Source organism: Streptomyces sp. NPDC050842 (assembly GCF_044456565.1).
In the GTDB taxonomy this organism is placed as follows: domain Bacteria; phylum Actinomycetota; class Actinomycetes; order Streptomycetales; family Streptomycetaceae; genus Streptomyces.
Genome location: NZ_JBITGA010000003.1, coordinates 1 through 57,671, shown reverse-complemented (window position 1 = coordinate 57,671; position 57,671 = coordinate 1). Strand labels below are relative to the sequence as shown.

41 protein-coding genes, 1 rRNA gene, 1 other RNA gene and 1 pseudogene (1 of these 44 running past the window's edge) are annotated in these 57,671 nt (G+C 72.3%); 18 read left to right on the top strand and 26 right to left on the bottom strand.

The genetic code is table 11. The features are described from left to right. From ACIBG6_RS09450 to ACIBG6_RS09430, 5 genes are all read right to left on the bottom strand, one after another. On the bottom strand, positions 1-2,160 hold the 5' portion of the coding sequence (locus ACIBG6_RS09450) for a HelD family protein (RefSeq protein WP_399222008.1). 189 nt of this gene lie to the left of the window's left edge; only the first 2,160 of its 2,349 coding nucleotides appear in the window; the start codon lies at positions 2,158-2,160; its stop codon lies off the left edge, out of view. A gap of 63 nt (positions 2,161-2,223) precedes the next feature. Continuing rightward, entirely contained in the window at positions 2,224-2,778 is a 555-nt protein-coding gene (locus ACIBG6_RS09445) for a GNAT family N-acetyltransferase (RefSeq protein WP_399222007.1), read from the bottom strand. Between the two features lie 33 nt (positions 2,779-2,811). Then, a complete protein-coding gene (locus ACIBG6_RS09440; RefSeq protein ID WP_399222006.1) occupies positions 2,812-3,951 on the bottom strand; it encodes a uroporphyrinogen-III synthase in 1,140 nt (379 codons plus the stop codon). Positions 3,952-4,035: 84 nt separating this feature from the next. Continuing rightward, positions 4,036-5,394: a nitrate/nitrite transporter gene (locus ACIBG6_RS09435; protein ID WP_399222005.1), complete on the bottom strand. Its 1,359-nt coding sequence runs from the start codon at positions 5,392-5,394 to the stop codon at positions 4,036-4,038. 152 nt (positions 5,395-5,546) lie between these two features. Then, a complete protein-coding gene (locus ACIBG6_RS09430; RefSeq protein ID WP_399222004.1) occupies positions 5,547-6,515 on the bottom strand; it encodes a LysR family transcriptional regulator in 969 nt (322 codons plus the stop codon). 83 nt (positions 6,516-6,598) lie between these two features. Here ACIBG6_RS09430 and ACIBG6_RS09425 point away from each other — a divergent pair, with 83 nt between their 5' ends. Further along, positions 6,599-7,984 carry an MFS transporter gene (locus ACIBG6_RS09425; RefSeq protein ID WP_399222003.1) on the top strand — a complete coding sequence of 462 codons (1,386 nt, stop codon included), beginning with the start codon at positions 6,599-6,601 and terminating at the stop codon, positions 7,982-7,984. Between the two features lie 50 nt (positions 7,985-8,034). Here the strand turns inward: ACIBG6_RS09425 and ssrA are convergent. The 5 genes from ssrA to ftsE all read right to left on the bottom strand — a co-directional run bounded on the left by ssrA (position 8,035) and on the right by ftsE (position 11,979). Beyond that, positions 8,035-8,427: a transfer-messenger RNA gene (gene ssrA, locus ACIBG6_RS09420) on the bottom strand. 109 nt (positions 8,428-8,536) lie between these two features. Continuing rightward, on the bottom strand, positions 8,537-9,079 hold the full coding sequence (gene smpB, locus ACIBG6_RS09415; protein ID WP_329623166.1) for an SsrA-binding protein SmpB: 543 nt from the start codon (positions 9,077-9,079) through the stop codon (positions 8,537-8,539). An 18-nt stretch (positions 9,080-9,097) separates the two neighbouring features. After that, positions 9,098-10,270 carry a S41 family peptidase gene (locus ACIBG6_RS09410; protein WP_399222002.1) on the bottom strand — a complete coding sequence of 391 codons (1,173 nt, stop codon included), beginning with the start codon at positions 10,268-10,270 and terminating at the stop codon, positions 9,098-9,100. A 78-nt stretch (positions 10,271-10,348) separates the two neighbouring features. Further along, the gene (gene ftsX / locus ACIBG6_RS09405) at positions 10,349-11,266 is read right to left on the bottom strand and encodes a permease-like cell division protein FtsX (RefSeq protein ID WP_399222001.1); all 918 of its coding nucleotides are present in this window, start codon (positions 11,264-11,266) and stop codon (positions 10,349-10,351) included. Between the two features lie 23 nt (positions 11,267-11,289). Then, complete coding sequence (ftsE, locus tag ACIBG6_RS09400) at positions 11,290-11,979, bottom strand: cell division ATP-binding protein FtsE (RefSeq protein WP_317595834.1); 690 nt, start codon at positions 11,977-11,979, stop codon at positions 11,290-11,292. A gap of 234 nt (positions 11,980-12,213) precedes the next feature. Here ftsE and ACIBG6_RS09395 point away from each other — a divergent pair, with 234 nt between their 5' ends. Further along, a complete protein-coding gene (locus tag ACIBG6_RS09395) occupies positions 12,214-12,396 on the top strand; it encodes a hypothetical protein (protein ID WP_399222000.1) in 183 nt (60 codons plus the stop codon). A 135-nt stretch (positions 12,397-12,531) separates the two neighbouring features. Here the strand turns inward: ACIBG6_RS09395 and ACIBG6_RS09390 are convergent, their stop codons facing one another. From ACIBG6_RS09390 to ACIBG6_RS09375, 4 genes are all read right to left on the bottom strand, one after another. Beyond that, positions 12,532-13,404 (bottom strand): LPXTG cell wall anchor domain-containing protein, encoded by an 873-nt coding sequence (locus ACIBG6_RS09390; protein ID WP_399221999.1) that lies wholly within the window; start codon positions 13,402-13,404, stop codon positions 12,532-12,534. A 397-nt stretch (positions 13,405-13,801) separates the two neighbouring features. Next, on the bottom strand, positions 13,802-14,905 hold the full coding sequence (gene prfB, locus ACIBG6_RS09385; RefSeq protein ID WP_399221998.1) for a peptide chain release factor 2: 1,104 nt from the start codon (positions 14,903-14,905) through the stop codon (positions 13,802-13,804). An 87-nt stretch (positions 14,906-14,992) separates the two neighbouring features. Continuing rightward, positions 14,993-16,243, bottom strand: a complete 1,251-nt coding sequence (locus tag ACIBG6_RS09380; protein ID WP_399221997.1) for a serine/threonine-protein kinase — start codon at positions 16,241-16,243, stop codon at positions 14,993-14,995. Between the two features lie 107 nt (positions 16,244-16,350). Further along, the gene (locus ACIBG6_RS09375; RefSeq protein ID WP_399221995.1) at positions 16,351-18,111 is read right to left on the bottom strand and encodes a serine/threonine-protein kinase; all 1,761 of its coding nucleotides are present in this window, start codon (positions 18,109-18,111) and stop codon (positions 16,351-16,353) included. A 447-nt stretch (positions 18,112-18,558) separates the two neighbouring features. On the opposite strand from ACIBG6_RS09375, the gene ACIBG6_RS09370 reads away from it, so the two are divergent. The 4 genes from ACIBG6_RS09370 (at position 18,559) to ACIBG6_RS09355 (ending at position 26,331) form a co-directional block, all read left to right on the top strand. Continuing rightward, complete coding sequence (locus ACIBG6_RS09370; protein ID WP_399221994.1) at positions 18,559-22,551, top strand: FHA domain-containing protein; 3,993 nt, start codon at positions 18,559-18,561, stop codon at positions 22,549-22,551. A 124-nt stretch (positions 22,552-22,675) separates the two neighbouring features. Next, the gene (locus tag ACIBG6_RS09365; protein ID WP_399221993.1) at positions 22,676-24,040 is read left to right on the top strand and encodes an ABC transporter substrate-binding protein; all 1,365 of its coding nucleotides are present in this window, start codon (positions 22,676-22,678) and stop codon (positions 24,038-24,040) included. 9 nt (positions 24,041-24,049) lie between these two features. Then, positions 24,050-25,393: a carbohydrate ABC transporter permease gene (locus tag ACIBG6_RS09360; RefSeq protein WP_399221992.1), complete on the top strand. Its 1,344-nt coding sequence runs from the start codon at positions 24,050-24,052 to the stop codon at positions 25,391-25,393. After that, positions 25,390-26,331: a carbohydrate ABC transporter permease gene (locus ACIBG6_RS09355; RefSeq protein WP_399221990.1), complete on the top strand. Its 942-nt coding sequence runs from the start codon at positions 25,390-25,392 to the stop codon at positions 26,329-26,331. The genes ACIBG6_RS09360 and ACIBG6_RS09355 overlap by 4 nt, the downstream gene beginning before the upstream one ends. 73 nt (positions 26,332-26,404) lie before the next feature. On the opposite strand, the gene ACIBG6_RS09350 is transcribed toward ACIBG6_RS09355, so the two are convergent. After that, positions 26,405-27,004, bottom strand: a complete 600-nt coding sequence (locus ACIBG6_RS09350; protein ID WP_399221989.1) for a TetR/AcrR family transcriptional regulator — start codon at positions 27,002-27,004, stop codon at positions 26,405-26,407. Positions 27,005-27,143: 139 nt separating this feature from the next. Here ACIBG6_RS09350 and ACIBG6_RS09345 point away from each other — a divergent pair, with 139 nt between their 5' ends. Genes ACIBG6_RS09345 through ACIBG6_RS09335 form a run of 3 tightly spaced genes read left to right on the top strand, consistent with a single transcriptional unit; the run spans position 27,144 to position 30,368 of the window. Then, on the top strand, positions 27,144-28,064 hold the full coding sequence (locus ACIBG6_RS09345; RefSeq protein ID WP_399221988.1) for an ABC transporter permease: 921 nt from the start codon (positions 27,144-27,146) through the stop codon (positions 28,062-28,064). After that, positions 28,057-28,899 carry an ABC transporter ATP-binding protein gene (locus ACIBG6_RS09340; RefSeq protein WP_399221987.1) on the top strand — a complete coding sequence of 281 codons (843 nt, stop codon included), beginning with the start codon at positions 28,057-28,059 and terminating at the stop codon, positions 28,897-28,899. Before ACIBG6_RS09345 ends, ACIBG6_RS09340 begins: the two co-directional genes overlap by 8 nt. A gap of 26 nt (positions 28,900-28,925) precedes the next feature. Beyond that, entirely contained in the window at positions 28,926-30,368 is a 1,443-nt protein-coding gene (locus ACIBG6_RS09335) for a glycosyltransferase 87 family protein (protein ID WP_399221986.1), read from the top strand. A 48-nt stretch (positions 30,369-30,416) separates the two neighbouring features. Here the strand turns inward: ACIBG6_RS09335 and ACIBG6_RS09330 are convergent, their stop codons facing one another. After that, positions 30,417-35,417 carry an NAD-glutamate dehydrogenase gene (locus ACIBG6_RS09330; protein ID WP_399221985.1) on the bottom strand — a complete coding sequence of 1,667 codons (5,001 nt, stop codon included), beginning with the start codon at positions 35,415-35,417 and terminating at the stop codon, positions 30,417-30,419. A 430-nt stretch (positions 35,418-35,847) separates the two neighbouring features. On the opposite strand from ACIBG6_RS09330, the gene ACIBG6_RS09325 reads away from it, so the two are divergent. Further along, the gene (locus ACIBG6_RS09325) at positions 35,848-36,402 is read left to right on the top strand and encodes a DJ-1/PfpI family protein (protein WP_329623152.1); all 555 of its coding nucleotides are present in this window, start codon (positions 35,848-35,850) and stop codon (positions 36,400-36,402) included. Between the two features lie 620 nt (positions 36,403-37,022). Here the strand turns inward: ACIBG6_RS09325 and ACIBG6_RS09320 are convergent. Both ACIBG6_RS09320 and ACIBG6_RS09315 read right to left on the bottom strand, forming a co-directional pair. Next, positions 37,023-37,679 (bottom strand): HAD family hydrolase, encoded by a 657-nt coding sequence (locus tag ACIBG6_RS09320; RefSeq protein WP_399221984.1) that lies wholly within the window; start codon positions 37,677-37,679, stop codon positions 37,023-37,025. A gap of 76 nt (positions 37,680-37,755) precedes the next feature. After that, positions 37,756-38,262, bottom strand: a complete 507-nt coding sequence (locus tag ACIBG6_RS09315; RefSeq protein WP_399221983.1) for a DUF6912 family protein — start codon at positions 38,260-38,262, stop codon at positions 37,756-37,758. A gap of 274 nt (positions 38,263-38,536) precedes the next feature. Here ACIBG6_RS09315 and ACIBG6_RS09310 point away from each other — a divergent pair, with 274 nt between their 5' ends. Beyond that, the gene (locus ACIBG6_RS09310; RefSeq protein ID WP_399221982.1) at positions 38,537-39,013 is read left to right on the top strand and encodes an Rv3235 family protein; all 477 of its coding nucleotides are present in this window, start codon (positions 38,537-38,539) and stop codon (positions 39,011-39,013) included. Between the two features lie 115 nt (positions 39,014-39,128). Here the strand turns inward: ACIBG6_RS09310 and secA are convergent, their stop codons facing one another. Further along, entirely contained in the window at positions 39,129-41,936 is a 2,808-nt protein-coding gene (gene secA / locus ACIBG6_RS09305; protein ID WP_399221981.1) for a preprotein translocase subunit SecA, read from the bottom strand. A 239-nt stretch (positions 41,937-42,175) separates the two neighbouring features. Here secA and ACIBG6_RS09300 point away from each other — a divergent pair, with 239 nt between their 5' ends. Together ACIBG6_RS09300 and ACIBG6_RS09295 are read left to right on the top strand one after the other, a co-directional pair. Further along, positions 42,176-42,763 (top strand): GNAT family N-acetyltransferase, encoded by a 588-nt coding sequence (locus ACIBG6_RS09300; RefSeq protein WP_399221980.1) that lies wholly within the window; start codon positions 42,176-42,178, stop codon positions 42,761-42,763. 44 nt (positions 42,764-42,807) lie between these two features. Then, a complete protein-coding gene (locus ACIBG6_RS09295; protein WP_399221979.1) occupies positions 42,808-44,004 on the top strand; it encodes a winged helix-turn-helix domain-containing protein in 1,197 nt (398 codons plus the stop codon). Positions 44,005-44,122: 118 nt separating this feature from the next. On the opposite strand, the pseudogene ACIBG6_RS09290 reads toward ACIBG6_RS09295, so the two are convergent. The 6 genes and pseudogenes from ACIBG6_RS09290 to mtrA all read right to left on the bottom strand — a co-directional run. Beyond that, positions 44,123-44,791: pseudogene (locus ACIBG6_RS09290) on the bottom strand (response regulator); the annotation flags it as partial. 314 nt (positions 44,792-45,105) lie between these two features. Next, positions 45,106-45,786: a ribosome hibernation-promoting factor, HPF/YfiA family gene (gene hpf / locus ACIBG6_RS09285; RefSeq protein WP_317595863.1), complete on the bottom strand. Its 681-nt coding sequence runs from the start codon at positions 45,784-45,786 to the stop codon at positions 45,106-45,108. A gap of 294 nt (positions 45,787-46,080) precedes the next feature. Then, positions 46,081-46,896, bottom strand: coding sequence for a ComF family protein (locus ACIBG6_RS09280; protein WP_399221978.1), 816 nt, complete (start codon positions 46,894-46,896; stop codon positions 46,081-46,083). Between the two features lie 292 nt (positions 46,897-47,188). Next, a complete protein-coding gene (locus ACIBG6_RS09275) occupies positions 47,189-49,054 on the bottom strand; it encodes an LpqB family beta-propeller domain-containing protein (RefSeq protein WP_399221977.1) in 1,866 nt (621 codons plus the stop codon). Further along, positions 49,044-51,056, bottom strand: coding sequence for an MtrAB system histidine kinase MtrB (gene mtrB, locus ACIBG6_RS09270; RefSeq protein ID WP_399221976.1), 2,013 nt, complete (start codon positions 51,054-51,056; stop codon positions 49,044-49,046). The genes ACIBG6_RS09275 and mtrB overlap by 11 nt, the downstream gene beginning before the upstream one ends. A 1-nt stretch (position 51,057) precedes the next feature. Continuing rightward, on the bottom strand, positions 51,058-51,735 hold the full coding sequence (mtrA, locus tag ACIBG6_RS09265) for a two-component system response regulator MtrA (RefSeq protein ID WP_024758631.1): 678 nt from the start codon (positions 51,733-51,735) through the stop codon (positions 51,058-51,060). Between the two features lie 330 nt (positions 51,736-52,065). Here mtrA and ACIBG6_RS09260 point away from each other — a divergent pair, with 330 nt between their 5' ends. Genes ACIBG6_RS09260 through ACIBG6_RS09240 form a run of 5 tightly spaced genes read left to right on the top strand, consistent with a single transcriptional unit; the run spans position 52,066 to position 57,482 of the window. Beyond that, on the top strand, positions 52,066-53,280 hold the full coding sequence (locus ACIBG6_RS09260; protein WP_399221975.1) for a hypothetical protein: 1,215 nt from the start codon (positions 52,066-52,068) through the stop codon (positions 53,278-53,280). 4 nt (positions 53,281-53,284) lie between these two features. Further along, positions 53,285-53,977 (top strand): DUF4129 domain-containing protein, encoded by a 693-nt coding sequence (locus ACIBG6_RS09255; RefSeq protein ID WP_399221974.1) that lies wholly within the window; start codon positions 53,285-53,287, stop codon positions 53,975-53,977. After that, complete coding sequence (locus tag ACIBG6_RS09250) at positions 53,974-55,179, top strand: DUF4350 domain-containing protein (RefSeq protein ID WP_399221973.1); 1,206 nt, start codon at positions 53,974-53,976, stop codon at positions 55,177-55,179. Before ACIBG6_RS09255 ends, ACIBG6_RS09250 begins: the two co-directional genes overlap by 4 nt. Further along, positions 55,176-56,159: an AAA family ATPase gene (locus ACIBG6_RS09245; protein ID WP_399221972.1), complete on the top strand. Its 984-nt coding sequence runs from the start codon at positions 55,176-55,178 to the stop codon at positions 56,157-56,159. Before ACIBG6_RS09250 ends, ACIBG6_RS09245 begins: the two co-directional genes overlap by 4 nt. A 12-nt stretch (positions 56,160-56,171) precedes the next feature. After that, the gene (locus tag ACIBG6_RS09240; protein ID WP_399221971.1) at positions 56,172-57,482 is read left to right on the top strand and encodes a DUF58 domain-containing protein; all 1,311 of its coding nucleotides are present in this window, start codon (positions 56,172-56,174) and stop codon (positions 57,480-57,482) included. 97 nt (positions 57,483-57,579) lie between these two features. Here the strand turns inward: ACIBG6_RS09240 and rrf are convergent. Continuing rightward, positions 57,580-57,671, bottom strand: a 5S ribosomal RNA gene (rrf, locus tag ACIBG6_RS09235); the annotation flags it as partial.

The following is a 57,671-nucleotide window of genomic DNA, read 5'->3' as shown; positions in this document are numbered from 1 at the left end:
GGAGCCGAGCGCCACCACCCGGTCGCCCAGCTCGGCGAGCCAGCGGGCGGCCTCCGCGCGCCGGTTCATGGCGACGACGACGCCCACCGTGCCCTCGACCCGCTCCAGGAGCAGAGCGGCCTCGGACCGAACAGTTTCAGCCAAGTCGCCCTTCCCCGACGTCTCCCGAACCAGGACGAACCGGGGCTCGACGCCCGTCGAGCGGACCGCGCGCGGTGACTCCTTGCCCGGCATGGCGAGGGCGAGGACCTTGGCGGCGAGCTCGGCGATCTCCGCCGGGTTCCGGTAGTTCACGGTCAGCTCGAAGCGGCGCCGCGGCCGGCTGCCGAGGGCCTCGTCCCGCGCCTCGGCGGCCTCGTCCGGGTCCGACCAGGAGGACTGCGCCGGGTCGCCGACGACCGTCCACGTGGCGTGCCGGCCGCGCCGCCCGACCATCCGCCACTGCATGGGCGTGAGGTCCTGCGCCTCGTCGACGATGACGTGCGCGTACTCGGTGCGCTCGGCGGCGAGCCGCTCGGCCCGCTCGCGCTGCGTCTCCTCCCGTACGGGCATGAGCTCTTCCAGGCCCGAGAGCTGGTCCAGCGGGTCGTACTCCCGCTTCTTGCGGGGCCGGGCCGGCGCGCCGACCAGGGTGTTCAGCTCGTCGAGGAGCGCCACGTCGTGGACGGAGAGCTCCCGGCGGCGCAGCGAGCGGGCGAGCCGCCGCACCTCGCCCGGGTTGAGGATCCGGCGGGCCCAGCGGCCGAGCCGCCGCTCGTCGGCCATCGCGTCGAGCACCTTGCGCGGGGTGAGCTCGGGCCACCAGGCGTCGAGGAAGCCGAGGAAGGAGTCCTCGGTGGAGACGTCCTCGTCGAAGGAGGAGCGCAGCTCGGCCGCGAGCTCGGGGTCGCTGTGCCGGCCGACGGCGCCGGACTTGGAGTACAGCGCGTCGAGGAGCAGCCGGCGGGCGCGCGGGCGCAGCAGGTTGACGGGGGCGGTGCCGCCGAGGACGTTGTGGCGGATGCGCCGGAGCTCGTCGGCCTCCAGCTCGATCCGGCGGCCGAAGGCGACGACCCGGAGCCGGACGGGCGTCCCGGTGGGCTCGGCGGGCTCCTCGCCGAACTCCAGCTGGTCCCCGGCCGGCCGGCGGGGCGCCGGGGTCTCCAGGGCCCCCCTGGCCGCCTTCCGCAGGACGTGGAGCATGCGGGAGGAGCCCTTGATCCGGGCGACGGCCGGTTCGTCGTAGGCGGTGGCCTCGCAGCCGTCGACGAGGCTGCCGACGGCGCGGATCGCGACCTGGCCCTCCTCGCCGAGGGAGGGCAGGACGCCCTCGGTGTACGAGACGAGGAGCGGGGTCGGCGAGACGATGAGGATGCCGCCCGCGTACCGCCGCCGGTCCTGGTACAGCAGATAGGCCGCCCGGTGCAGGGCGACGGCGGTCTTGCCGGTGCCGGGGCCGCCCTCCACGTACGTGACGGAGGCGGCGGGCGCGCGGATGACGAGGTCCTGCTCCGCCTGGATGGAGGAGACGATGTCCCGCATGGTGTGGCTGCGGGCCTGGCCGAGGGCGGCCATCAGGGCGCCGTCGCCGATCACGGGCAGCTCGCGCCCGTCGAGGGTGGCCCGCAGCTCGGGGCGCATGAGGTCGTCCTCGACGCCGAGGACCCTGCGGCCCTTGGAGCGGATGACGCGGCGGCGCACGACCCGGCCGGGGTCGACCGGGGTCGACCGGTAGAAGGGCGCGGCGGCGGGCGCGCGCCAGTCGATCACCAAGGGGGCGTAGTCGGAGTCGAGGACGCCGATCCGCCCGATGTGGAGGGTCTCGCCGATGTCGGCGGTGTTGTCCGGGCGTACGGCGTCCTCGGCGGGCTCCACGGAGGTGTACGCGCCGTCGGGGCCCTTCTTGCCGTCCTTGCCGTACAGCAGGTCGATGCGCCCGAAGAGGAAGTCCTCGAACTCGTTGTTGAGCCTGTTGAGGTGGATGCCGGCGCGGAACACCTGGGCGTCGCGCTCGGCGAGGGCGCCGGGCGTGCCGACCTGGCCCCGCTGGGCGGCGTCGTTCATCAGGAACTCCGCTTCGTGGATCTTCTCCTCCAGCCGGCGGTAGACCTGATCCAGATGTTCCTGCTCGACACCGATCTCACGGTCTCTGACCGTGTCCACGGCTTCCTGCGCGGCCACCTAAGGCCCCCTTCTGACGTGCACTGGGCAGCCGTCGAGCGTACGCCACCGGAAGGCACCGTGTCAGGCGCGATCACCGTTCACGGGGAGGGATCCCGGAAAGCCGGGCGGCGGGTCGTCGTGCAGGAGTCGCTGGAAGAGGTGGTGGTCGCGCCACTCCCCGGCGATGTGGAGGTAGCGGGGCGCGGTGCCGATCTGCGCGAACCCGCCCTTTGCCAGGACCCGTTGGGAGACGTGGTGGTCGAGGACGGTGCACGCCTCGATCCGGTGGAGGCCGAGCTCCTCGCGGGCGGCGCGGCAGGCTTCCTCGAGAAGTGAGGTGGCCACGCCCCGCCCGGTGTACTCGTGATCGACCCAGTAGCCGAGCGAGCCACTGCGGAAGGGCCCGAGGACGATCCCGGAGAGGGTCGCGGAGCCGATCACCCGGTCCCCGTCGACCGCGAACCACCGCACCCCGCCGTCCGCGAGCCGCTCGGCCTGCCCCTCGGCGGTGTAGTAGCGCTCGGGCCGGTAGGGCTCCCAGGGCTTCATGTGTTCCCGGTTCCGCAGCAGGGCGGCGGCGAGTGCCTCCGCGTCGGCGGGGTCTGCGGGGCGGATGCGGAGTCCTTCGGCGATCATCCCCGTACCGTAACGCCCGTTTCCCGGGCGGCTCTACGGCGTGTCGTACTTGTCGTCCGCGGCCGGGTCCAGGGCCAGCCGGTAGCCGCGCTTGACGACGGTCTGGATCAGTTTCGGGGTGCCGAGCGCCGTCCGGAGACGGGCCATCGCCGTCTCCACCGCGTGCTCGTCGCGGCCGGCGCCGGGCAGCGCCCGCAGCAGGTCGGCCCGGGAGACCACCCAGCCGGGGCGGCGGGCGAGCAGCCCCAGGAGGGCCATCCCGGCGGGCGGGACGGGGCGCAGGGCGCCGTCGAGGAGGACCGCGTGGCCGCGGACCTCCACCCGGTGGCCGGCGACCGGCAGGACCCGGGCGCGGGCCGGGAGCTCCTTGCAGAGCAGCTGGACGAGCGGGCCGAGGCGGAACCGCTCCGGCTGGTACGTGTCGATGCCCTCGGCCTGGAGCGGGAGCGCCGTCACGGGCCCCACGCAGACCGCGAGCACCTCGTGCCGGAGCGCGGCGACGAGTTCGGCCCGTACGCCCCTTTCCTCCGCCCGGGAGAAGAGGGAGGCGGCGGCCGGGGCGCTGGTGAAGGTCACCGCGTCCAGGGTGCGGGCGAGGGTGGCGTCGAGGAGCCGGTCCAGCGGGCCGACGTCCTCGGGGGGCATCCAGCGGTAGACGGGGACGCCGACGACCTCGGCGCCGCCGGCCGTGAGGGCCTCCACGAAGCCGGGCAGCGGCTCCCCGTGCAGCTGGAGCGCGATGCGCCGGCCCTCCACGCCCTCGGCGAGGAGCCGGTCGAGGACCTCGGCCATGGACTCCGAGGAGGGCGACCAGGACTCGGTGAGTCCGGCGGCCCGTACGGCTCCCTTGACCTTCGGGCCCCGGGCGAGGAGCTCGACCTCCCGCAGGACGGCGAGGAGGTCCTCTCCGTATCCCCAGCCGTCGGCGGCCTCGACCCAGCCCCGGAAGCCGATCGCCGTGGTGGCGACGACGACGTCCGGGGCGTGGGCGATGAGTTCCTTGGTGGCGGCGAGGAGCTCGGTGTCGTCCGCGAGGGGCACGATCCGCAGGGCGGGGCCGTGGACGACGGCCGCGCCTCGCCGGCGCAGCAGCGCGATGAGTTCGTCCGCGCGCCGCGCCGCGGTGACACCGACCGTGAAGCCGGCGAGGGGGCCGTGTTCTTGCTCGTCCATGGGGCCAGAGCCTGACGGGGATGCGTGACGGACTCGGTTCGCGCGTATTTCCTGGTCGTTACGGTCCGCGCCGGGCACCGTGGATCACACCTTCGCGTATCCGGGCCGGGGCTCCGACGAGGTGACGGCCTCGGCGGTCGCGGGGACCGCGGTGGGGCGCCGAAGGTATACCGCCCAGGTGACGACGATGCAGGCCGCGTAGAAGGCGAGGAAGGCGACGAAGGCCGCCGTGCCGGTGCCCGCGGTCTGGAAGGACTGGCGGAAGGCGAGGTTGATGCCGAGCCCGCCCAGCGCGCCGACCGCTCCGATGAGGCCCATGGCGGCCCCGGAGAGGCGTCGGCCGTAGGCCTCTGCGGCGTCTCCCGCGAGCCCCTTGCGGTGCCCCTGGGCGAGGAAGATCGCCGGGATCATCTTGAACGTGGAGCCGTTGCCGAGGCCGCTGAGGGCGAACAGGGCGATGAAGCCGACGAGGAAGACGGCGAGCGACTCGACGACGGAGGCGTAGATCACCACGCCCGTCGCGACGGCCATCGCGACGAAGGTCCACAGGGTGATGCGGGCGCCGCCGTGCCGGTCGGCGAGGGAGCCGCCGATGGGCCGGATCAGCGAGCCGAGCAGCGGGCCGATGAAGGTGAGGGAGGCGGCCTGGAGCGGGGTGCGTCCGAACTGGGTCTGGAGCACGAGGCCGAAGGCGAAGCTGTAGCCGATGAACGAGCCGAAGCAGCCGATGTACAGGAAGGCCATGATCCAGGTGTGGCGGGCCCGCACGGCTTCCTTCGCGGCCCCGGTGTCGTTCTTGACGGGGGCGAGGTTGTCCATGAAGAACAGGGAGCACACGGCGGCGACCACGATCAGGGGGAGGTAGACGCCGAGCACGATCCTCGGGTGCATGGCTCCGGCGGTGCCGATGACGAGGAGGCCGATGAGCTGTACGACGGGGACGCCGATGTTGCCGCCGCCCGCGTTGAGGCCGAGCGCCCAGCCCTTCTTCCGCAGCGGGAAGAAGGCGTTGATGTTGGTCATCGAGGAGGCGAAGTTGCCGCCGCCGACGCCGGTGAGCGCCGCCACCAGGACGAAGGTCGTATAGGAAGTGCCGGGCTCCATGACCGCGAAGGCGAGGCCGGTGGGCAGCAGGAGCATCAGGGCGCTGAAGACGGTCCAGTTACGACCGCCGAAGCGCGCGACGGCGAAGGTGTACGGGATCCGGATCAGCGCGCCGACGAAGGTCGCGGTCGCGATCAGGAAGAACTTGCCGGCCGGGTCGACCCCGTACTGGGGCCCCATGAAGAGCACCATGACCGACCACAGGCTCCAGATCGAGAAGCCGATGTGCTCGGAGAGCACGGAGAAGAGCAGATTCCTCCGGGCGATCCGCTCTCCCTTCTCACGCCAGAAGGTCTCGTCCTCCGGCTCCCACTGTTCGATCCACCGGCCGCCGCCCATGTCGTACCTCCGCGGGTGTCGGGTCCTGGGGCGTCCACAGCCCCGGTCCACCTGCCACAGACGCTAGGGAGGCCTCGTTTCAGCCCGGTGCCGCGAGGTGACGGGAACGGAACCTTGCTCTCACCCGGCGCGCGAAGCCCCTGTGAGCGCCGTTACGGCACTCCCGGCTCCCCCTCCGGGAGCCAGGAGCCCGGTGGGCGGACCGGCCAGCCCTCGCGGGCGCCGATCTCCGCGGCGGCGGTCCGCAGGGCGTCCAGGCCGCTGTGGCGCAGCCCCTTGCGCCACACCAGGCTCACGGGTGACAGGGGTACGGGGTCGACGAGCGGCCGGAGGACGCAGCCCGGCATGGGCGGGAAGTCGACGACGGCAAGGACCGGGTTGCGGTGCTTGGCCATGATCCGGCGGAACTCCTCGTGGCCGATCGCGAGCGGCGCGGGCGCGGCGACCTCGATCCCGCGCCCGGCGAAGAGCCGCGCGGCGAGGTCGGTCCACTCGGGCGTGCGGTCGTTGCCCGCGCCCGCGTAGACCTGCTCCCCGGCGAGCCCGGCGAGCGGCACCTCGGGGAGGGCGGCGAGCTCGTGGTCCTCGGGGAGGATCACGGCCATCCGCTCGTACCGCACGAACTGGGAGTCGAGCCGCGCCCTGAGGTCGGCGGCCAGCCCGCCGTACCGGCCGAAGGAGGTGTCGAGCCGCCCGGCGAGGATCTCCCGCGCGGCGCCGGTCAGCCCGCTCTCGTAGCGGGCCATCAGCTCCTGCTCGGGGGCGAGTTCGCGGGCCCGGTGCAGGATGCGCTCGTGGGCGAGGCCGGGGGTGTTGAGGTCGACGAGCAGCGGCCGGGGCGTGGCACGGAAGGCGTCGCCGAGCTCGTCGTGGGCGGTCAACACCCGCCGCGCGTACGGGAGGAGGCGTTCGCCGTCGGGGGTGAGGGCGACCTGCCGGGTGGTCCGCACGAAGAGCTCGGCGCCCAACTCCCTCTCCAGGCGACGGATGTCACGACTGAGGGCCTGCTGGGCGACGTAGAGGCGGGCGGCGGCGCGGGTGAAGTGCAGCTCCTCGGCGACGGCGGTGAAGGCGCGCAGGAGGCGGGGGTCGATGTCGTACGAGGGGCCCGAGAAGGTCACCGCCGCATTTAACAACACAGGCGCGTGAATGGCCACCGATCAGGTGTTGGACCCCCCGGCCCCACGCCCGCGAACCTTGATCCATGCCGCAACCGGACCTCACCCTCACCCCGGCGGGCCCGGCCCTCGCCCCTCGCTACAGCGAACACCGACCCGCCGAGCGCCGGGGCCCCGACCACCGACCCGCCGAACACCGACCCGTCGAGCACCGGGGCCCCGACCGCCGGACCGCCGTACGCCGACCCGCCGGGGAAGCGGCCTCCGACCGCCGGCCGGCCGAGCGCCGGCCCGCTCCACCCCGCAACCCCTACCTCCGCCTCTTCGCCCTCCCCGGCACCCGCGCCTTCGCCGCCGGCAATCTGATCGCCCGGCTGCCCATGGGCATGTTCGGCGTGAGCGCCGTGATCATGATCGCGGGCCGTTACGACTCCTACGCCCTGGCCGGTTCGGTCACCGCCACCGGCCTCGCCGCCGGGGCGCTCGCCGCCCCCTGGATCGCCCGGCTCGTCGACCGGTACGGCCAGGCCCGCGTCGCCGTCCCGGCCACGGCGTACGCGGTCCTGGGCCATCTGCTCCTGCTCCTCTGCGTCCACGAGAAGACCCCCGCCTGGACGCTCTTCCTCGTCACCGCCGCCACCGCGACCGCCCCGAACACCGGCGGCATGTCCCGCGCCCGCTGGGCGCACCTCCTCCGGGGCGACCGGGACGCCCTGCACACCGCCAACGCCTTCGAGCAGGCCACCGACGAGCTCTGCTTCATGCTCGGCCCGGTGCTCGCCGCGCTCCTCTGCTCGACGCTCTTCCCCGAGGCGGGCACCCTCGTGGCCGCGGCGCTCTTCCTCACCGGCGTCCTGTTCTTCGCGGCCCAGCGCTCCACCGAGCCCCCGATCGCCCCCCGCACCACTGCCGGCTCCCCGCTGCGGACCCGGGGCATGGTGCCGCTGCTCGCGGTCTTCCTCGCCACCGGCGCGGTCTTCGGCTCCATGGAGGTGGTGACCCTGGCGTACGTGGACGGCCCCGTCGCCGGCCCGGTCCTCGCCCTCCAGGCGGCCGGCTCCTGCGCGGCGGGCCTCCTCTACGGCCGCGCCCGCCGCACCGTCCGGCTCCGCACCTCCCTGGCCGCGATGGCCGTCCTGATGACGCTGCCGCTGCTCGCCGCCACGACCGGCTCGCTCCTCGCGCTCGCGGGCGGCCTGCTGCTGGCGGGGATGGCGACGGCTCCGACGATGGTCACGGGCATGGGCCTGGTCCAGCGTCTGACGCCCGCGTCCCAGCTCAACGAAGGCATGACCCTCGCGGTGACCGCCCTCCTCGCCGGCATCGCCGCGGGCTCCGCCACCGGCGGCTGGTCCGCCGACCACGCCCCCTTCCCCGCCTTCGGTTTCCTCGTCCCGCTCACGGCGGCCACCCTGGCTCTGACGCTGTGCGCGGTCACGCGGGTCGGCAGGGCCCCGCACCCCCGGGCATGACAGAGGCCCGGCAGTCGTGAAGACTGCCGGGCCTCTGCCCAACATGGGATGAGTGGAGATGGCGGGAATCGAACCCGCGTCCAACGGTACGGAAGCAGAGCTTCTCCGTGTGCAGTCCGCTACGAGTTTCTCAGCCCCGGAGATCACGCGGACAAGTCTCCGACGGGCTCAGCCACTGTTTGATTTCCCTCCAACCCCCGTGACCGGGGCTAGAGGTTTAGATCCCTAAATGACGCCAGGATCCGGGTCGGGACCACCCCCGGGCTGACGCTCCTCACAGAGGCTTCTTGTCGTTACCTAAAATTAGGCAGCGAGGGCGAAGCGGGAGTTATCGCTCTTGGAGTTGGCGATTATTGGTTGCGACATATGGTTAACGAGATCATTGCCGCTTCCTCGACACGCTTCCTCTGCATCGGTATCCGCTGTCGAAACCGATCATCCCCATGTTTATTTTTCAAAGTGCGCACCCTTGCGGGGTGTGCACGGCCCATCGTACGTGACCGACGGGCGCCGTCGCCAGCGTATTGACGGCGACCGGCCGGTACCGGCCGCCTACTGGCCGGCCTGGGCCGCCCGCTGCTTCCGCTTCGCCGCCGCGATCGCCCGGCTGGTCTCGCGCGTGTCCTGCTTCTCGCGGAGCGTCTGTCGCTTGTCGAACTCCTTCTTGCCCTTGGCGAGCGCGATCTCGACCTTCACCCGGCTGCCCAGGAAGTACAGCGCGAGGGGCACGATCGTGTGACCGGTCTCCTTCGACTTCGCCTCCAGCTTGTCGATCTCCTCGCGGTGGAGCAGCAGCTTGCGCTTGCGCTTCGCCGAGTGGTTCGTCCAGCTGCCCTGGGTGTACTCCGGCACGTGGATGTTGTGCAGCCACGCCTCGTGGTTGTCGATCTGCACGAAGCCGTCGACCAGCGACGCCCGGCCCATCCGCAGCGACTTCACCTCGGTGCCCATGAGGACCACACCGCACTCGTACGTGTCGACGATGTGGTAGTCGTGGCGCGCCTTCTTGTTCTGCGCGATGAGCTTGCGCTCCGGCGCCTTGTCCGCGCTCTTCTTCGCAGGCTTGCCCTGCACGTTCACGAGTCCCTTTGCCATAGTGCGGCTATTTTCGCACTACGAGCCCCCTCCGAGGCCACTCAATACCGTACGAGCCTGTTCCTCGGCCTTCTCCGCCGCCGTCAGGTCGGGGGTGATGCCCCGGCCGTCCACCGCGTGCCCGGCGGGCGTGCGGTAGTGGCCGACGGTCAGCTCCGCGACGGAACCGTCCGGCAGCGCGCTCGGCATCTGCACCGAGCCCTTGCCGAAGGTCCGCGAGCCGACCGTGACGGCCCGGCCCCGGTCCTGGAGGGCGCCGGTGAGCAGCTCGGCCGCGCTCATCGTGCCGCCGTCGATCAGCGCCACCAGGGGCCGGCCGGTGTCGCCGCCCCCGTCCGCGTACACGGCCCGCTCCTCGCCCTCGACGTCGTACGTGGCGACCAGACCGCCGTCGAGGAACGCGGAGGCGGCGACCGCGGCCTCCGCGACCAGGCCGCCGGCGTTGCCCCGCAGGTCCAGGAGGACGCCGGCGCCGGCCGGGGCGTCCCGTACCGCGTCCCGCACGCGCGCGCCCGCGCCCTTGGTGAAGGCGGCCACCTTGATCAGGACGGCCCCGTCGTCGAGGCGGCGGACGGTGACCGGGTCCGTCGCGAGCCGGGCCCTGCGCAGGGTCTCCGTCCAGGCGGCGCGGCCGCGCTCGACCCGGAGGGAGACGGCCGATCCGGCGACGCCGTCGCCGCGGAGGAGGGAGACGACCTCGGAGACGGAGAGCCCGCCGACCGGGCGTCCGTCGACGGAGACGAGCCGGTCGCCGGCCCGGATCCCGGCGCGCGCGGCGGGGCCGCCCGCCTGGACGCGGGTCACCTTCACCGCGGTGCCGTCGGCGGCCCGGCCGGCGGAGAGACCGACACCCGTGTAGGCGCCGTCGAGGGCCTGCTCGAAGTCGGCGTACTCCTTCTTGTCGTACACCGCGCCCCAGCGGTCGCCGCTGCGGCTGACGAACTCCTCGGCGGCCTGCTTGCCGGACTTCCCGTCGGCCATGGCCGCGGCGGCGGCCCTGTTCAGGGCGGCGCGGTCCACCGTGGCCGTACGGGCGGAATCCGACGACCCGTCACCGTCCGCGTCCCGCCGGGGCAGCGACCCGGTGGCGGCGGCGGTGGCGAGGACACCGGTGAAGACCAACGTCAGCACGGCCCCACGGAGCACTCCGCGGGGCCGGATACAGCGGCGGTGATCGGCGTCGGCCGGCATGGCGCCCACTCTAGGACAAGGGAATGGCGCCGCACGGGCTTTGCCCGTACGGCGCCATCCGCCGTCAGTGCTGTCTTCTCACACCTTCAGGTACTTGCGCAGCGCGATGAACGCGGCACCGGCCGGCATGAGCAGACTGATGGCGAGCATGAGCGGCAGCATGGCGAAGACGGCGTCCCAGCCGATGAACTGGACCAGCTGCATCTTCTCGGCGAGCGCGACGCCGTGGTCGATGAGGAAGTACCGGCCGACGAGCAGAAGCACGCAGGCGACGCCGCCGCCGAGGAGCCCGGCGAAGGCGGCCTCCATGATGAACGGCATCTGGATGTAGAAGCTGGACGCTCCGACGAGCCGCATGATGCCGGTCTCGCGGCGGCGGCTGAAGGCCGAGACGCGGACGGTGTTGACGATCAGCATCAGCGCGATGACCAGCATCAGACCCATGACGCAGAGGGCGGCCACGTTCATGCCGTTCATCAGGTCGAAGAGGTTCTGCAGGGTCTCCCGCTGGTCCTGGACGGACTCGACCCCGTCGCGGCCGGCGAAGGCGGTGGCGACCACCTTGTACTTCTCCGGGTCCTTGAGCTTGACCCGGAACGACTCCTGCATCTGGTCCGGCGTGATGACGGAGGCGATGGCGGTGTCGCCGTACTCCTCCTTGTAGCGCTTGAACGCGTCGTCGGTCGACTCGTAGAAGACGGACTCGACGACGTCCATCTCCTCCAGATCGGCCTTGATCTGCTCCTTCTGCTGCGCCGTGACGGCGCCCTTCGGGCACTTGGACCCGTCGGCCGCGTCGGCCTTGTTGCAGAGGAAGAGGGAGACGTTGACCTTGTCGTACCAGAAGTCCTTCATCGTGCTGACCTGCTCGCGCATGAGCAGGGCACCACCGAAAAGGGCGAGCGAGAGGGCCACGGAGATGATGACGGCGAAGGTCATCGTGAGATTGCGCCGGAGACCGACACCGATCTCCGACAGCACGAACTGAGCGCGCATGGTGTGTTCTGTCCCCTACCTGCTCAGTGCTGGTATCCGTAGACGCCGCGTGACTGGTCGCGGACGAGGCGGCCCTTCTCCAGCTCTATGACGCGCTTGCGCATCTGGTCGACGATGTTCTGGTCGTGGGTCGCCATGACGACGGTGGTCCCTGTCCTGTTGATGCGGTCGAGCAGCTTCATGATGCCGACGGAGGTCTGCGGGTCGAGGTTGCCGGTGGGCTCGTCGGCGATCAGCAGCATCGGGCGGTTGACGAAAGCCCGGGCGATGGCGACGCGCTGCTGCTCACCACCGGAGAGCTCGCCGGGGCGCCGGTCCTCCTTGCCGCCGAGCCCGACCAGGTCGAGCACCTGAGGTACGGCCTTGCGGATCTCGCCGCGCGGCTTGCCGATGACCTCCTGGGCGAAGGCCACGTTCTCGGCGACGGTCTTGTTGGGAAGCAGGCGGAAGTCCTGGAAGACGGTGCCGAGCTGGCGCCGCATGTGCGGCACCTTCCAGTTGGAGAGCCGGGCCAGGTCCTTGCCGAGGACGTGCACCTGGCCTTGGCTCGCGCGCTCCTCACGCAGGAGCAGCCGCAGGAAAGTCGACTTTCCGGAGCCGGAGGAACCGACGAGGAAGACGAACTCCCCCTTCTCGATCTCCAGGGAGACATCCCGGAGCGCGGGGCGGTTCTGCTTCGGATAGGACTTGGAGACGTTGTCGAATCGGATCACGGATGCACCACGGTCGGCCGGGAGTAGGTGTGCGTGACCTTACGCGAACGGGGATGGCCCGCGCAGTCGCGGTCCTGGCTTGCGTGCTTTATCCTTTTCGCCCTTTCGGGCGGAAGGCGGGCAATCCGGCGGGGCGCGCCGAAACGCCACGGAGCTGGCACAGTGGTAGGGGGAACGTCCGGACCCCTCCGGGCGTTGTCCTGGTGTGGATCCCTGTGCGGGAGAGGAGAGCGCATGACCTACGACCGACTGGTGTGCGCCAACTGCGCGGCCCCGGTCGCCGAGGGCCGCTGCCCCGTCTGCCGCGCGAACCGGGAGCGTCTGACCCCTCAGGGTCCGTCCCCCGCGATGCTGCTGACGCTGGCGATCGCCCTGCTGGTCGCGATCGCCCTGCTCGCGGTGGTCCAGGCGGCCTAGAGGGCCTGGGCGTCGTCTCGGCGGACCGAGAAGGCCGAGAGGCGCCACACGAACCGGAGCACGGCGAAGGGCCGGGGAGACTGATCTCCCCGGCCCTTCGTCATGGGCGGGCGCTCACGCGTTCACGCGGTCGCGTCAGGCGGCGGCGCCGCCACCGGTGCCACCGGCGACGAGACGCGGCAGCATACGGAAGCCGATGCCGCCGGCGATCATGGTCGCGGCACCGATGACCAGGAACGAGGTCTCGGCCGCACCGGTCTCGGCGAGCTCCTCCTTGGCCTGGCCCTGCTGCACGGGCTGCGAGCCGGCGTTGTTGGTGTCGGTGTTGTTGTTGCCGGTGTCCACGCACTCGGCGCCGTCGAGGTCGACGGTGCAGGTGCCGGCGTCGCCGGAACCGGAGCCGGTGGAGCCACCGTCGGTGCCCTCGTCCGGGGTCACGGGGCTGTCGGTGGAACCGGTGTCGGTCCCGCCGTTGCCGTTGCCGCCGTTGTCGTTGCCACCGTTGTTGTTGCCGTTGTTGCCGTTGCCACCGTTGTTGCCGTTGCCACCGTTGTTGCCGTTGCCGGGCTCAGTGGTCTCGCCACCGCCGGGCTCAGTGGTCTCGCCGCCACCGGGCTCGGTGGTCTCGCCGCCACCGGGCTCGGTGGTCTCGACCGGCGGGGTGGTCTCCACCGGCGGGGTGGTCTCCACCGGAGGCGTGGTCTCGACCGGCGGAGTGGTCTCCACCGGAGGCGTGGTCTCCACCGGCGGGGTCGTCTCGACCGGCGGGGTGGTCTCCACCGGCGGAGTCGTCTCCACCGGAGGCGTGGTCTCGACCGGCGGAGTCGTCGGCGGAAGCGTGGCATCGCAACCGGCGGTGCCGGGAAGGCACGTCTCCTCCGGAGTCGGAGTCAGTTCGCCGAAGGCGCCCACGGCCTGCGCGGCACCGGCCGCGGTCAGCGAAGCTCCGGCGGCGATCACCGCACCGGCGGCGATGCGCGCGAAACGGATTCGCATCTGCTTGGTCATCTGGCTGCTACCCCCAGTAGCTCAAACTCGTCATGGGGCAGCGCTCGGGGCCCCGCGCAGCAGGGGTGGCGTCACGACTGGGCCGGCCCCCGATCACACGCGCCCCAGAAATGCGCATGCCAGTACGTCACCCTTCCGAGTTTCCGATGAAGCGTCAAGGCCGTTGCGCGTGCGATGCCCGAAAGATCCACAAGTGACCGGCATGAGACGATGCAACTGTGACGTAAACCCGTAACTCCAGGCCCGGCGACACCAGTTCCCTTGTCGACAAAGCGCCCCGACGGCCCCGCTTCCGCTTGCGTCAGCGAATCCGCGGGGCGTACGGAACGAGTCCGGGCCCCGCACCGAGGAGGTGCGGGGCCCGGACTCGTACGGCTGAACGGGTCAGCCGGGGAGACTACTTGTCCTGCTGCTTGCGCCAGCGGATGCCGGCTTCCAGGAAGCCGTCGATCTCGCCGTCCAGGACGGACTGCGGGTTGCCGACCTCGAACTCCGTCCGGAGGTCCTTGACCATCTGGTACGGGTGGAGGACGTACGAGCGCATCTGGTTGCCCCAGGAGCTGCCGCTGTCCTTGAGCGCGTCCATCCTCGCGCGCTCCTCCTGGCGCTGACGCTCCAGCAGCTTGGCCTGGAGGACGTTCATGGCGCTCGCCTTGTTCTGGATCTGGGAGCGCTCGTTCTGGCAGGAGACGACGATGCCGGTCGGGAGGTGCGTGATGCGCACCGCCGAGTCGGTCGTGTTGACGCCCTGGCCGCCGGGACCCGAGGCGCGGTAGACGTCCACGCGCAGCTCGGACTCGTCGATCTCGACGTGGTCGGAGGACTCGACGACGGGGAGGACCTCGACGCCCGCGAAGGACGTCTGGCGGCGGCCCTGGTTGTCGAAGGGCGAGATGCGGACCAGGCGGTGGGTGCCCTGCTCGACGGAGAGCGTGCCGTAGGCGTACGGCGTCTTCACCACGAAGGTGGTCGACTTGATGCCGGCCTCTTCCGCGTACGAGGTCTCGTAGATCTCCGTCGCGTAGCCGTGGCGCTCCGCCCAGCGCAGGTACATGCGCTGGAGCCGCTCGGCGAAGTCGGAGGCGTCGACGCCGCCGGCCTCGGCGCGGATGTTGACCAGGGCCTCGCGCTCGTCGTACTCGCCGGAGAGGAGCGTGCGGACCTCCATCTCGTCGAGGGCCTTGCGGACGGAGGTGAGCTCCGTCTCGGCCTCGGCGAGGGTGTCCGAGTCGTCCATCTCCTCGGCGAGCTCGAAGAGGACCGAGAGGTCGTCGATCCGCCCGCGCAGGGTCTCGGCCTTCCGGACCTCCGCCTGGAGGTGCGAAAGCTTGCTCGTGATCTTCTGCGCCGCCTCCGGGTCGTCCCACAGGGACGGGGCCGCGGCCTGCTCTTCGAGCACGGCGATGTCGGCCCTCAGCTTCTCGAGGTCCAGGACGGCCTCGATCGACCCCATGGTCGAGGAGAGGGACTTCAGCTCTTCGGATACATCGACGACTGCCACGCGTCCAGCGTAACGGCTCCGGGCAAGGAGCCGAACCTTTGGCCGTGACGGCCGTACGGCTGTCCCCCATGGCCCCGCGTCTGCGGCTTACGGCTGGGAGGACTGCTTCGAGTCCTGCGGCGGCGCGTCCCCGTCCCCGGAGGCCACCAGGTAGCCGCCGGCGCCGAGGGCTCCGGCGACCACGACCGCCGCGACGGCGAGGGTGATCCGGCGCTTGCGGACCACGCCCGCCTTGTGGCGGGCCGAGCCGGGACGCCGGGCGCCCGCCGGGCGGGGTGCCCGGGCGGTGCCGAGGGGGCCGCCGGAGAGCTCGTCGGGGGCCGGGACCCGCATGGAGGTGTGGGTGTCCCGGTTGGAGTCGGCGGAGGCGCCGGGGACGAGCGGGACGGCGGCCCGGCGCGGACCGGGCTCACCGGCGCCCGGACCGGTGGCGTACGCGTCCTCCTCGTACGGCTCCGATGCGGAGGCCGCAGCCGGTTCCGAGTCCGGTTCGTCCACGTCCAGCGGCGGGATGCCCTTGAGGAGCGGCAGGACGTCCTTGAGGCGGGCGGCGAGCTCGGAGGCGCGCAGGCGGGAGGCGGGGGCCTTCGCCAGGCACTGCACGATCAGCTGCCACAGCTCCTCGGGGATGCCGGGGAGCGGGACGACGGTCTCGGTGACGTGGCGGCGCAGGACGGCGCCGGGGTGGCCGCCGCCGAACGGCGTGAAGCCGGCGAGCAGCTCGTACAGGACGGTGGCGAGGGCGTAGATGTCGACGGCCGCGCGCGGCGGGAGGCCCTCGACGATCTCGGGGGCGAGGTAGTCGGGGGTGCCGATGATCCGGGTGGCCTTGGTGCGGCCGGGGGTGTCGATCAGCTTGGCGACGCCGAAGTCGGTGAGGAGGGCGGGGTGGGCGCCGGCGGGGCCGAGCGGGCCCTCCATGTCGAGCAGGATGTTCTCGGGCTTGACGTCCCGGTGGACGACCCCGGCGGCGTGCGCGGCGGCCAGGGCGTCGGCGACGTCGGCGGTGATCGCGACGGCGGCCTCGGGGGCGAGCCGCCGCTCCCGGTCCAGACGCGTGCGCAGGTCGGTGCCGCGCACGAGGTCCATGACGAGGGCGAGGTCGGTGCCGTCGACGACGAGGTCGCGGACCTTGACCACCCGGGGGTGGTCGAGGCCGAGCAGGGCGGTGCGCTCCTGGACGAAGCGGCCGACGAGCTCCTGGTCGGACGCCAGGTCCTCGCGCAGCAGTTTGACGGCGACGGGCCCTTCGGGTCCCTCGCCGAGCCACACCGTTCCGGCGCTGCCCCGCCCGAGGATCTGGTGGGCGGTATAGCGGCTGCCGATGTTCCGTGCCAAGACTGCTCCCTCAGCGGCTGCGGTTCGCGTCAAAGCTACGCGTCCGCAGCCGCCGGTCGTCACTTCCGAACGGAAATCACCCTTCGGAAGTCGATAAATCGGCAGTATTACTGCCCCGTACCGCCGGTAGTACCCCCGGAGCCGGTGGCCTCGCCGATCGTGGAGATCCAGTCCGTGACCGTCGAGATGCCGTCTCCGATGGCCTCCCAGTAGCCCTTGCCCTCGGCGATCCAGCCCTGCAGCGGGGTCAGCTCCCAGATGAGCCAGCCCGCGACCACGAACAGGACGATCGTGAACAGGCAGCCCTTGAGGCAGCCGAGGCCGGGGATCCGCATCGGGTTCGCGCTGCGCTGGCGCGGCGGGCGCGGCTCGCGGGGCGCGGGGGCCTGGGGCGGCGGCTGCGGGGGCGTGTACTGCTGCTGGGGCGGCTGCTGCGGCTGCGCGTACTGCTGCGGGGGCGGCGGGGGCGCGTACTGCTGCGGCTGGTGCTGCTGCTGGTACTGCTGCGGCGGCGCCGGACGCTGCTGCTGGTGCTGCGGCGGCCGCTGCTGCCCGTACTGACCCTGCTGCCCCTGCTGGCCGTACTGACCGGGCTGCTGTCCCTGCTGGCCCTGCTGGCCCTGCTGCCCGTACTGGCCGGGCTGGCCCTGCTGCTGCGGGCGCTGCGGGCGGCGGCGCAGCGGGTCCTCGCTCGGGTCGAGGTACTGCACCTGCGTCTGCTCGTTGCGGTCGCGGGCCGCGCGCAGCTGGTTCTGCCAGGGGTGCGGGTCCTCGGACTGCGGCGGCTGGGACGGTACGGGGGGCATGACGGCCGTCGGGTCGGCGACGCCCGCCGGGCCGCTGGTCGGCATCACGCTGGTCGCGGCGGCGGGGTCGTACTGCAACGGGTTCCCGGCGCCGCTGGGCAGCACCTGGGTGGCGTCGGCGGCCCCCGGGGTCTCCGGGACCGGCGCGGGCGCCGGGTCCGGGGCGAGGAGCGCCCCGACGCCGTCCGCCGCCTCGATCTGGGCGGGCGTGGCGTGGACCCCGATGCCGGCGGCGACGGCGCGCAGGCCGCGGGCCAGGTTCTCGGCGCTCGGGCGCCGGTCGGGGTCCTTGCTGAGGCAGCGCTCTATGACCGTCCACAGCGGGCCCGGCACGGTCGAGGGGCGGCGCGGCTCCTCGCTGAGGTGGCGGTGGAGGACCTCCAGGGCTGTGCCGCCCGCGAACGGGGGCCGGCCGGTGACCAGCTCGTACAGGAGGATGCCCGCGCCGTAGATGTCGACGGCGGAGGTCTGCGGGCGCCCCTCGGCGGACTCGGGCGCCACGTACGCGGGCGTGCCGACGAACTCGTGCGTCCGGGTCAGGCCCGGGGAGTCCGCGAGGCGCGCGATGCCGAAGTCGGTGAGCATCGGGTGCATCTGACCGCCCTGCTCGGCGAGCAGGACGTTGGCCGGCTTGAGGTCGCGGTGGACGACGCCGTCGGCATGGCTGGCGGCGAGCGCGTCGGCGATCTGGGCCGTCAGGAGGGAGGCGGCGACCGGGGTGAGCGGTCCGCTCTCCCGGATGTACCGGTGCAGGTCGGGGCCCTCGACGAGGTCCATGACGAGGGCGAGGACGTCGCCCTCGACGACCAGGTCCCGGGTCCGCACGATGTTCGGGTGGGTGAGCCGGAGGAGCACGGACCGCTCGCGCAGGAAGCGCATCACGATGTCCGCGTCGTTGGCCAGCTCCTCCTTGAGGACCTTGATCGCGACGGTCTCGCCGGGCTGGCCGGCCACGGCCGCCTCGGCGCCCGCCGTCTCCCGCTGGCGGGCTCGCCAGACGGTGCCCGTGGCGCCGCGTCCGAGCGGCTCCTCGAGCAGGTACTTGCTGCCGATAGGCCGCACGTCACGCGCTCCCTGCTGATCGTGGTCCTGGGGTGGTCTCGTGGGGTCCCCGGGGTCCCTGTCCTCTGTTGTGACCCGTCCGGGTGTCCGACCCACTTTAGTGCCGCCGAACGGGTCACAGGCCGGTCGTCCACAGCCGGATCGCGCACCGAACTTGTCCGGAAGAAGACGCTCCGCGGACCGCGGTGGTTGCCAGGCATGCTCCGAAGGCATGCCCAACCAGGCATTTTTAGGACCACAGCCGACCATTCAAGATCACTTGTTGCCGACCCGGGGGCGGGTTGTCGGTGGCAGGTGCGAGGATGCCTACAGCACGTCGCATCAGTGGGGTCGGGAGCCCCCCGCGCCGTGCCGACCTGTACCGGACGACGCGTCCGTGCCGGGTGGGGGGAGTCACAGGGCGGTTCCCCTGCCGGGCATCTCGCGCAGAAGGGACCGCTGACGGCGATGCAGATCCGGCTGACCGTCCTCGCGCCGCACTCCGGCCATGGCAGCCACGGCGGCCACGGCGCCGGGCGCGCCTGTGACGTGCTCGTCACGGCCCCCGCCGGGACGGCGCTCGCCGCCGTCGCCTCCGGTCTGGCCGCCGCCGTCACCGGCCCCGACACCTCCGCCTCGGGCACGACCGTGCTCTACGCGGGCGGGGACCGGCTCGACAGCAGGCGCTGTGTGCTCGGCGAGCCCCCGCTCGTCGACGGCGCCGTCCTCTCGCTCCAGGCCCCCGGCCCCGACGACCGGGTCGGCGAGGCCGCCTCGGCCCGGCTGCACGTGGTGGCCGGACCGGACGCGGGCGGGGTCCACCTGCTGCACGGCGGAGCGATCAGAATCGGCCGTTCCGTCGACGCCGACGTACCGCTCGACGACCCGGACGTCTCGCGCGCGCACTGCACGGTGACCGTCGGCGCCGACGGCCGCGTCACCGTCTCCGACCTGGGCTCGACGAACGGCACGACGCTCGACGGCGTGCCGGTCGGCGACCGCCCGGTGCGGCTCCTCCCCGGCTCCCTGCTGCGCCTCGGCGAGTCCGCCCTCCGGCTGACCGGCCCCGGCGACGAACCGGGCGGTACGGAGACGGTGGCGACGACCCCCGACGGCGAGGGCCACCTGCGGGTCGCGGGCGGGACGGGCGGACCGGCCGGGAAGCCGGCGCCCGCCGGCCCCGACGCCTCCTCGGGACGCGCGGCCGACGACAGCACCCACGGTGGCGCGCGAGGTGTCCCGTACGACACCTCTCACCACGCGTCCCAGGACACCCGCCACGACGACGTGTACGTGGATCCGTACGCGCATCCGCGCACCGATCCGTACGCCGCCGAGCCCTACGGCGACCGCCCCGGCTCCGCAGGCCACACGCGCGCCGAGGAGCCCCAGGGCTCCCACGACCACTCCGGCGGCGAGGCCCACAGCAGGACCCGGCAGTCCCGCCGCCAGGGCACGGAGCCCGCTCCGGCGCCCGGCCGTCCGGGCGGGAAGCGGGGGCTCGGCGCGTGGGCCAGGCGCCTCGCGGGCGGCCGCGAGGACCTCCCGGCCCAGGACGCCGGCTCCGGGTCCGCCCCGGACACCCACGCGGGCACGCCGTCCGGCGCCCTGAGCGGCGCCCGTCCGGGCCCCGACGGACGGGGCGCCGGCACCAGATCCGGCCCCGGCCCCGTGGCCGACACCTGGCCCGACCCGGCCACCGTCCTGCTCACCGCCCTCGGCCCCGGCCCCCGCCTCTGGGAGCGGGCCCAGGACCATGCCGAGTCCCTCGTGGTCCGGCTCGGCACGACCGACCGCGCCGAGCTCTCCGGAGTGCCCGTCACCGTCGGACTGCGCGAGGCCGGTTCGCTCGGTCTCGCCGGCCCCGCCGACCGGCTCGCCGGGCTCGCCCGCTCCGTCGTGGCCCAGCTCGCCGCCCTGCACTCCCCCGCCGATCTGGAGATCGTGCTGATCAGCGCCGACCGGAACCGCTCCCTCGAGGAGCGGCGCCGCGCCTGGGGCTGGCTCGGCTGGCTCCCGCACGTCCGCCCGGCCCACGGCCAGGACTGCCGCCTGCTCCTGGCGTACGACCGCGAGCAGGCCCACGCCCGGACGACCGAGCTGACCCGGCGGCTCGACGACGGTCCCCTCGGGCCCGGCTGGCCCAGCGCCGACCGCGCGTCCGTCGCCGACGCCGCCGCGCGCCACACCGGGGCGGCGACGGTCGTGATCGTCGACGGCGACCCCGGTTCCGCCGCGCTGCGCGAGACGGTCGCGCGGCTCGCTGGCGCCGGAGCGGCCGCGGGCATCCACCTCCTGTGCCTCGCCGAGGCACCTTCGGCCACCCCGGAATCGCCGGTGGCCGCCACCTACGAGGCCGCCTGCGCCGCGTCCCTCGCCTTCCGCGAGTGCGGGGCGGCCGCGCTCCTGAGCGGCGACGTGGCGACGGCGCTGCGGCTGGTCCGCACCTCCGGCGGCCGGGTCGCGGGCCACGGCACGGTCGGCGTGGTCGACGCGGTCTCCGTCGCCTGGGCCGACCGGTTCGGCCGGGCCCTCGCCCCGCTGCGTACGGAGACGGCGGCGGCGCCGCACGGCCGGGCCGCCGCACTGCCCCCGTCGGCGCGCCTGCTCGACGAGCTCGGCCTCGCCCGGGCGACACCCGCCTCCCTGCTGGCCCGCTGGGCCTCCGCCGGGGACGGGACGGCCGTGCTCGGCGCGGGCCCGCGCGGCCCGCTGTCGGTGGACCTCACCCAGGAGGGCCCGCACCTGCTGATCGAGGGCCCCGCGGGCAGCGGCCGCACGGAGCTGCTCCGCTCGATCGCCGCGTCCCTCGCGGCCGGCGGCCGCCCGGACCGTCTTGGCCTGCTCCTCGTGGACGGGGCGGGCGGCGACCGCGGCGAAGGCCTCGCGGTCTGTACGGAGCTGCCGCACGTCACCGAGCACCTCGTCGCCTCCGACCCGGTACGGATGCGGGAGTTCGCGCAGGCGCTCGGAGCCGAGCTGAAGCGCCGGGCGGAGCTCCTGGGCGACGGCCACTTCGCCGACCGGCGCGGGTCCCGTACCGCGCCCGCCGCCGCCTCCGACCGGCTGATCGGCCAGCGCTCCCCGAGCGCGGCGGAGTCCGTGCCTCAGGGCGCCCGCGCGACCGTCCGCGTGTCCGACGCGAGCGATCCGACGGACCGCCCGAGCGGCCGCACCCTGCGCACGGGAGACGGCACGATCGGCTCCCTCCCGAGCCCGCGCGGCGGCCGCACGCCCGAGGGCGACCTCGGCGGCCGCCCGAGCGGCAGGATCACGTACTCCGGCGCGGACGACCTGAACGGCCGCGCCGGCGGCCGCACCCTCCGCACGGGCGACGGCAGCCTCCACGACGGCTCCAGCGGCCGGGGCGCCTACCCCGGCGCCGACGACCTGGGCGGCCGATCCAGCGGACGCATGCCCTACCCCGGCACGGACGACCTCGGCGGCCGCTCCAGCGGCCGGGTCCCCTACCCCGGCACGGACGACCTCAATGGCCGTTCCAGCGGACGCATGCCCTACCCCGGCACGGACGACCTCGGCGGCCGCTCCAGCGGCCGGGTCCCCTACCCCGGCGCGGACGACCTTGGTGGCCGCTCCAGCGGACGTGTGCCCCACCCCGGCGCGGACGACCTCGGCGGTCGTTCCAGCGGGCGCGTGGCGCGTGACGGCGGGGCGCGGTCCGGGGGCGGGGACGCCTTCCTCGCCGACACGCCCAGCGGGCGGCTCCCCCGCCGCGAGGGCGGGTCCCTGGACGACCGCCCGAGCAGCCGCACTCTCCGCACGGGCGACGGCGACCTCGCCGACCACCCGAGCGGACGCGTACCGCACCCCGCGAGCGAGCAGTCCGGGGCAGGCGACCAGGCCGGCGTGCGGATTCCGCGGCCCGCCGCCGGAGAGCCCGGGTCCGCCCGGTCGGCGGGTGCCGGGCCGCTGCCGCGGCTCGTCGTCCTCGTCGACGACTTCGACGCGCTGGTCGCCCCCGCGCTCGGAGCCTCCGGCCGGCCGGCCGCCGGGTCCGTCGTACGGGCTCTGGAGGCCGTCGCCCGGCACGGCGAGCGGCTCGGGGTGCACCTCGTCGCGACCTCGGCCCGCCCGGACCGTACCGCCGACACCGAGCTGGCCCACGGGGCCCGGCTGCGGATCGTGCTCGACCCACCCCCGGTGGCCGCGGGCCCGGACGTACCGGCGGCCGGGCGGGGCAGGCTCGGTCATCCGGACGGCCGCGTGACCCCCTTCCAGGCGGGCCGCGTCACCGGCCGCATCCCTCGGACGGCGACGCTCCGCCCGGTGGTCGTCCCGCTGGAGTGGGAGCGGATGGGCGACCCGCCCACCCGCCGCCCGGTCCGCGAGCTGGGCAACGGCCCGACGGATCTGGCCCTCCTCGCGAGCGCCCTGGACCGGGCGGCCCGTTCGGTCGAGGCGACGCCGATACCGCCGCTCGCGCCCGCCACCCGCGCCTGACGGCACGTCACGAGGCCATTACGATCGCCCACTTGGCACGGAAGGCGGTATTGCGGGGGCTCCGGCATCCGGCGTAGACCTGTCGGCACGGGACAGCGACGCGCACGAAGGAGACGGGGCAGCGATGCGGACAACTCTTCGTCCACGCAAGGCCGCAGTGACCACCACGGCGCTCACGGCGCTCACCGCACTGGTCCTCGCGGCCTGCGGCGGGGGCGGCGACGGCGAGGCCCGCCCGGGCCCGGAGGACGCCACGACCGGCACCTTCCTCAAGGGCGAGAAGATCGAGGTCGCCGCCGTCTGGACGGGCCCCGAGCAGGAGAACTTCACCAAGGTCCTCAAGGAGTTCGAGAAGCGGACCGGCGCGACCGTCACGTTCGTGCCCGCCCAGGACCCGATCGTGAACTTCCTCGGGACGAAGATCGCCGGCGGCTCGCCGCCCGACGTGGCGATGCTCCCGCAGGTCGGCGCGATCCAGCAGGCCGCCGCCCAGAAGTGGCTGAAGCCGGTCGGCCCCGAGGCCGAGGCCCAGCTCGCCGCGAACTACTCGCCCGGCTGGCGGAGTCTCGGCGCGGTCGACGGCACCCAGTACGGCGTCTACTTCAAGGCCGCCAACAAGTCCCTGGTCTGGTACAACACCGCGGTCTTCGAGAACGCGGGCGCGACCGAGCCGAAGACCTGGAAGGAGTTCCTCACCACCGCCGAGACCATCTCGGCCTCCGGTGTCACCCCGGTCTCGGTCGGCGGCGCGGACGGCTGGACCCTCACCGACTGGTTCGAGAACGTCTACCTCTCCCAGGCGGGCCCGGCCAAGTACGACCAGCTGGCGAAGCACGAGATCAAGTGGACCGACCCGTCCGTCGCCGCGGCCCTCACCACGCTCGCCGAGCTGTTCGGGAAGCCGGCGCTGCTCGCGGGCGGGACCAGCGGCGCGCTGCAGACCGAGTACCCGGTCTCGGTCACCCAGACCTTCACGGGCGGCGACCAGCCCAAGGGGGCGATGGTCTTCGAGGGCGACTTCGCGGCCGTCAACATCGCCCAGACGAAGGCGAAGATCGGTACGGACGCGAAGGCCTTCCCGTTCCCGACGGTCGGCAGCGGCATCGCTCCCGTCGTGACGGCCGGCGACGCGGCCGTGGCGCTGAAGGACACCAAGGGCGCGCAGGCGCTGCTCGCCTTCCTCGCCTCCCCGGACGCGGCGAGGATCTGGGCGGCCGAGGGCGGCTTCCTCTCCCCCAACAGGAACCTGGACCCGGCCGCGTATCCGAACGACGTCCAGCGCGAGATCGCCGAGGCCCTCATCGGCGCCGGTGACGACTTCCGCTTCGACATGTCGGACCAGATGCCGCAGTCGTTCGGCGGGACCCCGGGCAAGGGCGAGTGGAAGGCGCTCCAGGACTTCCTGAAGAACCCGAAGGACGTCGCCGGGGCCCAGGCGCGCCTGGAGGCAGACGCGGCGAAGGCGTACCGGGCCGCCGCGAAGAGCTGAGGCCCCGGCATGCCGAAGGCCACCCGCAGCAACAGCACGAACAAGGGCACGAGCACGAGCAACGGCAACAGCAGGGCGGTCGCGGCGGGGTTCCTGCTCCCCGCGCTGCTCCTGCTCGGGGCGCTGGTCGTCTACCCGATCGGGTACTCCGTCCAGCGCTCGTTCTTCGACCGCTCCGGCTCCTCCTTCGTGGGCCTGGACAACTACGTCGCGCTCGTCACCGACGACTCGTTGCGCACCGCTGTACAGAACAACCTGATCTGGCTGGTTCTCGCCCCCGCGGTCGCCACCGCCCTCGGTCTGCTGTTCGCCGTCCTGACCGAACGCGTCCGCTGGGGAACGGCCTTCAAGCTGGTCGTCTTCATGCCGATGGCGATCTCGATGCTCGCGGCCGGGATCATCTTCCGGCTCGTCTACGAGCAGGACCCGGACCGGGGCATCGCCAACGCCGTCTGGGTCGGCGTCCACGACACCTTCGCCGAGTCCTCGGGCTTCCCCAGGGCCCGGCCGCTCCCCGTGCACCCGCTCACGGCGGCCGGCGGCGGCGCGTACGTCACCAAGGAGGCGGTACGCGCCGGGGAGCCCGTACGGCTCCCGCTCGTCGGGGTGGCTCCCGGCCGGATGCCGAAGGAGGCCCGCCCGGCCCGCGAGCCGACCGCGTCACCGACCGCCGCGGACACGATCAGCGGAACGGCCTGGCTGGACTTCACCAAGGGCGGCGGCGGAAAGCCGAACGTCGTCGACCCGGCCGAACAGGGCCTCGCCGGGCTGCGGATCGAGGCCGTACGGGACGGCACGGTGGTCGCCACGGCCACGGCCGCGGCCGACGGCACCTTCACCCTGCCCGCCGACCGCGCCGACGGAGCCGTACTCCGCCTCCCCGCGAGCAACTTCCGGGAGCAGTACAACGGCGTGGAGTGGCTGGGCCCCTCGCTCGTCACGCCGGCCGTGATCGGGGCGTACGTGTGGATGTGGGCCGGGTTCGCGATGGTGCTGATCGGCGCCGGGCTCGCGGCCGTACCGCGCGAACTCCTCGAAGCGGCGCGGGTGGACGGGGCGAACGAGTGGCAGGTGTTCCGCCGCATCACGGTCCCGCTCCTGGCCCCGGTCCTCGCGGTCGTCCTCGTCACGCTGATGATCAACGTGCTCAAGGTCTTCGACCTGGTCTTCGTCATCGCACCGGGCTCGGCGCAGGACGACGCGAACGTGCTCGCGCTCCAGCTGTACCGCTCGTCCTTCGGCACGGACGCGGACCTCGGGGTCGGCTCGGCCATCGCCGTCGTGCTGCTCCTGCTGGTGCTGCCGGTAATGGCGGTCAACATCCGCCGCATCCGAAGGGAGACCCGCCGATGACCGCGCCCGCCCCGACGCCCGCTCCCACCCCGACGCCCGCACACGCCGCGACGAGGTCACCCACCCCGTCGACCTCACCCGCCTCGAAGACCTCACCCGCCTCCCGGATCGCGGCCCGCGCGGCCGGCGGCGCGGTCCGCGTCTTCCTCGTCCTGGCCGGCCTGTTCTGGCTGCTGCCGACGGCCGGGCTGCTCTTCTCCTCCTTCCGCTCGCCCTCCGACATCGCGGCGAGCGGCTGGTGGGAGGTGCTCACGGCCCCGGCGCGCCTGACCACCGAGAACTACACCGGACTCCTCGCCGACGGGACGATCACCGGATCGCTGCTCTCCACCGTCCTGATCACCGTCCCGGCCACGCTCCTCGTCCTCCTCCTCGGCTCGTTCGCCGGATACGCCTTCGCGTGGCTGGAGTTCCCGGGCCGGGACTGGTGGTTCCTCGGGGTGGTGGCCCTGCTCGTGGTCCCGGTGCAGGTCGCGCTGGTCCCGGTGTCGAAGCTCTTCGGCGCGGTCGGGCTCTTCGAGACGACGCTCGGGGTCGTCCTCTTCCACACCGCGTTCGGCCTGCCGTTCGCGATCTTCCTGCTGCGGAACTTCTTCGCGGAGATCCCGCGCGAGCTCCTGGAGGCGGCGCGGCTCGACGGGGCGGGCGAGGTGCGGCTCTTCACGCGGGTGGTGCTGCCGCTCGGCGGTCCGGCGATCGCCTCGCTGGGGATCTTCCAGTTCCTGTGGGTGTGGAACGACATGCTGATCGCGCTGATCTTCGCGGACTCGCAGTCGCCGCCGATCACGGTGGCGCTCCAGCAGCAGGTCCGGCAGTTCGGCAACAACGTGGACGTGCTGGCGCCGGGGGCGTTCCTGTCGATGGTGGTGCCGCTGGCGGTGTTCTTCGCGTTCCAGCGGCAGTTCGCGACCGGGGTGATGGCGGGCGCGGTGAAGTAGCACTCCCCGTACTCCCATGCTCCCCGGCGGTCGGCGCCTGAGGCCTCAGGCCTCAGGCCTCAGGCCTCAGGCCTCAGGCCTTGAGCGCCGCCACCGCCGCGCGCGCGAGCCCGTCCACGTACCCCTCGGGCAGCGGCGTACGGACGACGACGAGGCGCCAGTAGAGCGGACCGACGACGAGGTCGAGGGCCACGGCCGGGTCGGTGTCCTCGGGGAGCTCGCCGCGTGCGACGGCCTCGCGGACGATCCGGGCCATGACGCCCTGCTGGCCGTCGAGCAGCGCCTCGCGGATGGCGTCGGCGATCTCCGGCTGCCGTGCGGCCTCGACGAGCAGGTCGGGGATGACCTGCGAGGCGATCGGGTGGCGCAGGGCGTACGAGGCCATCTCCAGGAGCGCGCGCACGTCCCCGTCCAGGGACCCGGTGGCGGGCACCGGCACGCCCTGGGCGGCGAAGGCGCCGACGAGGTCGAGGACGAGGGAGAGCTTGGACTTCCACCGCCGGTAGACGGCGGTCTTGCCGACGCCCGCGCGGCGCGCGATGCCCTCGATGGACATCCGCGCGAAGCCGACGGCCGCGAGCTCCTCGAAGACGGCGTCACGGATGGCCTCGGTCACGTCCTCGCGGAGTACGGCGGCTCCGGCGGGGGCGCGGCGGGGGGTCGGTTCGGTCATGAACGGCATCCTAACCAACGGTGACGTCACGACGATACGGTTGCGTTCCGACGTGCGAGCGTCCTAACCTCCCCGTAGCGACGATACGGACCCGTTCCATCGCCGACGACACCCGCACCCTTCGTCGAAAGCGGCCCGCGTGACCACGACCCTCGCCCCACCCGTACGGGAAGACCGGCACCGGCCCCTGCCCGAGGACCTCCGCGCGCTCGCCCTGCGCCACGGCCTGACCGTCAGCGGGGCCCGCCCCTCGCTCCCCGCCTACGTCCGGCAGCTCTGGTCCCGCCGCGACTTCATCGCCGCCTTCGCGACCGCCCGCCTCACCGCCCAGTACAGCCAGGCCCGGCTCGGCCAGGTGTGGCAGGTGATGACGCCGCTGCTCAACGCGGCCGTGTACTACGCGATCTTCGGCGTCCTCATGAACGCCAAGCACGGCGTCCCCGACTACGTCCCGTTCCTCCTCACCGGCATCTTCGTGTGGACCTTCACCTCCGACACGGTCCTGGCCGGCACCCGCGCGATCAGCGGCAACCTGGGCCTGGTCCGCGCCCTGCACTTCCCGCGCGCGAGCCTCCCGATCTCCCTCGCGCTCCAGCAGCTCCAGCAGCTGCTCCTCTCGCTCGCCACGCTCGGCGTGATCCTCGTCTGCTGCGGCGAGTTCCCCACCTGGAGCTGGCTGCTGGCCGCCCCCGCGCTCCTCTGCCAGGCCCTGTTCAACACCGGCGCGGCCCTCGCCCTGGCACGACTGGCGGCGCGCACCCCGGACATCAGCCAGCTGATGCCGTTCGTCCTGCGCACCTGGATGTACGCCTCCGGCGTCATGTGGTCGATCCAGAACCTGGCGAGCGCCGGCCGCTTCCCGGACGCCGTGACGCTGGCCCTCCAGTGCAATCCGGCGGCGGTCTACATCGACCTCATGCGCTTCGCGCTGATCGAGAGCTACACGGCGGCGCAGCTGCCGCCGCACGTCTGGGCGCTGGCCGCCGGCTGGGCCCTGCTGGCCTTCACGGGCGGCTTCATCTGGTTCTGGAAGGCGGAGGAGACGTACGGCCGTGGCTGAGAACACTGAGATCACGAAGACCACCGAGCTCGCGGAGAACGCGGAAGACCCCCGCACCCCCACCGTCGTCGTCGACGGCGTCCACATCACCTACACGGTCCACGGAGGGCATCCCGGCGGCCGCGGCGGCGCCACCGCCGCCCTCGGCCGGATGCTGCGCCGGGGCCGTACGGCTCCGGCCGGCCGCCGGGTCCACGCCGTGAAGGGCGTGAGCTTCGCCGCGTACCGGGGCGAGGCGATCGGCCTGATCGGATCGAACGGATCGGGCAAGTCGACGCTCCTGAAGGCCATCGCGGGCCTCCAGCCCGTCGAGCGGGGCCAGGTCTACACCCAGGGTCAGCCGTCCCTCCTCGGCGTCAACGCGGCCCTGATGAGCGATCTGACGGGCGAACGGAACGTGGTCCTGGGCGGCCTCGCGATGGGCATGAGTCGCGCGGAGGTCCGGGAGCGCTACGACGACATCGTCGAGTTCTCCGGCGTCAACGAGAAGGACGACGCCATCTCCCGCCCGATGCGGACGTACTCGTCCGGGATGGGGGCCCGGCTGCGCTTCTCCATCGCCGCCGCCAGGAGCCACGACGTGCTGCTCATCGACGAGGCCCTGGCGACCGGCGACGCGCGCTTCCGCCGGCGCAGCCGGCGGCGGATCGACGAGCTGCGGGCGGAGGCGGGGACGGTCTTCCTGGTCAGCCACTCGAACTCCACCATCACGGAGACCTGCGAGCGGGCGCTGTGGCTGGAAGCGGGGACGCTGCGGATGGACGGCCCGGCGAAGGACGTCGTGGCGGCGTACGAGGAGTACACGGGTACGAGGGCGACAACACCCAAGAAATAGGGCATACCGGACTAGAGTGCCGAGGGATGACGAACGATCACCCGCAGCCGCCGCGCCGCCGGGCCCGGAACGACCCTCCGTCACCCACCGAGCCCCGCCCCTCCGCCGCACCCGCATCCCCCGCCGCTCCCCTCGCAAAAGCACCGGCACCAGCACCAGCAGCCGCACCCGCATCCGCACCACCCCCCGCGCCCCCACCCGCCACCGCACCCCCTCCCCCCTCCCTGACCGGGTCCCCCTTCACATCGGACACCTTCACCTCCGCCACCTTCGTCACGGTCGGCCGCGGCCCCACCCTCGCCCTCGCCGCCGTCTGGCTCCTCACCCGCGTCGGCATGCTCCTGCTGCTCCTCCGCGACGACCTCGGCATCGGCGGGGTCGGCCGCGAGGTGGCCCTCTACGAGCACTGGTACGGGCAGTTCGCGACCGGCACCTTCCCGCCCGGCGACGTCACCTGGCAGTACCCGCCCGGCGCGGGCCTCGTGATCATGGCCCCGGGCATCCTGCCCTCGCTCACGTACTTCCAGGCCTTCGTCGCGCTCGCCCTCCTCGCCGACGCGGTCATCACCCTCGCCCTCGCCCGCGCCGACAGCGAACGCGTCACCCACGGCGCCTGGTACTGGGTCTGCGGCCTCCCGCTCCTCCTGCACCTCCCCCTCGCGCGGTACGACGTCCACACCACCGCCCTCGCCGTCCTCGCCCTGCTCGCCGTCAACGCCCGCTCGACGGGCGCCCACCAGCTCGGCGGGGCGCTCGCCGGAATCGGCGCCATGGTCAAGGTGTGGCCGGCGCTCGTCCTGATCGGCACCCCCCGGGGCCGTACCACCCGCGAGGCCTGGACCGCCGCCGTCACCGCCGCGGTCGCCCTCGTCGCCACGCTCGCGCTGTTCTTCTCCGGGTCGTTCGGCTTCCTCCGCCAGCAGGGCAACCGCGGCATCCAGATCGAGTCCCTGGGCGGCACGGCCCTCGCGCTGGCCCGGGCCGCCGGCGTCTGGCCGGGCCGGGTCGAGTTCCGCTACGGCTCCTTCGAGTACGTCGGCCCGTACGTCTCCAGCCTGGGCCACCTCGCCCTGCTGCTCACCGTCATCGCCCTCGGCTGGCTGCTGCTCTGGCGCGTCCGGGCGCGGCGCTGGACCCCCGCGACCCCGCTCGACGCGGCCTTCGCCGCCGTCCTGCTGTTCACCGTCACCAGCCGGGTCATCAGCCCCCAGTACATGATCTGGCTGCTCGGGCTCGCCGCCGTCTGCCTGACCTCCCGCAGCACCGTGATGCGCCCGGTGGCCCTGCTGCTGCTCCCGGCGGCCGCCCTGAGCTCGCTCGCGTACCCCGTCCTGTACCTGGACGTCCTCGCCGGCACCCCCGCCGGCCTCACCGTCATGACGGTCCGCAACGGCCTGCTCCTCGCGGCGGCGCTGCTCGCCGCCCGCCGCCTGTGGACCTCGACGGTCACCACCCCGGCGGCGGAATGACGGAAGGGCCCCGCCGGAACACCGGCGGGGCCCTTCCTCACGTCACGATCAGCTGTGCGAACGCAGCAGCGTGCGCATCGTCCGCATGGCCACCGACAGGTTCGCCAGGTCGAAGGTGTCCGAGCCCTGGATCTCCTCCAGGGTCGTCCGCGCGCGGCCCAGGATCGCCGCGTTCTTCTCCTCCCAGGCCTTGAACCGCTCCTCCGGGCTCGACGTGCCGTTGCCCGCCGTCAGGACGTCCTGCGTGAGCGCGGCGTGCGCCGCGAACAGGTCCTCACGGATCGAGGCGCGGGCCATCGACTGCCAGCGGTCGCTGCGCGGCAGCTCGATGATCCGGTCCATGAGGTCGGTGATCCGCAGTCGGTCGGCCAGGTCGTAGTAGACCTCGGCCACCGCGAGCGGCTCCTTGCCCGCCCGGTCCGCGATCGCGACGACGTCGAGGATCGGGAAGGCGGACGAGAAGCCGGCGACCCGCAGCGCGAGCTCCTCCGGCACGCCGACCTCGGTCAGCTCGGCCACGATCGACTGGTACCACTCCAGGTCCGCGCCGCGCAGCAGCTCCGGCAGCCGGCCCCAGACCTCGTCCACCCGGTCGGCGAAGAACTCGATGGTCTCGCCGATCTGGAGCGGCTGCGGCCGGTTGTTGAGCAGCCAGCGCGTGCCGCGCTCGACGAGCCGGCGGGAGTGCAGCCGCATCCGGGTCTGGACGTCGGCGGGCACCTGGTTGTCGAGGGCCTCGACGTCGTCCCAGACCTGGCCGAGGCGGAAGACCATCCGGGCCGCGGTCTGCGCGCGGACGATCTCCTCGATCGACGCGCCGGTCTCCTCGCGGAGGCGGTGCAGGAAGGTCGAGCCACCGGTGTTGACGGTGTCGTTGACCAGGACCGTGGTGATGATCTCGCGGCGCAGCGCGTGGTTGTCGACGGCCTCGGTGAACTTCTCGCGCAGCAGCGTCGGGAAGTACGCGTGGAGCAGCCCGCGCAGGTACGGGTCGTCCGGCAGCTCCGTACCGATCAGCTCGTCGGCCACCGTGATCTTGGTGTACGCGAGGAGGACGGCGAGCTCCGGCTGGCTCAGGCCACGGCTGGTGTTGAGCAGCTCGCGGATCTGCCGGTCGTTGGGCAGGAACTCCAGCTCCCGGGAGAGGCTGCCGTCGCGGCCCAGGCGGCGCATGAAGCGCTGGTGGGCGTGGAGCAGCGAGGGCGACTGGGCGACGGCGTTGGCGAGGGCCGTGTTCTGCGCGTAGTTGTTGCGCAGGACGAGCGTGCCGACCTCGTCCGTCATCTCCGCGAGGATCTTGTTGCGCTGCTTGACGGTCATGTCGCCCTCGGCGACGAGCCCGTTCAGCAGGATCTTGATGTTGACCTCGTGGTCGGAGGTGTCGACGCCGGCGCTGTTGTCGATGGCGTCGGTGTTGACCTTGCCGCCCTGGCCCTCGGGGCCGCCGGCGCGGGCGAACTCGATACGGCCCAGCTGGGTCGCGCCGAGGTTGCCGCCCTCGCCGATGACCTGGGCGCGCACGTCCTGGCCGTCGACGCGGATGGCGTCGTTGGCCTTGTCGCCGACGTCCGCGTTGGACTCGACCGCGGACTTGACGTACGTACCGATGCCGCCGTTCCACAGCAGGTCGACGGGCGCGTGGAGCACGGCCTTCATCAGCTCGGCCGGGGTCATCTTGGTGACGCCGTCCTCGATGCCGAGGGCGGCCCTGACCTGCGCGTTGACCGGGATGGACTTGGCGGTACGGGGGTGGATGCCACCGCCCGCGGAGAGCAGCGACGTGTCGTAGTCGGCCCAGGACGAGCGAGGCAGGTCGAAGAGGCGGCGGCGCTCGGCGTACGAGGTGGCCGCGTCCGGGTTCGGGTCGATGAAGATGTGCCGGTGGTCGAAGGCGGCGACGAGCCGGATGTGCTCGCTCAGCAGCATGCCGTTGCCGAAGACGTCGCCGGACATGTCGCCGACACCGACGACCGTGAAGTCCTCGGTCTGGGTGTCGTGGCCCAGCTCGCGGAAGTGGCGCTTGACGGACTCCCAGGCGCCGCGGGCGGTGATGCCCATGCCCTTGTGGTCGTAGCCGGCGGAGCCGCCGGAGGCGAAGGCGTCGCCCAGCCAGAAGCCGTACGCCTCGGCGACCCCGTTGGCGATGTCGGAGAAGGTCGCGGTGCCCTTGTCGGCGGCGACGACGAGGTAGGTGTCGTCCTCGTCGTGGCGGACGACGCCGACCGGCGGCACGACCTCGCCCGCGACCAGGTTGTCGGTGATGTCGAGCAGCGCCGAGATGAAGGTCTTGTAGCTCTCGATGCCCTCGGCGAGCCAGGCGTCGCGGTCCACGGACGGGTCCGGGAGCTGCTTGGCGACGAAGCCGCCCTTGGCGCCGACGGGCACGATGACGGTGTTCTTCACCATCTGCGCCTTGACCAGGCCGAGGATCTCCGTACGGAAGTCCTCACGGCGGTCGGACCAGCGCAGGCCGCCTCGGGCGACCTTGCCGAAGCGCAGGTGGACGCCCTCGACGCGCGGCGAGTACACCCAGATCTCGAAGGCGGGGCGCGGGGCGGGCAGATCGGGGATGGCCTGCGGGTCGAACTTCATCGACACGTAGGAGTGCGGCTTCCCGTCCACCGCGTTCTGGCCCCTCTTACCGCTTCCCTCGCTGACGCTCTGGAAGAAGTTCGTCCGCAGCGTCGCCTTGATGACGGTGAGGAAGGACCGCAGGATCCGGTCCTCGTCCAGGCTCGCGACCTGGTCGAGGGCGGCGTCCAGCTCTTCGAGGAGCGCGTCGATCAGCTCGCTGCCGGCGCGCTGGCGCTCCGGGGCCATCCGGGCCTCGAAGAGGGAGACGAGCAGCCGGGTGGTGTGGACGTTGTTGCGGAGGGTGTCCTCCATGTAGTCCTGGCTGAACGTCGAACCGGCCTGGCGCAGGTACTTGGCGTAGGCGCGCAGCACCATCGCCTCGCGCCAGGTGAGGCCGGCGGAGAGGACGAGGGAGTTGAAGTTGTCGTTCTCGGCCTCGCCGGTCCAGGTGGCGGCGAAGGCCTCCTGGAAGCGCTCGCGGGCGTCGTCGCCGAGGTAGTCGCCGCCGTTGCCGGTCGGGGCCGGCATGCGCAGACCGAAGTCGTAGACCCAGGCGTGGGTGCGGTCGGAGCAGCGCAGCTCGTACGGGCGCTCGTCGGTGACCTCGACGCCGAGCCGGTTGAGGACCGGCAGGACGGCGGAGAGGGAGATCGGATCGCCGGTCTTGTAGATCTTGAAGCGGCGCTCGCCGGGGCCCGCGACGACGGGCTCGTAGAGGGAGAGCGCGAAGTCCTTGTCCGTACGGGCGAGGGCTTCCAGGTGGACCAGGTCGGCGACAGCCGCGCGCGGCGAGTGGTCGGCCTTGTAGCCCTCGGGGAAGGCGTTGCCGTAGCGGCGGAGCAGCTCGGCGGCGTGCTCCTCGCCCAGCTCGGCGTTGAGCGCCTCGCCGAAGCCGTCTGCCCAGGAGCGGGCGGCCTCGACGAGCCGGGACTCGATGCGGTCGACGTCGGCGTCGGTCAGCTTGGCGAGCTCGGTGCCGGGCTTGACGCGGACGACGAAGTGCAGCCGGGAGAGGATCGACTCGGTGTTCCAGGCGGTGAAGTCGACGCTGGTGCCGTCGAGCTCCTCCTTGAGGATGTCGATGATCCGCAGCCGGACGCGGGTGGTGTAGCGGTCGCGCGGCAGGTAGACGAGGGCCGAGTAGTAGCGGCCGTACTCGTCCTGGCGCAGGTAGAGCCGCAGCCGGCGCCGCTCCTGGAGGTACAGGACGCTGGTGACGATGGACCGGAGCTGGTCGACCGGGGTCTGGAAGAGCTCGTCGCGCGGGTAGGTCTCCAGGATCTGGAGCAGGTCGCGGCCGTCGTGACTGTTCGGCGAGAAGCCGGCGCCCGCAAGGACCTCCTGGACCTTGCGCTTGACGACGGGGACGCGACGGACGGACTCGGTGTACGCGGCGGACGAGAACAGTCCGAGGAACCGCCGCTCGCCGATGACGTTGCCGTCCGCGTCGAACTTCTTCACACCGATGTAGTCGAGGTACGAGGGGCGGTGCACGGTCGCCCGGCTGTTGGCCTTCGTCAGGATCAGCAGCTTGTGCTCGCGCGCCTTGGCGCGGGCGTCGGCGGGCAGCCGGCTGAAGGAGGGCGAGACGGGGTGCGCGTGGTGGCCCTCGTCGTCGCCGGCGTGCTGCGGGTCGGAGCGCAGGATGCCGAGGCCGGTGCCGGGCACGGCGGACAGGGCGTCGCCGTTGACGAGCGCGTACTCGCGGTAGCCGAGGAAGGTGAAGTGGTCGTCGGCGAGCCAGCGGAGCAGCTCGCGGGCCTCGTCCACCTCGGTGGGCCGCAGGTCGGAGGCGGTGGGCTCGGCCGGGAGGCCCTCGGCGATGCGCAGCGCGGCATCGCGCATCTTGTCCCAGTCCTCGACCGTCTCGCGGACGTCGGACAGGACGCGGAGCAGGTCGGCGGTGATCTGCTTGAGGTCGGCGCGGTCGGTCTCGCGGTCGATCTCGACGTGGATCCAGGACTCGGTGATCGCGTCGTGCGGCAGCTCGCCCTGGATCTGGGCCGCGAGGACCTCGATGAGCTTGCCGGCGACGTCACGGCGGACGAGGACCTGCGGGTGGATCACGACGTGGATGCCGCGGCCCTGGCGGGACAGCTCGTTGGTGACGGAGTCGACGAGGAACGGCATGTCGTCGGTGACGACCTCGACGACGGAGTGGCTGCTGGTCCAGCCGTTCTCCTCGACCGTCGGGGTGTGGACGCGCACGTTCGCCGTGCCCTGCGGACGGTTCTCCGCGAGCCGGTAGTGAGAGAGCGCGGCGCCGAACACGTCGACCGGGTCCCGGTCGCCGAGGTCCTCCGGCGCGGTGTGCAGGTAGTAGCGCTGGAGGTACTCGAGCACGGTGTCCCGGTCCGGGCGCTCCCCGGCACCCTCCGGCCCCGTCGGAAGTCGCCCCCCGACCGGGCTGTGCTCAGCTACCCGAGCGGCCCTTTCGAGCAGCTCGGCCTTGGCTTCGTCCAGCTTGGTCTGCATGTCCTCTGACTCCTGTCGCGCGCCGTTGCGTGACGTCGGTGGAAGAAAGGACACAACGCCTCGACGCGGTGATTCCGGTCGAAGACGACGTTATGCCCGGATGAGAGATGCCCGGATCGTTATCGGCCACGGAGCGTGGCGCGTCCGGACGGGAAGGATCGGCGAACGCAGGGCCGACCCGGCCGCTGTCGCGGTCCGGGCGGCAGCCGGGGGCTTCGCTGCCCCCACGGCGTATCGCGCTGATCACGGCAAAAGCCTATCGCCCCCGCCCCCCGAACCGTCATGAGCCGTATGCGTACAAAAGAGCGGGCCAAGTTTGACGTTATGGACAGCGACACGTGTCCTCTAGGCAAACCGGCCCGCCGGAGGCAGCGTGTACGCAAGCATGGGCACAGCACGACAGACCGACCATCTGTGATCTGGGAGAGCCATGGCGAAGATCCTGATCGTGACCGGGGACGCGGCGGAGTCGCTGGAGGTGATGTACCCCTACCAGCGGCTGCTGGAGGAGGGCTACGAGGTCGACATCGCGGCCCCGGCCCGCAAGCAGCTCCGCTTCGTCGTCCACGACTTCGAGCCGGGCTTCGACACGTACACCGAGAAGCCGGGCTACACCTGGCCCGCGGACCTGGCCTTCTCGGAGGTCGACCCGGGTGCGTACGTGGCGGTGGTGATCCCGGGCGGCCGGGCACCGGAGTACCTGCGTAACGACCCGGAGCTCCGCAAGATCCTGAAGGCCTTCTTCGACGCGGACAAGCCGGTGGCCCAGATCTGCCACGGCCCGCTCCTGACGGCGGCGGTCGGCGGCCTGGAGGGCCGCAGGGTCACGGCGTACCCGGCCCTGGAACTCGACATGCAGGCGGCGGGAGCCACCTTCCAGGACGCGGCGGCCGTGGTCGACGGCCTCCTGGTCTCGTCCCGAGCCTGGCCGGACCACCCGACCTGGATGCGCGAATTCCTGAAGGTCCTCCGAGCCAAGGCCTGACACCCACGAAAGCGCCTCCCACCCCACCGCCCGCCGACGCCGACGGATTCCCACGTCACCCCACGGCCGGGCGACGACGGCCGGGGGAAGCCCACCCACCGCCGGGCAACGGCGGCCGGGGGGGGCTCACCCACGGCTGGGCAACAGCGGCCGGGGCGCCCACCCACGGCTGGGCAACAGCGGCCGGCGGATGCCCACCCACGGCCGGGCGACGACGGCGGGGGCCGCCCACCCACCGGCGGGCGACGGCAGCCCGGGCGCCCACCCACGGCCGGGGCGACGGCGGCGGGGGGTGCCCACCCACCTCCGGGCGACGGCCCGCAGTGGGTGCCACCCTCGACGGCGGTGGGGATTGCCCATGCCCCCCCACCGGCCGTCGGCGGCCGACGGGGGAGGGTGCCCCGGCGGGCGACGGCGGCGGTTCCCACGCCCCGTACCGGGCGGCAGCCGCCGACGGCGGTCGGCCGCCCACGGGAAGACCCGAGGTCGACGTCAAAGTCGGATGGGTGGTGCGGGTGGGAACCCCAGCCTGGCCGAAGGCCGGGCGCACCCCACCGGCCCGCACGGGCCCTCCGTCCCGCACCACAGCGCTACAGCGCTACAGCGCTACAGCGAGCGCGCTACACCAACTCCTCCGCCACGGACACCGCCTCCGCCAGCGAGTCCACCACCGGCACCCCCACCCGCTCCAGCGAAGCCCGGCTGTGCGACCCCCCGGTGTACAGCACCGCCTTCGCACCGACGTGCGCCGCCGCCACCGCGTCGTCCGCCGCGTCGCCGATGACGACGACCCGGTCCGCCGAGACGCGGAGCGCCTCCAGGTGCCGCACCATGTGCCCGGACTTCCCGTCGGTCGAGTCGCCGACCCGCCCGTCCATCCGGACGAAGCGCTCGGCGATCCCGTGGCGCCGCACGAGCGGTATCAGCTCCGCGTGCGGCGCGAGCGACAACAGCGACTGCGTGAAGCCGGAGGCCTGCCGCGCGGCGAGCAGCTCCGCCGCGCCGAGCGTGAGCGCGCACGCCTCCGCCCGCACCCAGTAGTGCCGATGAAAGGCGCCGTCCATGACGGTCCACTCCTCGTCGGTGGGCAGCCGCCCCATGAGCCGCTCGTAGAACTTCGGGACGGGCACCGTGTAGAGCTCGCGGTATCGCTCCAGCGTGATCGGTTCGATCCCGATCTCGGCGAAGGCCGCGTTCGACGCCCCGATCACCGCGCTGATGTCGTCGAGCAGTGTCCCGTTCCAGTCCCAGACCAGATGCTTACCGTGCTTCCCCATGGAGAAACGGTACCGGCCACCTCCGACAACGAACCCGCCCGATCCCGTCTACGGGCAACGGGCAACGCGCAACGGGTTACCCCAGCAGCCCGGGAATCTCCTGCACCCCGAACCACAGCAGCTCGTGGTCCTCGGCCCCGTCCACCACGAAGCGCGCGTCGTCGTCGCCCTGGTCCGCCGCCCCGAGCGCGGAAGCCGCCGCGGTGACGTCCGCCTCGGCGTCGTCCGCGTCGGCGTGCACCGCCGCGGCCTTGGCCAGCGGTACGGCACCGGCGATCCGGACCTCGCCGATCGACCCGGCGTCGAGCCCCAGATCGGGATCCGCGGTGGCGTCCTTGTCGGCCACGTCGACGGCGACGACGACCCGGCGCCGCGGCGCCTGGGGGTCACCGGCGAGGAGCCGCAGGGAGGCGGAGGCGGCCCGGTTGAGCGCCGCGTACTCCAGCTCCTCGATGTCGTCGGAGACGTACCACTCGCGCAGCGCCGGGGTGACGGCGTAGGCGGTCAGCGGGCCGGGGCCCAGCTCGCCCGCCTTGTGCGCCTGTGCGAGACCGGGGAGGGTCAGGGGGACGTACACGCGCATGGCTGGCCGCTTTCGTAGACGGAGAGGCCCTCAGGATACGTGCGGAGTCCCCCTTCGGGGTGGCGGGCCGAACGCACCGCCCGTCCACCGCCGGCCCGCCCCGCCAAGGCCCTGAAGAGCCGCTTTTCCCCCGCGTCACCCTGATAGGTGATTCGCCCACAGGAGGGTCCCGAGGCCCGGGGCTCCTTGCGGGGGCTAGGAGCCCAGCCGTACAAGATCCCCAACGGAAGTTACCGACTGGTACTACTCGGTTACGCAACGACAGGGGCTCACCATGAACAGCGACACGGCCACCGGCTACACGGCCGGCACCCGCCCCCGCACGCCACGCCCTCGCACTGCCCCCGGCGGCCCCGCCGGCACCCGCCCCCGCGGCGACGCGGGCACCCACCCCCGCACCCCGCCCCGCGCACTTCCCCCGCACACGGTCTTCGCGGAGCGCCTGCTCGCGGTGCTCAGCGGGGAGCGGCCGGTCCACTGGATGCTCGGCCACACCGTCGGCGAGGCGTACGAGCAGCTGGTCCGGCTCGCCCCGGCGACGCCCCTGCGGTCGCTCGGCCCCCGCCCGGTCCTGCGCCGCTGCTCCGTACAGCTGGACCCCCACCGCACGACCATGGAGGCCTTCGCGAGCATCGCCACCGGCCCTCGCGTCCGCGCCATGGCGTTCCGTCTGGAGCTCGGCACCGACCAGCGCTGGCGCTGCGCCGCGGTCGAGCTCGACGGGCTCGGCGTGACGCCCCGCCACGCCTGACGCGCGACGCCCCCTCCAGGCACGACGAAGGGGTCGGTCACCCACCGGGCGACCGACCCCTCACACCGAACCACCGCGTCAGCGGCCCTTCGTCAGGGCCCTCGGCGGCAGCGCCTTACTTCTTGCGACGACGCCCGCCACTCGCGTTCTTCTGCGCCTTACGACGCTCCGCCCGCGTCATCCCGTCGCCGGCCTCCTCGTCGGAGGCGAAGTCGCCCTCGACGACCCCGCCGTCGCCGTCGACGGTCGGCGCGGAGAAGTGCAGCCGGTCCGGCCGCTGCGGCGCGTCGAGCCCCTTGGCGCGGATCTCCGGACGCCCGGCGCCGGCGGGCACCGCGTCCTCCTTCGCGAGCGAAGGACCGGTCGCCTGCACCGGGACCTCCTCGACCTGCTGCTCGACCTGGACCTCCAGGTTGAACAGGTAGCCGACGGACTCCTCCTTGATGCCCTCCATCATGGCGGTGAACATGTCGAAGCCCTCGCGCTGGTACTCGACCAGCGGGTCCTTCTGCGCCATGGCGCGCAGGCCGATGCCCTCCTGGAGGTAGTCCATCTCGTAGAGGTGCTCGCGCCACTTGCGGTCCAGGACCGACAGGACCACGCGCCGCTCCAGCTCACGCATGATCTCCGAGCCGAGCTGCTTCTCCCGCGCGTCGTACTGCTCGTGGATGTCGCCCTTGATGGACTCGGCGATGAACTCGGCGGTGATGCCCGCCCGGTCCCCGGCCGCGTCCTCCAGCTCGTCCACGGTGACCTTCACCGGGTAGAGCTGCTTGAAGGCGTTCCACAGACGGTCGAGGTCCCACTCCTCCGCGAAGCCCTCGGCGGTCTCCTGGCGGATGTAGTCGTCGATCGTGTCGTCCATGAAGTGCTGGATCTGCTCGTGCAGGTCCTCGCCCTCCAGGACGCGGCGGCGCTCGCCGTAGATGACCTGGCGCTGCCGGTTGAGGACGTCGTCGTACTTCAGGACGTTCTTACGCGTCTCGAAGTTCTGCGTCTCGACCTGCGACTGGGCCGAGGCGATCGCCCGGGTGACCATCTTGTTCTCGATCGGCACGTCGTCCGGCACGTTGGCCATGGCCATCACGCGCTCGACCATCTGCGCCTTGAACAGGCGCATCAGGTCGTCGCCGAGCGAGAGGTAGAAGCGGGACTCGCCGGGGTCGCCCTGACGGCCGGAACGACCGCGCAGCTGGTTGTCGATACGGCGGGACTCGTGGCGCTCGGTGCCGAGCACGTACAGCCCGCCGAGGTCCTTGACCTCCTCGAACTCCGCCTTCACGGCCTTCGCGGCGCGCTCCAGGGCGCCGGGGAGGGCCGCGGCCCACTCCTCGACGTGGTCGACCGGGTCCAGACCGGCCTGGCGCAGCTCGGCCTCGGCGAGGTCGTCCGGGTTGCCGCCGAGCTTGATGTCCGTACCGCGACCGGCCATGTTCGTGGCGACGGTGACGGCGCCGCGGCGGCCGGCCTGGGCGACGATGCTGGCCTCGCGGTCGTGGTGCTTGGCGTTGAGCACCTCGTGCTGCACACCGCGCTTGGAGAGCTGCTGCGAGAGGTACTCGGACTTCTCGACGGAGGTCGTGCCGACGAGGATCGGCTGACCCTTCTCGTGCTTCTCCGCGATGTCGTCGACGACGGCGGCGAACTTGGCGACCTCGGTCCGGTAGATCAGGTCGGACTGGTCCTTGCGGATCATCGGCCTGTTCGTGGGGATCGGGACGACGCCCAGCTTGTAGATCTGGTGGAACTCGGCGGCCTCGGTCATGGCCGTACCGGTCATGCCGGAGAGCTTCGCGTACAGGAGGAAGAAGTTCTGCAGGGTGATCGTGGCGAGGGTCTGGTTCTCGTCCTTGATCGCCACCCCTTCCTTCGCCTCGATCGCCTGGTGCATGCCCTCGTTGTAGCGGCGGCCGGCGAGGATACGGCCGGTGTGCTCGTCGACGATCATGACTTCGCCGTCCATGACGACGTAGTCCTTGTCCTTCTTGAACAGCTCCTTCGCCTTGATGGCGTTGTTCAGGTAGCCGACAAGCGGGGTGTTCACCGACTCGTAGAGGTTGTCGATGCCGAGCCAGTCCTCGACCTTGGCGACACCGGCCTCGTGGATGGCGACGGTGCGCTTCTTCTCGTCGACCTCGTAGTCGCCGGTCTCCTCGATGCCCTTGAGCTGGTTGCCGGGCTCGCCCCTGGTGAGGCGCGTGACCAGCTTGGCGAAGTCGCCGTACCACTTGGTGGCCTGGTCGGCCGGGCCGGAGATGATCAGCGGCGTACGGGCCTCGTCGACGAGGATCGAGTCGACCTCGTCGACACAGGCGAAGTTGTGGCCGCGCTGGACGAGCTCGTCCTGGGACCACGCCATGTTGTCGCGGAGGTAGTCGAAGCCGAACTCGTTGTTCGTGCCGTACGTGATGTCGCAGGCGTACATCTCGCGGCGCTGGGCCGGGGTCATGTTGGCGAGGATGCAGCCGACCTTCAGACCCAGGAACTTGTGGACGCGGCCCATCATCTCGGAGTCGCGCTCGGCCAGGTAGTCGTTCACCGTGATCAGGTGCACGCCCTTGCCGGAGAGCGCGTTGAGGTACGCCGGGAGGGTACCGACGAGGGTCTTGCCCTCACCGGTCTTCATCTCGGCGACGTAGCCGAGGTGGAGGGCGGCGCCGCCCATCAGCTGGACGTCGTAGTGGCGCTGTCCGAGGACGCGCTTGGCGGCCTCACGCACGGTCGCGAAGGCTTCCGGCATCAGGTCGTCGAGGCTCTCGCCGTCGGCGTACCGCCGCTTGTACTCGTCGGTGAGCGCCCGCAGGTCGGCGTCGGAGAGGTTGACGAAGTCCTCTTCGATGGAGTTGACCTGGTCCGCGATGCGGTGCAGTTTGCGCAGGATCTTGCCTTCGCCTGCACGCATGAGCTTGTTGAAGACGGACACTGAGGCTGGTCTCCTTGCCGGTCGGGCCTGGCACTGGGTCTTGTGATCGACGCGAGCGCGGGCACGGCAGGTGGTCCCCACCGCAACGGCCATCGTAAGCGAGACCGCCCTCGCGAAGGGAGGCCCGCAGTGCCCGAGCCGCAAGGCCACCCTCAAAGAGAACGCACGAGGTGGGCGGAAGGTGCCGCCCCACCCGAAAAGTGTTCGCTTCCGGTCGGGCGGCTCACGACAATCCAGGCATGGAGCCGATCACCCTCACGACCGACCGACTGCGCCTGCGGAACTTCGTCCCCGCGGACCTCGACACGGTGTACGAAATCTGCCAGGACCCGGACATTCGACGCTGGACCGTCGTCCCGGACCCCTACACCCGGCAGGACGCCGACTTCTTCCTGAACCGGCTCGTGCCCGACGGCTGGCGCGAGGACTCGGACTACACCTTCGCCGTCGAGCCGGTGGCCGGCGGCCCGCTGCTCGCGGCGAGCTCGCTCACCAGCCGCGGCTCCGGCGTCTGGGAGGTCGGCTACTGGACGCGCCAGGAGCACCGAGGCCAGGGCTACATGACGGAGACCGTCCGGGCCCTCGCCCACTGGGCGTTCACGGGCCTGGGCTGCACCCGTCTCCTCTGGCGCGCGGAGCTCGGGAACGCCGGGTCGCGCGCGGTGGCCGAGCGCGTCGGCTTCGCCGTGGAGGGCGTCCAGCGCGCCGGCCTCGTCAACAAGGGCACGCTGCGCGACTGCTGGGTCGGCGCCCTGCTCCCCTCGGACTTCGGCCTGCCGAGCCCGCTGCCGTACCTCCCGGCCCGCGACCAGCCCGCCCAGGCCTGAACCGCCGGCCGTGACTGTCAGTGCCGGGCTCTAGGGTGCGTTCCATGACGACTGTGCCGCGCCCCGCCGCCGAACTGTCCGCCGACGAAGCCCGCCGGATAGCGCTCCGCGCTCAGGGGTTCCTGGGCGCGCCCGACCGCAGGTCCGGGGTCCGCGGGGTGCTGCGCGCCCTCGGCCAGGTCCAGCTCGACACGATCTCCGTACTGGCCCGCTCGCACGAGCTCATTCCGTACGCGCGCCTGGGCGCCGTGGGCCGTAAGACGGTCGAGGACGCCTACTGGACCACTGAGCCCCATGGCGCGCCTCCGGCACGACCCCACGCCTTCGAGTACTGGTCGCACGCCGCCTGCATCCTGCCGATCGAGGAGTGGCCGCACTTCGCGTTCCGCCGCCGCGCCTACCGCGACCGCCCGCACTGGCACCACGACCTGTCGGCCGGCGCGTACGACAAGGTGATCGACCAGCTGCGGACCGAGGGCCCGCAGACCGCGACGGAGCTGGGCGGCGCGAAGAACAAGGGCGAGTGGTGGGACTGGTCCGACGGGAAGATCGCCGTCGAGCGGGCGCTGATGCACGGCGAGGTGGTGGTGGTCGAGCGGCGCGGCTGGAAGCGGGTCTACGACCTGGCGGAGCGGGCGGTCCCGCAGGCGCTGCTCCATGACGAGCTGGACGACGCCGAGTGCGTACGGCGCCTGGTGCGTCAGGCGGGCGAGGCGCTGGGCGTGGGCACGCGCGCGGACATCGCCGACTACCACCGCATCAAGGGCGAGCAGTTCGACGCGGCCGTCGAGGCGTCGGGGCTCGTTCCGGTGACGGTGGCGGGCTGGGGGAAGCCCGCGTGGGCGGACCCGGCGGCGCTGGCGACCGAGCCGCGCGGCCGGCACCGGACGACGCTGCTCTCGCCGTTCGACTCGCTGGTCTGGGAGCGGGCGCGGACGGAGCGGATCTTCGGCTTCACGCACCGCCTGGAGGCGTACGTGCCGAAGCAGAAGCGGGTGCACGGCTACTTCGCGATGCCGGTCCTGGCCGGAGGCCGTCTGGTCGGCCGGGTGGACCCGGCGCGCGAGGGCGGCACCCTGGTCGCCCGGCAGATCACCCTGGACGGCCCCAAGGCGGTTCCGGCGGTGGCCCAGGCCCTGCGCGAGGCGGCCGAGTGGGTCGGCTGCGACGCGGTGTCCGTGGTCCCGGAGCGCGTGAACCACCCCGAGCTCGCACCGGAGCTGGTCAAGGCCCTGAGCTGACGGGAGGGGCGCGGCGCGAGCGCCCTACCGAATCTCGAGGATCTTCTCCCGCATCGCACTGCATCCCCCCAGGGGATAACCCCCGGACCCCCAGCAAGGGCGCCTCTGTGCCGGAGCCTCAGCGAATCTCGAGGATCTTCTCCCGCATCGCGTAGACCACGGCCTCCATGCGGGAGTGGAGCTGGAGCTTCTCCAGGATGTTCCGCACGTGGTTCTTCACCGTGTTCTCGGAAATGAACAGTTCCTTGGCGATGTCCCGGTTGTTCATCCCGGTCGCGACGAGCTTGAGGACCTCCAGCTCACGGTCCGTCAGCCGGGGCGCGGGCACGAGCCGGCGCTCGTCGGTGCGCTGGATCATCGACTTGAACTCGGTGAGGAGCTTGGACGCCATCGACGGGCTGATCTGCGACTGCCCGTCCGCGACCGCGCGGATCGCCGTCGCGACCTCGTCGGTGGAGATCTCCTTGAGGAGGTAGCCGGTCGCCCCGGCCTTGATCGCCTCGTAGAGGTCGGCCTCCTCGTCGCTGATCGTCAGCATGATGATCTTCGCGCTGGGGGCCACCTCCTTGATGGAGGTACACGCCTCGATGCCGCCGCGCCGGGGCATCCGCACGTCCATCAGGACGATGTCGGGCAGCAGATCGGCGGCCTTGTCGACCGCCTCGGCCCCGTCACCGGCCTCGCCGACGACCTGGATGTCCTCTTCCTGGGCGAGGACGATCTCCAGACCTCGGCGGAAGAGGGCGTGGTCGTCCACGACGAGGACCCGGATCGGCTCTTTGCGGCAGTCGCCGCTGTCCGAATCCAATCCCTCCGCCGTGCTCTCCGGAGTGACCGCGCCATAGGGCTCACGTCCCCTGAGCACCGGCCCGAAGCTGTCCGCCATCGTTCCTCCCCCTGAAGGCCGTGGCCTGAATTCGTTTCCGGTTCTCCAACCGATGCTCGACGAGCACCGGTTGGCGTGCACGACATGCTTTCATGCCCCGGCGGCGCGCGGGGTTACCCATGGGCGCACGGGGGTGCCCCTGGGGGCGCGAACCGCGCTCCAGGGGCACCGTGAGGGACACCTGAGGTAGATGTGGGTGATGCGGTGGCGGTCTGTCAGCCGCCGAGCGCACCGCCGGCGCCGCCACCCTCGGCGAGCGGGTCGCTCTCCAGGTGGATGACGCCGTAGTCGTACGCGTGTCGCCGGTAGACGACGCTCGGCTGCTTGTTGTCGGCGTCGACGAACAGATAGAAGTCGTGGCCGACCAGCTCCATCTCGTAGAGCGCCTGGTCGAGCGTCATGGGGGCGGCCCGGTGGGTCTTCTCGCGCACCACCAGCGGGCCTTCGCCCTGAACCTCGATCGAGCCCATCATCGTGGTGGGCACCTTGTCGGACTCGTCGGCGACCAGCTGGCCGTCTCCGTTGAGCTGGGCGGCGCCGGGCACCACGTCCCCGACTTCCGCTGCCGACAGCCTGCCGTTGCCACGGCGGGTGTAACGCTTGTCGTGCTGCTTGCGCAGCCGGGCCTCCAGCTTGTCGCTGGCGAGGTCGAGGGCTGCGTACGGGTCGCCTGCCGCAGCTTCCGCCCGGATCACCGGGCCTCGGGAGTGGAGGGTGATCTCCACGCGGTCGGACCTGTCGGCCTGCCGCGGGTTGTGCTCCTTGGACACCTCGACGTCGAGGCTGATCACCTTGCCGTCGAGCTTCTGGATCTTCTCCAGCTTCAGCTTCTCGGCCACGTGCTTGCGGAACCGCTCGGGCACCTCGGTCTTGCGGCCCTTGACGACGATGTCCACGCAGAACTCCGTTCCCGGATCGCCCTGATCGGCTCCTTGGCCGCCGGGCATCTCCCTTTGCACCAGACTCCGGTGGTTACCGGAGCTCGGACTTGGCGACTTTCACCTCCTCCTCCCCAGTCGACAAGATCCCCACCCCATCGACAAGAGGTTAATTCGCCCTGAACTCCTGTCCTGTAGGCGCAACCATGTATTCGGCGAGGCAGTGGCGTTCGCCATTCCTCACAACCGAACATAGCCCCTTCGGACGGGTGTCGGCACCCGCTACCGCGACATACCTCCATCCGGGTGCTTTCACCTCTCACCACCTGCAACGATCCAAGTTCCTGGCGAGTTCCGGTTTATTTCGAACGAGGCGGGAGAGGATGCGATCACAGCCGCCCGCCGCTGTTCGAATCCATGCTGCGCGGAACGCTCCGGCGATCTTTCCGTCAATGCCTGCGGTAATCCGGGAATGAACGGAAGGTGTACGTCTCCGAGTGCGCGCGCCGCCTCCGCGAGCGAAGCGCCCGTCGTCATCAGGTCGTCCACGAGAACCACCCTTCCGACCCCGAGAAGACGCGCACCGCCGGGTACGACCTCCAGCGCCCCCGAAAGGTTCGCCAGCCGCCCGCGTGCTCCGAGACCCGCCTGGTCCGCCACGTACCGCCGCTGACGCAGTACGGGCACGACCCGGGCGGCCCGTCCCGCGCGCCGCAGCCGGGCGGCCGCGGCCAGCGCGATCCGTCGCGTCGGATCGTGGCCACGCGCCCGCACGGAGCGCCGTGAGGACGGCACCGGTACCAGGAGAAGCGGCGGGGAGGCGAGGCCCGTGGCGGGCCCGGCAGCGGCCGCCACGGCGGCGGCCAGCGCGCCGCCCAGGGGCCCGGCGAGTGCCAGCGCCCCGCGTTCCTTGTGAGCGAGGAGGAGTTCCCTCACGGCGTCGGCGTACGGCGCGACGGCATGGACCGCCGGCAGCCCCGCCGGCTCGGGCGCGGGCCGCACCCTGCGCGGTCCGGCCCCGGTCAGCGCGCCCGCGCACTCCGGGCACAGGACAGTGCGCGGTCTGCCGCAGCCTCCGCAGGCGACCGGCAGCACCAGCCCGGCGATCTCGCGCCACCACCCCCGCATGACTCCACTGTGCGCGCTCCCGCGGCCGCGGACCACCCCTGTGGAAAACCCGGTCGCGCACCCCGAACCGACCGGGAGGGGCGACCCGAGGGCGGGGGCTCGTCAGCCCGCGCGGGATTCCCGCCGGGACACCCCGAGTCCGTCAGGTCGCGTCCCGACCCGGCGTACGACCGGCCCGCGGGCACACCCGTGGGCACCCACGGCGCGGCCGCGGAGATCGACCCCACGGAAACCGACCCGGAAACCGACCCGGGGAGCGGCCCCGAGACCGGCCCGGGCCTTCCCCACTCGTCTACCCGGGGTAGACGGGCGAAGCGCCCGCCTTGACCACCGGCTGCCAGTTCGTCCCCGGCGCCAGCCGGACGATGCCGTCGTTCCCGGAGTTCGCCACCACCGGTGCCCCGTCGCCGTTGGGCGCGGCGACCGAGGTCACCCCGTTCAGGCCGGGAAGCACCGAACTCGCCGAGGTCGAGCCGTCGGTCTGGAGGTAGCGGATCTGCTGGACGCCGCCCGCCTCCTTGCCGACGACGACCAGCCGGCTCGGTCCGGCCCAGGAGACGGCCGTGACCGACTCCATGCGCGGCGCGGCGGGCTGCAGGCCCTCGACGGACACCGTGGGCTCCGCCCCCTCCTTCTGCCGCTCGACCCGGCCGATCTGCAGGGTGGTGCGCTCCCCCTGCTTGACCAGCAGGGCGATCCGCACGCCGTCCGCCGAGACCTTCAGGGCCTCCACGCGCGTGCCCTCCGTCAGCCACGGCGTACGGACCTCGACGGGTTCGCCGGAGCCGTCCGGCACCATCCACAGGCGCGGCTCCGCAAGGTTGCGATCGGCGACCCAGAGGTCGCCCCGGCCGTCCCAGCTCGGTGCCGAGAGCCGGTCCGTAGGACGGGCCGCCTTGCTCGACAGCACCGCCGGCAGCGGGTCCTGCTCCGTGGTGATCGAGGAGACGAACAGATCGCGTCCGTTCGCCCCGACCCCGGCGGCCCGGGTCTCGCCGTGGTCGATGGCGACCGAGGACAGCGGGGTCGTCCCGCTGCCGAACGGCCCCGGCAGCTCGGCCGGCTCGTCGGCCTCCTTGCCCTGGACCGCGAGCATCATCAGCTTGCCGTGCTCGTCGAGGAAGTACGGGTTCTCCTCGGGCGCGGTGTTGCGGACCGCCGCGAACTCGGCCGCCTGCCCCTTGCCCAGCCGGCACAGCGAGTCCCCGCTCGGCTTCAGGAGCTCGACCTGCTCGACGCGTACGGAGGTCAGGTCGCCCAGCGTGAAGAGCAGCTGCGCCGCCATCCGCCGGCACGCCTCGCCACTGACCCGCTCGGCCTTGGCGTTGAGCGGCACCTTCAGCGTGGACTGGTCGTCCGTCGTCAGCGAGGTGACGCCCGCCTTCAGCTCCGTACCGGAGGGGAACTGCGAGTCGACGGCCGAGTCCAGCCAGTCCGTCGGCCCTTCGAGCAGCGCCTTGACGGTCTGCGTCACCGGGTCCATCCGGGTGACCGGGTCCTGCCGCTGCCGGATGTAGACCGGGTCGGCCACGACCCAGTCCTCCCCGGAGGCGAAGTAGTACTTGTTGACCGACCGGTAGTTGCGCAGGAAATCGGCCTCGCCGAGCACCAGGCCGGACGGCAGGCTGTCGATGCGCCATTCCTTGCCCTTGCCGTCCGCGGAGGGCTGCTGCACGACGTGGATGGACTGGACGTACTTGGCGGGGCTGTTCGGCTGGTAGGCGTGGCGGGCGTCCACCTCCGCGATCTTGCGGCCGGAGAGCGGGTAGGCGCGGCCCTCGTTGTCCGGGTCGGCGTTGCGGTCGGCCGGTTCACGGTCGGGCGCGCTGGTGAGCACGGTGATGCTCTGCGCCGGCTTCCACGTCTGCGAGGCCTGCTTCGTCAGGTATTTGCGGGCGGTGGCGAAGCCAGGGTCGTCACTGGTCATCGCCTCCAGGAAGCCGTCGACGATCTCGTCCGGGTCGGCGTTCTCCCGCGGGGCGACGGCGTAGACCCGCACCTGCGAGTCGCCGAGGTTCGCCCCCTTCACCGTCTGTACCTCGCCGCTGTCGGGCATCGTCGCGCAACCGGTGACGACGAGCCCGCCGCACGCGGCGAGCACCACCGCCCGCGTGCTCCGGCCCCGCCCCGCGCGTCCCTCTCGGGAGTCAGCGCCCACGTGTCCCGTCCTCCCGCTCCGCGTTCCCGGTTGCCCCGGCCGTCGCCGTGCTCGCCCCACTGTCGCTGTCCGTCGCCGCTCGCGGCACCACCCTGGCGCCGCTGCCGGGCAGGGCCGTCAGGTCGACGGTCGCCCGCGGCGACGCGGGCAGCCTCGACGGTACGGGGAGCGACGGCCGGTCCCCGCCGGGCTGCGCCGGAACCGCCACGCGGCGCGCGCTCTCCTGTACGAGTCCGGCGGCGGCCTGCTCACGATTGCGCCGCGAGTCCTCGGGCTCCAGCGGGATCGGGGAGCCCCGCAGCGGCTCGTCCGCGGTCCTCGGCAGGGTCAGCCGGAACTGCGAACCGCCGCCGGGCTCGCCCCAGGCCTGGAGCCAGCCGCCGTGCAGCCGGGCGTCCTCCACGGCGATCGACAGGCCGAGGCCCGTACCGCCGGTCGTGCGCGCGCGGGCGGGGTCGGCGCGCCAGAAGCGGTTGAACACCCGGGTCGCCTCCCCCGGCTTGAGTCCGACGCCGTAGTCGCGGACGGCGACGGCTACGGCACCGCCGGCGGCGGCGAGCTTCACCACCACGTCCCGGCCCTCACCGTGCTCGACGGCGTTGACGACGAGGTTGCGCAGGACCCGCTCGACCCGGCGGGCGTCCGCCTCGGCCACCACGGGCTGCTCGTCGCCGAGGACGACCATCCGGGTGCCCTTGCGCTCGGCGAGGGGTTCGGCGCCGCCGATGACCCGGCGCACGACCTGCCGCAGGTCTATCGGCTCCGCCTCCAGGGCCGCCGCTCCCGCGTCGAAGCGGCTGATCTCCAGGAGGTCGGAGAGCAGCGATTCGAAACGGTCGAGCTGGTCGCCGAGGAGTTCGGCGGCGCGCCCGGTGACGGGGTCGAAGTCGACACGGGCCTCGTGGATGACGTCGGCGGCCATCCGGACCGTGGTCAGCGGGGTGCGCAGCTCGTGCGAGACGTCGGAGACGAACCGCCGCTGCATCCGTGACAGCTCCTCCAGCTGCTGGATCTTCAGCTGGAGGCTCTGGGCCATCTTGTTGAAGGCCTCGCCGAGCCGGGCGATGTCGTCCTCGCCGGTGACCTTCATCCGTTCCTGGAGGCGCCCGGCCGAGAGCCGCTCGGCGATCCCTGCGGCCATCCGCACGGGCGTCACGACCTGGCGGACCATGAACCAGGCGATGGCGCCGAGCAGCACCACGACGAACAGCCCGGCGGTCGCGAGGGTGCCCTTGACGAGGGTGAGCGAGTCCTCCTCCTGCGTGAGCGGGAAGAGGTAGTAGAGCTCGTACGGGGTGCCGTCGGCATCGTTCAGCCGCTTGCCGATCACCAGCCCGGCCTCGGACGCCTTGCCGCTGGTGTAGTGGATCCGCGTCGACTTCTGGAAGGTGTTCGCGCCCTGGGCGACGGTGTGCCGCAGGTCGGCGGGGATGCTCGTGGTGGGGTCGACCTCGCCGGAGGCGCGGGCGCCACGGCTCGCGGTGTCACCGCTGTCGAGGGAGAGCGCGACCACGTTGAAGGCGCTCTGGCCGCCACTGGCGAGTTGCTCGACGAGCGTGGAGCGCCAGTTCACGGACGCGCCGGTCCGCCCGCCGGCCTGCTGGCCGGGCGAGGACGGTGTCGTCGCCGCCCGGTCCTGGGCGGCGGAGAACCCCCCGGCGGCCTGGCTCTGGGCGGCCCTCTCCTTGGCGTCGAGCAGCCCGTTACGGACCTGCCCGATGACGACGAGACCGAGCAGCAGCACCACTCCGAGAGACATCAGGAGCGTGCCCGCGACGACCCTCAGCTGGATGTTCCGCCGCCACAGCCGCACAGCGGGCAGCAGCGGTCGGCGGACCCAGCGAGCGAGGAGCCGGAACACCGGTCCACCCGGCGCCCCGTCGTTGAGGAGCCGCCCGCCCAACGGACGGCCGAAACGCGGGCCCCCCCGCCCCGGTCCGGCAGCCCGCCCCGTACGGACTCCCGGGTCCCCGGGCTTCGGAGCAGTACTGCCTGTAGTCATGTCAGCTCGGTCCCGCCTTGTAACCGACGCCACGGACGGTCACCACGATCTCCGGGCGCTCGGGGTCCTTCTCGACCTTCGAGCGCAGCCGCTGGACGTGTACGTTCACCAGCCGCGTGTCGGCCGCGTGCCGGTAGCCCCAGACCTGCTCCAGCAGGACCTCACGGGTGAACACCTGCCACGGCTTGCGCGCCAGCGCGACGAGCAGGTCGAACTCGAGCGGAGTCAGGGCGATGGACTGCCCCTCCCGCTTCACGGAGTGCCCGGCCACGTCGATGACCAGGTCACCGATGGTGAGCTGTTCCGGCGCCGGCTCCTCGGACCGCCGCAGCCGTGCCCGGATACGGGCGACGAGCTCCTTCGGCTTGAACGGCTTGACGATGTAGTCGTCGGCCCCGGACTCCAGGCCCACCACCACGTCGACGGTGTCGCTCTTCGCGGTCAGCATGACGATCGGCACACCCGACTCCGCCCGGATGAGCCGGCATACCTCGATGCCGTCCCTCCCCGGCAGCATCAGGTCCAGCAGCACCAGGTCAGGCTTGGCCTCCCTGAATGCGGCAAGCGCCTTGTCACCGTCCGCGACGAACGACGGATCGAACCCTTCACCCCGCAGCACGATGCCGAGCATCTCGGCCAGTGCGGTGTCGTCGTCGACGACAAGAACGCGTCCCTTCATATCGACATCATCCCATTAGCCAATCGTTACCTGCCGTGACCTGTCCCACAGCGACTCCCTCAGCCTGGGCCACGACCTCGTGGATCGCGCTCCCCTCGGCCCGCCGTCGCACGGATCGCGCGTCCTGGTCGGGTATTCGCACAGTGTGCCGCCTACCGGCCGGACAATGAAGGTCCGGACAAAGGTACGAACGACAAGGCCGCTCCCGCCCACGGGCGGGCCCCGCGTGGCACGATGGCACCCGGCCCGCCGCCGTCTCAGGTGTCGGCCGCCGTGACCGAGCCGGTTCGCCGATCCGGCGCCGCGACCATTTCCCCGAGGTGGACGACCGTGAACGACACTCCGGGCTGGACCTCGCCCGGATCCGCCCCCTCCGACGGCCAGGACGGTTCCGGGATCCCCCGGCCCACCACTCCCGCCGACGCGAACGGTTCCGCCCCTCAGTGGTCCAAGGACCAGCCGCCCGCCGGTCAGTGGACCCCGCCCACCGGCCAGACGCCACCCCCGGCTCCAGGCCGGAACTGGGGACCCCCTCCTCAGAACACCCACTGGGGCAAGCCGCCGGCCGCGAAGCCGGGCGTGATCCCGCTGCGCCCCCTGGGCATGGGCGAGATCCTCGACGGCTCGGTGAAGACCCTGCGCGCCTACTGGCGCACCGTGCTGTCCTTCTCGGTCACGGTCGCCGTGATCTCCCAGATCGCCAGCATTCTGGCCGAGCGGTATCTCGTCCCGGCGACACCGGCGATCAGCCCCGACGCGACGCCCGCCGAGCAGCTGGAGCAGTCGGTCCAGTCGGCCGAGAACTCCCTGATCGGTCTCGGCCCCGCCCTGCTCGTCACGCTGATGGCCTCCCTGTTCTGCGCCGCCCTGCTGACGGTCGTCATCAGCCGTGCCGTCGTGGGCCGCCCGGTCTCGCTCGGCGAGGCCTGGCGCGAGGCCCGACCGCGTCTGCTCCAGCTCGCCGGGCTGACCCTGCTGATGGCCGCACTGAGCGCGGGCATCATGCTGGCCGGTCTGCTGCCGGGTCTCCTGATCGGCGGCGCCGCCGGGGTGGCCCTGATCCTGGTACTCGGACTCGGCGCCACGGTGGCGATGGTCTGGCTGGTGATCCGCTTCAGCCTCGCCTCCCCCGCCCTGATGCTGGAGCGCCAGGGCATCGTGACCTCGCTGAAGCGCTCGGCCAAGCTCGTGCAGGGCTCGTGGTGGCGGATCTTCGGCATCACGATGCTCACCCAGCTGCTGATCTTCGTCTTCGCCATGATCATCGCGATCCCGTTCACCATCGTCGGCATCGCGGTCGACGGCGACGGCTTCACCGGCCTGCTCGACGGTTCGTCCACCTCCTTCGGCTGGCCGTTCCTGATCGTCACCGGCATCGGCGGCGTCATCACCAGCGCGGTCACCTACCCGATCTCGGCCGGCGTGACGGTCCTCCTCTACGTGGACCAGCGCATCCGCCGCGAAGCCCTGGACCTCGAACTGGCCCGGGCCGCCGGACTCCCCGGCTACGGCCCCACTCCGGGCGCCGAGACCATCGGGGGCTGATGCCGTGACGGTCCCGGGGGGAACGACCGCACCACTCACGCTCCTGCGCGCCGACGGCGACGTACCGGTGGACATCTCCCGCATCCCCGCCCGCGAGGCGGCGGAGCGGGAGCTGTCCGAGCCGATGTACCACGCGAACGATCCGAACCTCCTCCAGCGCGGCCTCGACCGCTTCTGGGAGTGGGTCGACGACCTCTTCGGCGCGGCCTCCGGAGCCACCCCGGGCGGCGTCGTGGGCGTCGTCGCCGTCTTCCTGGTCGTCATCGCCCTTGCCGCCGCCCTGTGGTGGCGACTCGGCACCCCCCACCGGTCGCCGGGCACCACCGGCGACTCCCTCTTCGCCGACGGCCCCCGCACCGCCGACGAGCACCGCGCGGCCGCCGCACGCCACGCCACCGCCAGCGACTGGAACCAGGCTGTCCAGGAACGGATGCGGGCCATCGTCCGCTCCCTCGAAGAGCGTGTCCTGCTCGACCCCCGCCCCGGCCGCACCGCCGACGAGGCCGCCGCCGAAGCCGGCCGCTCGCTCCCCTCGCACGCGGACGACCTGCGCCTCGCGGCCCGCGCCTTCGACGACGTGACATACGGCGGCCGCACCGCCGACGAGCCCGCGTACCGCCGCATCGAGGAACTGGACACCGCCCTGGAGCGGACCCGCCCCACCCTCGACACCGCCTCCCCGGGGGCGCCCTCATGAGCCGACCGGCCGTCGAGTCCACCTCGACCGCCCTGTCCGCCCGCCAGATCTGGACCCGCGCCCGCGGCGCCGCCCTCGTCCTGGCCCTGATCCTCATCGGCGGCATCGCTCTCGCGACGGTCCGCTCCACCGAGTCCCACGGCGCCCTCGACCCCCGTTCCGCCGACCCCACCGGCAGCCGTGCCGTAGCCGAGCTCCTCAGGGACCGCGGCGTCACGGTCACCACGGCCACCACGCTCGACGAAGCGACGGCGGCCACGGACACCCGAGCCACCCTCCTGGTCACCACACCCGACCTGCTGACGGAGACCCAACAAGCCGCCCTGCGCGAGACGATGACACATTCGGCGGCCCGCACCGTCCTCCTCGGCGCCGGCCTCGCCTCCCTCCCCACCCTGGCCCCGGAAGTCACCAGCGCCGCCGACACCCCGGTGACGAACCGCGCGCCCGCCTGCACTCTGCCCGCCGCCACCCGCGCCGGCAGCGTCGAGCTCGGCGGCGAGCGCTACGTCATCACCCCCGGCACCGACGCCGACGCCTGCTACCCGTCCGACGGCAGGCCGACCCTGGTCCGCCTCCCCGGCGCCACCGGCACTGCCGACACCGTCCTCCTCGGCTCGCCCGACATCCTCTTCAACAACCGTCTCGACCAGCAGGGCAACGCCTCGCTCGCCCTCCAACTCCTCGGCTCCCAACCGCATCTCGTCTGGTACCTCCCCTCTCTCGCCGACACCTCGGCCACCGCCGACGCACCCTCCGGCGACACCACGGACAACTTCCTCGCGCTCGTCCCCTCCGGCTGGCTGTGGGGCACGCTCCAACTCTCCGTCGCCGCCCTGCTCGCGGCCATCTGGCGCGGCCGCCGCCTCGGCCCCCTGGTGACCGAACGACTCCCCGTCGCCGTCCGCGCCTCCGAGACCACCGAGGGCCGCGCCCGCCTCTATCGCAAGGCAAACGCCCGCGACCGCGCCGCCACCGTCCTCCGCACGGCGACCCGCACCCGCATCGCCCCCCTCCTCGGCGTCCCCGTCCAGGACGCCCACTCCCCCGAGCACCTCCTCCCCGCTCTCTCCGCCCGTCTCCCCGAGACCACTACGGACCCCCGCACGCTTCTCTTCGGCCCGGCTCCCGCCGACGACGCCACCCTCATCCGCCTGGCGGACCAACTCGACGCCCTCGAAAGAGAGGTACGCACCTCATGAGCGCCCCGACCCCCGAGACCGCTACGAACTCGGACAGCGCCCGCGACTCCCTGGAGGCGCTGCGCACCGAGATCGCGAAGGCCGTGGTCGGCCAGGACCCCGCCGTCACCGGTCTCGTCGTCGCCCTGCTCTGCCGGGGACACGTACTCCTCGAAGGCGTCCCGGGAGTCGCCAAGACCCTGCTGGTCCGATCGCTCGCAGCAGCTCTCGAACTCGACACCAAGCGCGTCCAGTTCACCCCCGACCTCATGCCGAGCGACGTCACCGGCTCTCTGGTCTACGACACCCGGACCGCCGAGTTCTCCTTCCAGCCCGGCCCGGTCTTCACCAACCTGCTGCTCGCCGACGAGATCAACCGCACGCCCCCGAAGACCCAGTCCTCGCTCCTTGAGGCCATGGAGGAGCGGCAGGTCACCGTCGACGGCACCCCGCGCCCGCTCCCCGAGCCCTTCCTGGTCGCCGCGACCCAGAACCCCGTCGAATACGAGGGCACCTACCCTCTCCCCGAGGCCCAACTGGACCGCTTCCTGCTGAAGCTGACGGTCCCTCTGCCCTCACGCACCGACGAGATCCAGGTCCTCACCCGGCACGCCGAGGGCTTCGACCCCCGCGACCTCAAGGCCGCCGGCGTCCGCCCGGTCGCGGGTCCCGCCGAACTCGAAGCCGCCCGGGCCGCCGTGGCCAAGGTCGCGGTCTCCCCCGAGATCGCCGGCTATGTCGTCGATATCTGTCGTGCCACGCGTGAATCCCCTTCGCTCACGCTCGGGGTCTCCCCCCGAGGCGCCACCGCCCTGCTCTCCACCGCCCGCGCCTGGGCCTGGCTCACCGGCCGGGACTACGTCACCCCGGACGACGTGAAGGCCCTCGCACTCCCCACCCTGCGTCATCGCATCCACCTGCGGCCCGAGGCCGAGATGGAGGGAGTCACCGGTGACTCCGTCATCAACTCGATCCTCGCCCACGTCCCCGTCCCCCGCTGAGAAGAGCGCCCCATGGCCCTCACCGGACGAACCGCGCTGCTCGCCGCCCTCGGCTCGCTCCCCGTCGGAATCCTCGCCCCCAGCTGGGCGGGGATGCTCGCGGTGAACGCGCCCCTCTCACTAGCAATTCTGTGCGACTACGCCCTGGCCGCGCCAGTACGAACGCTCCAATTCACCCGAAGTGGTGACACATCCGTTCGACTCGGTGACGCGGCAGAAGTGCAGCTCACGGTCACCAACCCGTCCCGCCGCCGCCTCCGCGCCCAGCTCCGCGACGCCTGGCCGCCCAGCAGCTGGCTTCCCGGTACCGAGCAGGCCGCCTCGCGCCAGAAGCTCACGGTCCCCGCCGGCGAGCGCCGCCGCCTCACCACGAGCCTGCGCCCCACCCGCCGCGGCGACCGCCGAGCCGAACGGATCACCGTCCGCTCGTACGGCCCCCTCGGCCTCGCCGCCCGGCAGGGCAACCACGAGGTCCCCTGGACCGTCCGCGTCCTGCCGCCCTTCACCAGCCGCAAGCACCTGCCCTCCCGCCTGGCCCGCCTCCGCGAACTGGACGGCCGCACCAGCGTGCTGACCCGCGGCGAGGGCACCGAGTTCGACAGTCTCCGCGAGTACGTCCCGGGTGACGACACCCGCTCGATCGACTGGCGCGCCACCGCCCGACAGTCCGCGGTCGCCATCCGCACCTGGCGCCCCGAGCGCGACCGCCACATCCTCATCGTCCTCGACACCGGCCGCACCTCGGCCGGCCGCGTCGGCGACGTTCCCCGGCTGGACGCGGCGATGGACGCCGCACTCCTCCTCACCGCGCTCGCCTCCCGGGCGGGCGACCGCGTGGACCTCGTGGCCTACGACCGCCGTCTCCGCGCCCAGGTCCAGGGCCGGTCCGCGAGCGACGTCCTGCCCGCGGTGGTCAACGCCCTCGCCCCGCTCGAACCGGAGCTGGTGGAGACGGACGCCCGCGGCCTCGCCGCCACGGCCCTGTCCCGCGCCCCGCGCCGCTCGCTCCTCGTCCTTCTGACGGCCCTCGACGCGGCCCCGATCGAGGAGGGCCTCCTCCCGGTACTGCCGCAGCTCGCGCAGCGCCACACGGTCCTGGTGGCCTCCGTCGCCGATCCGAAGATCGCCGCCTTGGCCGGCACCCGCGGCACGATCGAAGGCGTCTACGAGGCCGCGGCGGCCACCCAGACGCAGTCCCAGCGCGTCCGTACCGCGGAGCAGCTCCGCCGCCACGGCGTCACTGTCGTCGACGCCTCCCCCGAGACCCTCGCTCCCGCCCTGGCCGACGCCTACCTCGCCCTGAAAGCAGCCGGCCGCCTCTGACCACGCCCGCCTTCGGACCCACCCACCGAAAGGGATACCGGCCCGTAAACGCAGAAAAGCCCCGCACCATGAGGTGCGGGGCTTTCCCACAATGATTGTTCGGCGGCGTCCTACTCTCCCACAGGGTCCCCCCTGCAGTACCATCGGCGCTGAAAGGCTTAGCTTCCGGGTTCGGAATGTAACCGGGCG

Bases quoted from the DNA above. Each gene is read 5' to 3' on its own strand.
- ACIBG6_RS09445 (WP_399222007.1), bottom strand. From the start codon at position 2,778: ATGATCGCCGAAGGACTCCGCATCCGCCCCGCAGACCCCGCCGACGCG.
- ACIBG6_RS09440 (WP_399222006.1), bottom strand. From the start codon at position 3,951: ATGGACGAGCAAGAACACGGCCCCCTCGCCGGCTTCACGGTCGGTGTC.
- ACIBG6_RS09435 (WP_399222005.1), bottom strand. From the start codon at position 5,394: ATGGGCGGCGGCCGGTGGATCGAACAGTGGGAGCCGGAGGACGAGACC.
- ACIBG6_RS09425 (WP_399222003.1), top strand. From the start codon at position 6,599: ATGCCGCAACCGGACCTCACCCTCACCCCGGCGGGCCCGGCCCTCGCC.
- smpB (WP_329623166.1), bottom strand. From the start codon at position 9,079: ATGGCAAAGGGACTCGTGAACGTGCAGGGCAAGCCTGCGAAGAAGAGC.
- ACIBG6_RS09410 (WP_399222002.1), bottom strand. From the start codon at position 10,270: ATGCCGGCCGACGCCGATCACCGCCGCTGTATCCGGCCCCGCGGAGTG.
- ftsX (WP_399222001.1), bottom strand. From the start codon at position 11,266: ATGCGCGCTCAGTTCGTGCTGTCGGAGATCGGTGTCGGTCTCCGGCGC.
- ACIBG6_RS09395 (WP_399222000.1), top strand. From the start codon at position 12,214: ATGACCTACGACCGACTGGTGTGCGCCAACTGCGCGGCCCCGGTCGCC.
- ACIBG6_RS09390 (WP_399221999.1), bottom strand. From the start codon at position 13,404: ATGACCAAGCAGATGCGAATCCGTTTCGCGCGCATCGCCGCCGGTGCG.
- ACIBG6_RS09370 (WP_399221994.1), top strand. From the start codon at position 18,559: ATGCAGATCCGGCTGACCGTCCTCGCGCCGCACTCCGGCCATGGCAGC.
- ACIBG6_RS09365 (WP_399221993.1), top strand. From the start codon at position 22,676: ATGCGGACAACTCTTCGTCCACGCAAGGCCGCAGTGACCACCACGGCG.
- ACIBG6_RS09360 (WP_399221992.1), top strand. From the start codon at position 24,050: ATGCCGAAGGCCACCCGCAGCAACAGCACGAACAAGGGCACGAGCACG.
- ACIBG6_RS09355 (WP_399221990.1), top strand. From the start codon at position 25,390: ATGACCGCGCCCGCCCCGACGCCCGCTCCCACCCCGACGCCCGCACAC.
- ACIBG6_RS09350 (WP_399221989.1), bottom strand. From the start codon at position 27,004: ATGACCGAACCGACCCCCCGCCGCGCCCCCGCCGGAGCCGCCGTACTC.
- ACIBG6_RS09335 (WP_399221986.1), top strand. From the start codon at position 28,926: ATGACGAACGATCACCCGCAGCCGCCGCGCCGCCGGGCCCGGAACGAC.
- ACIBG6_RS09330 (WP_399221985.1), bottom strand. From the start codon at position 35,417: ATGCAGACCAAGCTGGACGAAGCCAAGGCCGAGCTGCTCGAAAGGGCC.
- ACIBG6_RS09325 (WP_329623152.1), top strand. From the start codon at position 35,848: ATGGCGAAGATCCTGATCGTGACCGGGGACGCGGCGGAGTCGCTGGAG.
- ACIBG6_RS09320 (WP_399221984.1), bottom strand. From the start codon at position 37,679: ATGGGGAAGCACGGTAAGCATCTGGTCTGGGACTGGAACGGGACACTG.
- ACIBG6_RS09315 (WP_399221983.1), bottom strand. From the start codon at position 38,262: ATGCGCGTGTACGTCCCCCTGACCCTCCCCGGTCTCGCACAGGCGCAC.
- ACIBG6_RS09310 (WP_399221982.1), top strand. From the start codon at position 38,537: ATGAACAGCGACACGGCCACCGGCTACACGGCCGGCACCCGCCCCCGC.
- ACIBG6_RS09300 (WP_399221980.1), top strand. From the start codon at position 42,176: ATGGAGCCGATCACCCTCACGACCGACCGACTGCGCCTGCGGAACTTC.
- ACIBG6_RS09295 (WP_399221979.1), top strand. From the start codon at position 42,808: ATGACGACTGTGCCGCGCCCCGCCGCCGAACTGTCCGCCGACGAAGCC.
- ACIBG6_RS09280 (WP_399221978.1), bottom strand. From the start codon at position 46,896: ATGCGGGGGTGGTGGCGCGAGATCGCCGGGCTGGTGCTGCCGGTCGCC.
- mtrB (WP_399221976.1), bottom strand. From the start codon at position 51,056: ATGACTACAGGCAGTACTGCTCCGAAGCCCGGGGACCCGGGAGTCCGT.
- mtrA (WP_024758631.1), bottom strand. From the start codon at position 51,735: ATGAAGGGACGCGTTCTTGTCGTCGACGACGACACCGCACTGGCCGAG.
- ACIBG6_RS09250 (WP_399221973.1), top strand. From the start codon at position 53,974: ATGAGCCGACCGGCCGTCGAGTCCACCTCGACCGCCCTGTCCGCCCGC.
- ACIBG6_RS09245 (WP_399221972.1), top strand. From the start codon at position 55,176: ATGAGCGCCCCGACCCCCGAGACCGCTACGAACTCGGACAGCGCCCGC.
- ACIBG6_RS09240 (WP_399221971.1), top strand. From the start codon at position 56,172: ATGGCCCTCACCGGACGAACCGCGCTGCTCGCCGCCCTCGGCTCGCTC.